53 protein-coding genes and 1 pseudogene (1 of these 54 cut by a window edge) are annotated in these 57,522 nt (G+C 70.0%); 39 read left to right on the forward strand and 15 right to left on the reverse strand.

What is annotated here, in order from left to right:
• Positions 1–248: 248 nt before the first annotated feature.
• Positions 249–1,913, forward strand: a pseudogene (locus V1227_RS35125) (helicase-related protein); the annotation flags it as partial.
• A gap of 227 nt (positions 1,914–2,140) precedes the next feature.
• Here the strand turns inward: V1227_RS35125 and V1227_RS35130 are convergent.
• Positions 2,141–3,544, reverse strand: a complete 1,404-nt coding sequence (locus V1227_RS35130; protein WP_329789490.1) for a hypothetical protein — start codon at positions 3,542–3,544, stop codon at positions 2,141–2,143.
• A 319-nt stretch (positions 3,545–3,863) separates the two neighbouring features.
• Here V1227_RS35130 and V1227_RS35135 point away from each other — a divergent pair, with 319 nt between their 5' ends.
• The 4 genes from V1227_RS35135 to coaD all read left to right on the forward strand — a co-directional run bounded on the left by V1227_RS35135 (position 3,864) and on the right by coaD (position 9,859).
• Positions 3,864–7,241 carry a pyruvate carboxylase gene (locus tag V1227_RS35135; protein ID WP_329789491.1) on the forward strand — a complete coding sequence of 1,126 codons (3,378 nt, stop codon included), beginning with the start codon at positions 3,864–3,866 and terminating at the stop codon, positions 7,239–7,241.
• A gap of 125 nt (positions 7,242–7,366) precedes the next feature.
• Positions 7,367–8,440 (forward strand): MBL fold metallo-hydrolase, encoded by a 1,074-nt coding sequence (locus tag V1227_RS35140; RefSeq protein ID WP_329789492.1) that lies wholly within the window; start codon positions 7,367–7,369, stop codon positions 8,438–8,440.
• Positions 8,441–8,768: 328 nt separating this feature from the next.
• Complete coding sequence (rsmD, locus tag V1227_RS35145) at positions 8,769–9,323, forward strand: 16S rRNA (guanine(966)-N(2))-methyltransferase RsmD (protein ID WP_329789493.1); 555 nt, start codon at positions 8,769–8,771, stop codon at positions 9,321–9,323.
• Positions 9,324–9,376: 53 nt separating this feature from the next.
• Positions 9,377–9,859 carry a pantetheine-phosphate adenylyltransferase gene (gene coaD / locus V1227_RS35150; protein ID WP_329789494.1) on the forward strand — a complete coding sequence of 161 codons (483 nt, stop codon included), beginning with the start codon at positions 9,377–9,379 and terminating at the stop codon, positions 9,857–9,859.
• Here the strand turns inward: coaD and V1227_RS35155 are convergent.
• Positions 9,856–10,251: a GNAT family N-acetyltransferase gene (locus tag V1227_RS35155; RefSeq protein WP_236225303.1), complete on the reverse strand. Its 396-nt coding sequence runs from the start codon at positions 10,249–10,251 to the stop codon at positions 9,856–9,858. The genes coaD and V1227_RS35155 overlap by 4 nt on opposite strands.
• A 169-nt stretch (positions 10,252–10,420) precedes the next feature.
• Here V1227_RS35155 and V1227_RS35160 point away from each other — a divergent pair, with 169 nt between their 5' ends.
• The 8 genes from V1227_RS35160 to V1227_RS35195 all read left to right on the forward strand — a co-directional run bounded on the left by V1227_RS35160 (position 10,421) and on the right by V1227_RS35195 (position 15,623).
• Positions 10,421–11,137, forward strand: coding sequence for a DivIVA domain-containing protein (locus tag V1227_RS35160; RefSeq protein ID WP_090095417.1), 717 nt, complete (start codon positions 10,421–10,423; stop codon positions 11,135–11,137).
• Between the two features lie 148 nt (positions 11,138–11,285).
• The gene (locus tag V1227_RS35165) at positions 11,286–11,867 is read left to right on the forward strand and encodes a YceD family protein (RefSeq protein ID WP_236225304.1); all 582 of its coding nucleotides are present in this window, start codon (positions 11,286–11,288) and stop codon (positions 11,865–11,867) included.
• Positions 11,868–11,869: 2 nt separating this feature from the next.
• A complete protein-coding gene (gene rpmF, locus V1227_RS35170; protein ID WP_065916643.1) occupies positions 11,870–12,052 on the forward strand; it encodes a 50S ribosomal protein L32 in 183 nt (60 codons plus the stop codon).
• 60 nt (positions 12,053–12,112) lie between these two features.
• Entirely contained in the window at positions 12,113–12,871 is a 759-nt protein-coding gene (gene rnc / locus V1227_RS35175; RefSeq protein WP_329794185.1) for a ribonuclease III, read from the forward strand.
• An 8-nt stretch (positions 12,872–12,879) separates the two neighbouring features.
• Entirely contained in the window at positions 12,880–13,080 is a 201-nt protein-coding gene (locus tag V1227_RS35180; protein WP_236225162.1) for a hypothetical protein, read from the forward strand.
• A gap of 1 nt (position 13,081) precedes the next feature.
• A complete protein-coding gene (gene mutM / locus V1227_RS35185; RefSeq protein WP_329789495.1) occupies positions 13,082–13,939 on the forward strand; it encodes a bifunctional DNA-formamidopyrimidine glycosylase/DNA-(apurinic or apyrimidinic site) lyase in 858 nt (285 codons plus the stop codon).
• Positions 13,940–14,187: 248 nt separating this feature from the next.
• Complete coding sequence (locus tag V1227_RS35190; RefSeq protein ID WP_090066438.1) at positions 14,188–14,514, forward strand: PadR family transcriptional regulator; 327 nt, start codon at positions 14,188–14,190, stop codon at positions 14,512–14,514.
• Entirely contained in the window at positions 14,511–15,623 is a 1,113-nt protein-coding gene (locus tag V1227_RS35195; RefSeq protein ID WP_329789496.1) for a DUF1700 domain-containing protein, read from the forward strand. Before V1227_RS35190 ends, V1227_RS35195 begins: the two co-directional genes overlap by 4 nt.
• Before the next feature lie 34 nt (positions 15,624–15,657).
• Here V1227_RS35195 and V1227_RS35200 read toward each other — a convergent pair whose 3' ends face one another.
• A complete protein-coding gene (locus V1227_RS35200) occupies positions 15,658–16,098 on the reverse strand; it encodes a MarR family winged helix-turn-helix transcriptional regulator (protein ID WP_090095422.1) in 441 nt (146 codons plus the stop codon).
• Between the two features lie 330 nt (positions 16,099–16,428).
• Here V1227_RS35200 and V1227_RS35205 point away from each other — a divergent pair, with 330 nt between their 5' ends.
• Together V1227_RS35205 and V1227_RS35210 are read left to right on the forward strand one after the other, a co-directional pair.
• Positions 16,429–18,918, forward strand: coding sequence for a DUF4118 domain-containing protein (locus V1227_RS35205; protein ID WP_442916402.1), 2,490 nt, complete (start codon positions 16,429–16,431; stop codon positions 18,916–18,918).
• Positions 18,915–19,595, forward strand: coding sequence for a response regulator (locus V1227_RS35210; protein WP_090095424.1), 681 nt, complete (start codon positions 18,915–18,917; stop codon positions 19,593–19,595). Before V1227_RS35205 ends, V1227_RS35210 begins: the two co-directional genes overlap by 4 nt.
• A 4-nt stretch (positions 19,596–19,599) precedes the next feature.
• On the opposite strand, the gene V1227_RS35215 is transcribed toward V1227_RS35210, so the two are convergent.
• The 3 genes from V1227_RS35215 to V1227_RS35225 all read right to left on the reverse strand — a co-directional run bounded on the left by V1227_RS35215 (position 19,600) and on the right by V1227_RS35225 (position 21,447).
• Complete coding sequence (locus V1227_RS35215; RefSeq protein WP_329789497.1) at positions 19,600–20,091, reverse strand: hypothetical protein; 492 nt, start codon at positions 20,089–20,091, stop codon at positions 19,600–19,602.
• Between the two features lie 128 nt (positions 20,092–20,219).
• The gene (locus tag V1227_RS35220) at positions 20,220–20,687 is read right to left on the reverse strand and encodes a hypothetical protein (RefSeq protein ID WP_329789498.1); all 468 of its coding nucleotides are present in this window, start codon (positions 20,685–20,687) and stop codon (positions 20,220–20,222) included.
• Positions 20,688–20,709: 22 nt separating this feature from the next.
• A complete protein-coding gene (locus V1227_RS35225; protein ID WP_329789499.1) occupies positions 20,710–21,447 on the reverse strand; it encodes a CAP domain-containing protein in 738 nt (245 codons plus the stop codon).
• A 20-nt stretch (positions 21,448–21,467) separates the two neighbouring features.
• Here V1227_RS35225 and V1227_RS35230 point away from each other — a divergent pair, with 20 nt between their 5' ends.
• Genes V1227_RS35230 through smc form a run of 4 tightly spaced genes read left to right on the forward strand, consistent with a single transcriptional unit; the run spans position 21,468 to position 26,596 of the window.
• Entirely contained in the window at positions 21,468–21,800 is a 333-nt protein-coding gene (locus tag V1227_RS35230) for an acylphosphatase (protein WP_329789500.1), read from the forward strand.
• Between the two features lie 33 nt (positions 21,801–21,833).
• Positions 21,834–22,340, forward strand: a complete 507-nt coding sequence (locus tag V1227_RS35235) for a sigma-70 family RNA polymerase sigma factor (RefSeq protein ID WP_090095429.1) — start codon at positions 21,834–21,836, stop codon at positions 22,338–22,340.
• Entirely contained in the window at positions 22,337–22,927 is a 591-nt protein-coding gene (locus V1227_RS35240; protein ID WP_329789501.1) for an anti-sigma factor family protein, read from the forward strand. Before V1227_RS35235 ends, V1227_RS35240 begins: the two co-directional genes overlap by 4 nt.
• Positions 22,928–22,987: 60 nt before the next feature.
• Entirely contained in the window at positions 22,988–26,596 is a 3,609-nt protein-coding gene (gene smc, locus V1227_RS35245) for a chromosome segregation protein SMC (RefSeq protein WP_329789502.1), read from the forward strand.
• 10 nt (positions 26,597–26,606) lie between these two features.
• Here the strand turns inward: smc and V1227_RS35250 are convergent, their stop codons facing one another.
• The 3 genes from V1227_RS35250 to V1227_RS35260 form a co-directional block, all read right to left on the reverse strand.
• On the reverse strand, positions 26,607–27,320 hold the full coding sequence (locus V1227_RS35250; protein WP_329789503.1) for a lysophospholipid acyltransferase family protein: 714 nt from the start codon (positions 27,318–27,320) through the stop codon (positions 26,607–26,609).
• Between the two features lie 24 nt (positions 27,321–27,344).
• Positions 27,345–27,683: a hypothetical protein gene (locus V1227_RS35255; protein ID WP_090095433.1), complete on the reverse strand. Its 339-nt coding sequence runs from the start codon at positions 27,681–27,683 to the stop codon at positions 27,345–27,347.
• A gap of 128 nt (positions 27,684–27,811) precedes the next feature.
• Positions 27,812–28,261: a tetratricopeptide repeat protein gene (locus V1227_RS35260; RefSeq protein ID WP_329789504.1), complete on the reverse strand. Its 450-nt coding sequence runs from the start codon at positions 28,259–28,261 to the stop codon at positions 27,812–27,814.
• A 90-nt stretch (positions 28,262–28,351) separates the two neighbouring features.
• On the opposite strand from V1227_RS35260, the gene V1227_RS35265 reads away from it, so the two are divergent.
• Positions 28,352–29,275: a GNAT family N-acetyltransferase gene (locus tag V1227_RS35265; RefSeq protein ID WP_329789505.1), complete on the forward strand. Its 924-nt coding sequence runs from the start codon at positions 28,352–28,354 to the stop codon at positions 29,273–29,275.
• On the opposite strand, the gene V1227_RS35270 is transcribed toward V1227_RS35265, so the two are convergent.
• Together V1227_RS35270 and V1227_RS35275 are read right to left on the reverse strand one after the other, a co-directional pair.
• Entirely contained in the window at positions 29,225–30,784 is a 1,560-nt protein-coding gene (locus V1227_RS35270) for a sodium:solute symporter (protein ID WP_329789506.1), read from the reverse strand. The genes V1227_RS35265 and V1227_RS35270 overlap by 51 nt on opposite strands.
• Positions 30,772–31,893, reverse strand: coding sequence for an anhydro-N-acetylmuramic acid kinase (locus V1227_RS35275; RefSeq protein ID WP_329794187.1), 1,122 nt, complete (start codon positions 31,891–31,893; stop codon positions 30,772–30,774). The genes V1227_RS35270 and V1227_RS35275 overlap by 13 nt, the downstream gene beginning before the upstream one ends.
• A gap of 120 nt (positions 31,894–32,013) precedes the next feature.
• On the opposite strand from V1227_RS35275, the gene ftsY reads away from it, so the two are divergent.
• Positions 32,014–33,333: a signal recognition particle-docking protein FtsY gene (gene ftsY, locus V1227_RS35280; RefSeq protein ID WP_329789507.1), complete on the forward strand. Its 1,320-nt coding sequence runs from the start codon at positions 32,014–32,016 to the stop codon at positions 33,331–33,333.
• 351 nt (positions 33,334–33,684) lie between these two features.
• Here ftsY and V1227_RS35285 read toward each other — a convergent pair whose 3' ends face one another.
• Positions 33,685–34,431 carry an IclR family transcriptional regulator gene (locus V1227_RS35285; RefSeq protein WP_329789508.1) on the reverse strand — a complete coding sequence of 249 codons (747 nt, stop codon included), beginning with the start codon at positions 34,429–34,431 and terminating at the stop codon, positions 33,685–33,687.
• A 76-nt stretch (positions 34,432–34,507) separates the two neighbouring features.
• On the opposite strand from V1227_RS35285, the gene aceB reads away from it, so the two are divergent.
• The 3 genes from aceB to V1227_RS35300 all read left to right on the forward strand — a co-directional run bounded on the left by aceB (position 34,508) and on the right by V1227_RS35300 (position 38,609).
• A complete protein-coding gene (aceB, locus tag V1227_RS35290; RefSeq protein ID WP_329789509.1) occupies positions 34,508–35,992 on the forward strand; it encodes a malate synthase A in 1,485 nt (494 codons plus the stop codon).
• Complete coding sequence (locus V1227_RS35295; RefSeq protein WP_329789510.1) at positions 35,992–37,161, forward strand: DUF6986 family protein; 1,170 nt, start codon at positions 35,992–35,994, stop codon at positions 37,159–37,161. The genes aceB and V1227_RS35295 overlap by 1 nt, the downstream gene beginning before the upstream one ends.
• 164 nt (positions 37,162–37,325) lie before the next feature.
• A complete protein-coding gene (locus tag V1227_RS35300) occupies positions 37,326–38,609 on the forward strand; it encodes an NAD(P)/FAD-dependent oxidoreductase (RefSeq protein ID WP_329789511.1) in 1,284 nt (427 codons plus the stop codon).
• Here V1227_RS35300 and pucL read toward each other — a convergent pair.
• Both pucL and uraD read right to left on the reverse strand, forming a co-directional pair.
• Complete coding sequence (gene pucL / locus V1227_RS35305; protein WP_329789512.1) at positions 38,536–39,414, reverse strand: factor-independent urate hydroxylase; 879 nt, start codon at positions 39,412–39,414, stop codon at positions 38,536–38,538. The genes V1227_RS35300 and pucL overlap by 74 nt on opposite strands.
• Positions 39,415–39,416: 2 nt before the next feature.
• Complete coding sequence (gene uraD, locus V1227_RS35310; protein WP_329789513.1) at positions 39,417–39,899, reverse strand: 2-oxo-4-hydroxy-4-carboxy-5-ureidoimidazoline decarboxylase; 483 nt, start codon at positions 39,897–39,899, stop codon at positions 39,417–39,419.
• Between the two features lie 121 nt (positions 39,900–40,020).
• Between uraD and V1227_RS35315 the strand changes: the two genes are divergently transcribed.
• The 14 genes from V1227_RS35315 to V1227_RS35380 all read left to right on the forward strand — a co-directional run bounded on the left by V1227_RS35315 (position 40,021) and on the right by V1227_RS35380 (position 56,685).
• A complete protein-coding gene (locus tag V1227_RS35315; protein ID WP_329789514.1) occupies positions 40,021–40,767 on the forward strand; it encodes a hydroxypyruvate isomerase family protein in 747 nt (248 codons plus the stop codon).
• Entirely contained in the window at positions 40,764–41,621 is an 858-nt protein-coding gene (locus V1227_RS35320; RefSeq protein WP_329789515.1) for an NAD(P)-dependent oxidoreductase, read from the forward strand. The genes V1227_RS35315 and V1227_RS35320 overlap by 4 nt, the downstream gene beginning before the upstream one ends.
• A 3-nt stretch (positions 41,622–41,624) precedes the next feature.
• The gene (gene gcl, locus V1227_RS35325; protein ID WP_329789516.1) at positions 41,625–43,325 is read left to right on the forward strand and encodes a glyoxylate carboligase; all 1,701 of its coding nucleotides are present in this window, start codon (positions 41,625–41,627) and stop codon (positions 43,323–43,325) included.
• Entirely contained in the window at positions 43,322–44,326 is a 1,005-nt protein-coding gene (locus V1227_RS35330) for a glycerate kinase family protein (protein ID WP_329789517.1), read from the forward strand. Before gcl ends, V1227_RS35330 begins: the two co-directional genes overlap by 4 nt.
• Positions 44,327–44,331: 5 nt before the next feature.
• Positions 44,332–45,621, forward strand: a complete 1,290-nt coding sequence (gene allB, locus V1227_RS35335; protein ID WP_329789518.1) for an allantoinase AllB — start codon at positions 44,332–44,334, stop codon at positions 45,619–45,621.
• Positions 45,618–46,610 carry an allantoicase gene (alc, locus tag V1227_RS35340; protein WP_329789519.1) on the forward strand — a complete coding sequence of 331 codons (993 nt, stop codon included), beginning with the start codon at positions 45,618–45,620 and terminating at the stop codon, positions 46,608–46,610. The genes allB and alc overlap by 4 nt, the downstream gene beginning before the upstream one ends.
• Positions 46,611–46,723: 113 nt before the next feature.
• Positions 46,724–48,256: an alpha/beta hydrolase gene (locus V1227_RS35345; RefSeq protein ID WP_329789520.1), complete on the forward strand. Its 1,533-nt coding sequence runs from the start codon at positions 46,724–46,726 to the stop codon at positions 48,254–48,256.
• 261 nt (positions 48,257–48,517) lie between these two features.
• Positions 48,518–49,861 (forward strand): ammonium transporter, encoded by a 1,344-nt coding sequence (locus tag V1227_RS35350; protein WP_329789521.1) that lies wholly within the window; start codon positions 48,518–48,520, stop codon positions 49,859–49,861.
• A complete protein-coding gene (locus V1227_RS35355) occupies positions 49,858–50,196 on the forward strand; it encodes a P-II family nitrogen regulator (RefSeq protein ID WP_090095448.1) in 339 nt (112 codons plus the stop codon). Before V1227_RS35350 ends, V1227_RS35355 begins: the two co-directional genes overlap by 4 nt.
• Before the next feature lie 17 nt (positions 50,197–50,213).
• A complete protein-coding gene (locus tag V1227_RS35360; RefSeq protein ID WP_329789522.1) occupies positions 50,214–52,538 on the forward strand; it encodes a [protein-PII] uridylyltransferase in 2,325 nt (774 codons plus the stop codon).
• 331 nt (positions 52,539–52,869) lie between these two features.
• Entirely contained in the window at positions 52,870–53,430 is a 561-nt protein-coding gene (locus V1227_RS35365) for an AAA family ATPase (RefSeq protein WP_329789523.1), read from the forward strand.
• Entirely contained in the window at positions 53,427–54,047 is a 621-nt protein-coding gene (locus tag V1227_RS35370; RefSeq protein ID WP_329789524.1) for an HAD family hydrolase, read from the forward strand. The genes V1227_RS35365 and V1227_RS35370 overlap by 4 nt, the downstream gene beginning before the upstream one ends.
• A gap of 20 nt (positions 54,048–54,067) precedes the next feature.
• The gene (gene ffh / locus V1227_RS35375) at positions 54,068–55,627 is read left to right on the forward strand and encodes a signal recognition particle protein (protein ID WP_329789525.1); all 1,560 of its coding nucleotides are present in this window, start codon (positions 54,068–54,070) and stop codon (positions 55,625–55,627) included.
• Positions 55,628–55,629: 2 nt separating this feature from the next.
• On the forward strand, positions 55,630–56,685 hold the full coding sequence (locus tag V1227_RS35380; protein ID WP_329789526.1) for an amidohydrolase family protein: 1,056 nt from the start codon (positions 55,630–55,632) through the stop codon (positions 56,683–56,685).
• On the opposite strand, the gene V1227_RS35385 is transcribed toward V1227_RS35380, so the two are convergent.
• Positions 56,682–57,158 (reverse strand): carboxymuconolactone decarboxylase family protein, encoded by a 477-nt coding sequence (locus V1227_RS35385; RefSeq protein ID WP_329789527.1) that lies wholly within the window; start codon positions 57,156–57,158, stop codon positions 56,682–56,684. The two genes, V1227_RS35380 and V1227_RS35385, sit on opposite strands and share 4 nt — an antisense overlap.
• A 115-nt stretch (positions 57,159–57,273) precedes the next feature.
• On the opposite strand from V1227_RS35385, the gene V1227_RS35390 reads away from it, so the two are divergent.
• A protein-coding gene (locus tag V1227_RS35390) for an RNA polymerase sigma-70 factor (RefSeq protein WP_329789528.1) crosses the window boundary here: on the forward strand, positions 57,274–57,522 show its beginning. The gene runs 627 nt beyond the window's last position; the window shows 249 of its 876 coding nt (coding positions 1–249); it begins with the start codon at positions 57,274–57,276; its stop codon lies beyond the right edge, outside the window.

The raw sequence follows: 57,522 nt of genomic DNA on the forward strand, positions 1-57,522 counted from the left end.
TGCTGGTCGGAGGCGGCTCTCGGCTGAACGGCCGGGTGATGTTCACCAGCGCGGACCCGGAACTGCTCGTGGAGTTGACGGCGGCTCTCCCGCGCGGGGCTCACCTCGCCAAGACGCCGTCGGCGAACAAGGACGACTGGTTCGTGCTGGGGTGCCGCAGAGGTACGAACCCCGTGCTCCAGGCCCTTCGCGACCTGGGCCTCCACGGACGTCGTGCCCACGAGAAGTTCCTCCCGGAGCGCTATCTGGTCGCTCCGGTCAAAGTTCGTCACGCGCTCCTGCAGGGTCTCCTCGACACCGACGGCACCATCGACGGGAAGCGCGGATCCGACGTCACGTTCCTGTCCGCTTCTCCGCGGCTCGCCGACCAGGTCGCCTGGCTGGCCGAATCTCTCGGCGGTACCGGCCGAGTGCGGCCGGTCGAGAAGGAGGGCAAGACCTGCCACCTGGTCAGCCTCCGGCTGCCGAAAGAGTTCCCACCGTTCCGCCTCGGCAGGAAGGCGGAACTCGTGAAGGAGCGCACGAAGTACGCGAAGCCCGTACGAGCGATTCGAGCTGTCGAGCTCGTCGGGCGCAAGCCGGTGCAGTGCATCTCCGTGGCGCATCCGGACCAGCTCTACGTCACCGATCACTTCGTGGTCACCCACAACACGATGGTCGCGTTGCGGGCGATGTTGCAGGCCGTCGACGCGGGCCGTCAGGCGGCGATGCTCGCGCCCACGGAAGTCCTCGCGGCACAACACGCCCGCTCGTTGTCGGAGATGCTCGGCGACCTGGCCCAGGCCGGTCAGCTCGGCGGCGCGGAGGACGCGACCCGCGTGACGCTGCTGACGGGCTCGATGAACACGGCCCAGCGGCGCCAGGCGTTGCTCGACATCGTGACCGGCGAGGCCGGCATCGTCGTCGGCACGCACGCGATCATCCAGGAGAAGGTGGAGTTCCACTCCCTGGGTCTGGTCGTCGTCGACGAACAGCACCGCTTCGGCGTGGAGCAGCGGGCGGCCCTCTCGGCACGCGGCGAGCGGGAGAACCCGCACGTGCTCGTGATGACGGCGACACCGATCCCGCGCACGGTGGCCATGACCGTCTACGGCGACCTCGAGGTCTCCGCCCTGCGCGAGCTGCCCGGCGGCCGCTCGCCGATCAAGACCTCGGTGGTGCCGGTCCGCGAGAAGCCCGCGTGGCTCGACCGGGCCTTCGCCCGCGTGCGCGAGGAGGTGGCGGCGGGCCACCAGGCGTACTTCGTGTGCCCGCGCATCGGCGACGAGGAGCCGGCGAAGTCCGAAGACGAGGACAAGCGCCCGGCCCTGTCCGTGATCGACGTGGCGACGATGCTCGCCCAGGGCCCGTTGCGCGGCCTGCGCATCGAGATCCTGCACGGCCGCATGCCACCGGACGAGAAGGACGCCGTGATGCGCGCCTTCGCGGCCAACGAGGTGCACGTGCTCGTGGCCACCACCGTCATCGAGGTGGGCGTGAACGTCCCGAACGCCACCGTCATGGCCATCATGGACGCCGACCGCTTCGGCGTCTCGCAGCTCCACCAGCTCCGCGGCCGCGTGGGCCGCGGCAGCGCGCCGGGCCTCTGCCTCCTGGTGACGGAGATGCCCGAGATGACGGCCACCATGGAACGCCTGCGCGCCGTCGAGTCCACCCTGGACGGCTTCGAACTGGCTCAGCTGGACCTGGAGCTGCGCCGGGAGGGCGACATCCTCGGCGCAGCCCAGTCGGGACGCCGCTCGGGCCTGAAGATGCTGTCGCTGCTGCGCGACGAGGACCTCATCGCCGACGCCCGCACGGCGGCCCAGCAGGTCGTGGACGCCGATCCGGACCTGGAGAAGCACCCCGGGCTGGCGGGCATGGTGGCGACGCTGCTGACGGAGGAGAGCGCGGGCTTCCTGGAGAAGGCCTAGCCGCCGGGGGAGCGGCCGCGTCGAGGCCGCGCTGGTCGCGCCGGTCGCGGGAGCGCTGGTGCCCAGGCGGTGCGCCGCCGCGACCTGGACCGCGCTCGGTCCCCGTCCGCCTCGACCTGTGCCACCACTTCGGCCGTTCCGTCCCCGCCGGCGGCTGACCACGCGAAGAACGGCGGCCGCTGTGATCAGCGTGCCGCCGTTCCCGGGTCGGTCGTCAGTCCTTGCGGTCAGTCCTTGCGGCGCGGCTTCGGCAGCTGCTCGGTCTTCTGCTCGCTCGCGTCCACGGCCTTGCCCGGCCTCGCCGACGCACCCGGAGCCCCGGTCTTGCCCGAGTCCGCGGTCTTGCCCGAGTCCCCGGTCTTGCCCGAGTCTCCGGTCTTGCCCGTGCCCACGGCCCTGCCCGAGGCCGGAGCGGACTCCGCCTCGTCGGCGTCGGCCGAACCGTCCTCCAGAGGCTTGAGCACCGACATCGCCGCCTCCACCGCGGCCTGCGCGGCGTGGAACTGCGTGGCGAGGTTGTCGTGCGCCGCCCTCAGCGACGACTCCTTCTCGGCGGCGGCAGCGGCGCGCTGGTCCGCCTCGGCGACGGCAGCGGCGGACCGCTCCTCGGCGTCGCGCACGAGAGCGGACGTCTTGGCCTCGGCGTCGCGGACGAGCGCGGCGGCCTTCTCGTCGGCCTCGCGGACCGTGGTCTCGGCCTTGCGCGTGGCCTCCTCGACGGTGGCCGTGGCCTTGTCCTCCGCCTCGCGCAGGGTCGTCGCCGCCTTCTCCTCGGCCGCGGTGACCAGGGCGGTCGCCTGCGCGGTGGCGTCGGCGGTGGTCTTCTCGGCACGGGCGAGCGACTCGGACTCGAGCTCGGACAGGGCCTTCTCGGCCTCCGCCCGCTTGGCCGCGAGCTCGTCGGCGAGCGCCTGCAGCGTCCCGGTCCGCTCGGCCTCGGCCTCGGCGGTGATCCGCTCGGCCTCGGCGCGCGCGTCGGCCAGCACCTTCTGGTGCTCGGCGGTCAGCTTCGCCTTGAGGCCGTCGTACTCCTTGTCCAGCTCGTCGTGGTACGCCTTGTACTTGGCGTCCAGCTCGACGCGGTGGGCGTCCAGGTCGGCCGACTTCTGCTCGAACTCGGCGGCGACGCGCTCGCCGTTCGCGCGCACCTCGGAGACCAGGGTCTCGTGCTCGGTGGCGAGCTTCGCGCGCATCGCCTCGAACTCGGCCTCCAGCTCGGAGCGGCGGCCGGCGACCTGCTGGTCGAGCTCGGCGTGGCGCTGCTGGTAGCTGACCTCGAGCTGCTTGCGGCGCGCCTCGGTCTCGGCGAGCAGGCGCTGGTGGGCCTCTCGCTGCTCCGCCGCCCACTTCTCGGCCTCGCCGCGCGTCGCGGCGGCCTTGTCGAGGGCGTCCTGGCGGATGTCCGCGATCTCTTCCTCGGCCAGGCTCATCATCACGCGGACGCGCTCGGTGACGTTCGACGCGCTGACGGGGCTGTTGGCGAGGTTCTGGAGCTGGATCTTGGTCTTGTCCAGGTCCGCGCGCATCGAGTTCAGGAGTTTGGTGAGTTCCGCCACCTGCGCTGCGGCAGCGTCTCGGGAGCGGTTCGAGTTCTTGAGGTCGAACTCCAAGCGGGTGACCCGTTCGTTCACCTGTCGCTGGTTGTAACCACGAAGGACAACGTCGAAATGCGGTGTGCGGGCAGTAGGCTGCCCGGCTCCATCAGCCCCGGCCATATGGCTCACCCTACCGAGATGCTTCCCAAGATCGTCACTCGATCTGGTTAATCCCACTACCGGGTGGAGTCTGACCGGGTGGCGGGTGTCCACATCGCTCTCACCACGCGAGAATCCACGGGAGCAAGACCGATCAGGATGACACCCATCACGTGGGACAGTCCTCCCAACAGGCAAGAGTCGCACGGTAACGTGCCTCGACTGATGACCGCCGAGCAACACCGGGAGGGCACGGATGTTCCGCAAGGTTCTTGTCGCCAACCGCGGCGAGATCGCGATTCGCGCGTTCCGAGCCGCCTACGAACTGGGCGCGGGAACGGTTGCCGTCTTCCCCCACGAAGACCGCAACTCGCTGCACCGGTTGAAGGCGGACGAGTCCTACGAGATCGGTGAGCCGGGGCATCCCGTCCGCGCCTACCTGTCCGTGGAAGAGATCATCAAGGCCGCCCGCAAGGCCGGCGCCGACGCGATCTACCCGGGCTACGGCTTCCTGTCGGAGAACCCCGAGCTCGCGATGGCGTGCCGTGAGGCAGGTCTCACCTTCATCGGCCCCGTGGCCGAGGTGCTGGAGCTGACGGGCAACAAGGCGCGCGCCATCGCCGCCGCCCGCGAGGCCGGGCTGCCGGTGCTGGAGTCGAGCGCGCCGTCGTCGGACATCGACGAGCTGCTCGCGGCGTCGGAGTCCATGCGCTTCCCGGTCTTCGTGAAGGCCGTCGCCGGTGGCGGTGGCCGCGGCATGCGCAAGGTCGACGACCCGGCCGCGCTGCGCGAGGCGCTGGAGGCGGCGTCGCGCGAGGCCGAGTCGGCGTTCGGCGACCCGACGGTGTTCCTCGAGCAGGCCGTGGTCGAGCCGCGCCACATCGAGGTGCAGATCCTCGCCGACGGCCAGGGCAACGTGATCCACCTCTTCGAGCGCGACTGCTCCGTGCAGCGGCGCCACCAGAAGGTCATCGAGATCGCGCCCGCGCCGAACCTCGCCCCCGAGCTGCGCGACCGCATCTGCAACGACGCCGTGAAGTTCGCGAGGCACATCGGCTACCGCAACGCGGGCACCGTGGAGTTCCTGCTCGACCCCGACGGCAACTACGTCTTCATCGAGATGAACCCGCGCATCCAGGTCGAGCACACGGTCACGGAAGAGGTGACCGACGTCGACCTGGTGCAGTCGCAGATGCGCATCGCGTCCGGCGAGACGCTGGAGGACCTGGGCCTGTCCCAGGACACCGTCCAGCTGCGCGGCGCGGCGCTGCAGTGCCGCATCACCACCGAGGACCCGGCCAACGGCTTCCGCCCGGACACCGGCACGATCAGCGCCTACCGCTCGCCCGGTGGCTCCGGCATCCGCCTCGACGGCGGCACGGCGGGCGCCGGCATGGCCATCAGCCCGCACTTCGACTCGATGCTCGTGAAGCTCACGTGCCGCGGCCGCAACTTCGGTCTCGCCGTCGCCCGTGCGCGCCGTGCGATCGCGGAGTTCCGCATCCGCGGTGTGTCCACGAACATCCCGTTCATCCAGGCCGTGCTGGACGAGCCCGACTTCTACGAGGGCCGCGTCACCACGTCGTTCATCGAGAAGCGCCCGCACCTGCTGACGGCGCGCCACTCGGCCGACCGCGGCACGCGCCTGCTGACCTACCTCGCGGACGTCACGGTCAACCACCCGAACGGCACCCGCCCGACGGCGGTCGACCCCCGCGAGAAGCTGCCGGTCGCCGACCTCGGCGCCGAACCGCCGGCGGGCTCCAAGCAGAAGCTCGTGGAGCTCGGCCCCGAGGGCTTCGCGCGGTGGCTGCGGGAGAGCAAGGCCGTCGGCGTCACCGACACGACGTTCCGCGACGCCCACCAGTCGCTGCTCGCGACCCGCGTGCGCACCAAGGACCTGCTCGCCGTCGCGCCGCACGTGTCGCGCATGACGCCCGAGCTGCTGTCGCTGGAGTGCTGGGGCGGCGCGACCTACGACGTGGCGCTGCGGTTCCTCGCGGAGGACCCGTGGGAGCGGCTCGCGGCGCTGCGCGAGGCCGTGCCGAACATCAACCTGCAGATGCTGCTGCGCGGCCGCAACACGGTCGGCTACACGCCGTACCCGGAGGCCGTGACGAAGGCGTTCGTGCAGGAGGCGACGAACACCGGCATCGACATCTTCCGGATCTTCGACGCCCTGAACGACGTCGAGCAGATGCGTCCGGCGATCGAGGCCGTGCGCGAGACCGGGACGGCCGTCGCCGAGGTCGCGCTCTGCTACACGAGCGACCTGTCCGACCCGGACGAGCGTCTGTACACACTGGACTACTACCTCAAGCTGGCCGAGCAGATCGTCGGCGCCGGCGCGCACGTGCTGTGCGTCAAGGACATGGCGGGCCTGCTGCGGGCACCGGCCGCGTCGCGCCTGATCACCGCGCTGCGCAAGGAGTTCGACCTCCCGGTCCACCTCCACACGCACGACACGGCGGGCGGCCAGCTCGCGACGTACCTCGCGGCGATCCAGGCGGGCGTGGACGCGATCGACGGCGCCACCGCGTCGATGGCGGGCACGACGTCGCAGCCGCCGCTGTCGTCGATCGTGGCGCTGACCGACCACACCGACCGCTCGACGGGCCTGAACCTCCAGAACGTCTGCGACCTGGAGCCCTACTGGGAGGCCGTGCGCAAGATCTACGCGCCGTTCGAGTCCGGCATCCCCGGCCCGACCGGCCGCGTCTACCACCACGAGATCCCCGGTGGTCAGCTCTCGAACCTGCGCACCCAGGCCGTCGCGCTCGGCCTCGGCGAGAAGTTCGAGGAGATCGAGTCGATGTACGCGGCCGCCGACCGCATGCTCGGCCACCTCGTGAAGGTGACGCCGTCGTCGAAGGTCGTCGGCGACCTCGCGCTGCACCTCGTCGGTGCCGGCGTCGAGCCGAAGGAGTTCGAGGAGAACCCCGGCAGGTTCGACATCCCGGCGTCGGTGATCGGCTTCCTGCACGGCGAGCTGGGCGACCCGCCCGGCGGCTGGCCGGAGCCGTTCCGCAGCAAGGCGCTCGAGGGCCGTCCCGCCCCGAAGCCGGTCGAGGAGCTCTCGCCCGAGGACGAGGCGGGCCTGGCCGACGACCGCAGGGCGACCCTGAACAGGCTGCTGTTCCCGGCGCCGACCAGGGAGTTCACCGCGCACCGCGAGGCCTACGGCGACACGTCGGTGCTGCGCTCGAAGGACTTCTTCTACGGCCTGCGCCCCGGCGAGGAGTACTCCGTCGACCTGGAGCCGGGCGTCCGGCTGCTGATCGGCCTGGAGGCGATCTCCGAGGCGGACGCGCGGGGCATCCGCACGGTCATGGCGACCCTGAACGGCCAGCTGCGCCCGATCCAGGTCCGCGACCGCTCCGTGGCGGCGGACATCCCGGCCGCCGAGAAGGCCGACCGCGGCAACCCGAACCACGTCGCGGCCCCGTTCGCCGGCGTGGTGACGGCGGCCGTGGCCGAGGGCGACTGCGTGGACGCCGGTCAGACCGTCGCGACGATCGAGGCCATGAAGATGGAGGCGGCGATCACCGCCCCGAAGGCGGGTGTCGTGCAGCGCCTGGCGTTGCGCGGAGCCCAGCAGGTCGAGGGCGGCGACCTCCTGATCATCTTGGAGTGAACCCTGCTCGTCGAAGGGCCCGGTCTCTGCCCGAGACCGGGCCCTTCGTGCTGCGGGAGGCCTGGAACTCCACGACGATGCCGTGCGTTGCACCGAGCACGGGGTCAGGGAGAGGGAATCGCATCATGAAGAAGGCGTTGGCCGGCCTGCTCGGCCTGGCAGGGGTGGCGTACGCGCTGAAGGACGTGCCGCGGCAGCTCGGCGGCAAGCCGGACCCGGTCCACATGTCGCGCTCACCGCGCTACCGCGACGGCAAGTTCCACAACGACGAGAAGGTCAGCTCGGTCCCGGACCGCGACGCCTTCTCGTTGCGCGACTTCATCTTCGGCGGCGCGGACCGCAAGCCGTCCGTCGCCGTGCCACTGGTCGGACCCGCCGCGCCGGTGACCGACGGCCTGCACATCACCTGGTACGGCCACGCTTCCGCGCTGATCGAGATCGACGGCGCCGCGGTGCTGGTCGATCCCGTGTGGAGCGACCGGGTGTCGCCCTCCGCTCACGTCGGGCCTCGCCGGTTGCACCCCGTTCCGCACCAGTTGTCGGACTTGCCCGCCATCAGCGCGGTCGTCGTTTCGCACGACCACTACGACCACCTCGACATGGACACGGTGCAGAAGCTCACGTCGACCACGTCCGCGGTGTTCGTGGTGCCGCTGGGGCTGGGGGCGCACCTCGCCCGGTGGGACGTGCCGGCCTCCCGCGTGGTCGAGCTGGACTGGGACGAGTCGCACTCCGTGGACGGGTTCACGCTCACCTGCACTGCGGCACAACACTTCTCGGGCCGTTCGGTGCAGCGCGACGTGACGCTGTGGGCCTCGTGGGTGATCCGGCGCGGGGAACGGTCCGTGTTCTACAGCGGGGACACCGGGTACTTCGCCGGGTACAAGACGATCGGGGCGGCACACGGGCCGTTCGACGCCGTGCTGATGCAGGTCGGGGCTTACGGGGACGCTTGGCCCGACATCCACATGACGCCTGAGGACGGCGTCCGGGCGTTCGACGACCTGGGCGGTGGCTTGCTGATCCCCGTGCACTGGGCGACGTTCAACCTGGCGCTGCACCCCTGGGGAGAGCCGATCGACCGGGTGTGGCGGGAGGTCAAGGCCCGGGGGATGAAGCTGGCGGTGCCCCGGCCCGGGGAGCGGGTCGACGTCGACTCTCCCGGGGAGGTCGACGGGTGGTGGCAGTCGCTCGCCTGATCTTGTGGGCCTCGACCGCCTGATCTTGTCGGGGGTGCTGGGTAGGTTGTGGTGCGAGGGGTCCTGAGGGTGGGGGGACGCCTGCGTCAGCGTGGGTTGGCGGCTTCTGCGGGTGGTCGCTTTGCGGGCGGCCTGTTGCTGTTTGGCGGTTCCCTGGGGGCTCTGCCCCCAGACCCCCGGCAAACTGATCAGGGGCCCGCGCCGTTGGCGGGTTGATGGCACGCCTGTTGTGCTGGGCGGCTGCCGGTTGCGTTGGCGGTGGGGTCTGCTCAGGACGGCTCGCCGTGGTGGGCGTGGGTGTGTGGCCGCCGCCTGGGACGATGTACCCGTGACACGCATCGTTGCCGGGACCGCGGGAGGCCGCAGGCTCAAGGTCCCGCCCAAGGGCACGCGCCCCACCTCCGAGCGGGTTCGGGAGGCGCTGTTCAGCTCCCTGGAGTCGTTGATGGACCTCGACGGCGCCCGCGTGCTGGACCTCTACGCCGGCTCGGGTGCGCTGGGGTTCGAGGCGTTGAGCAGGGGAGCGGGGCACGCGACGTTCGTCGAGTCGGACAAGCGGGCCGCTGACGTGCTCAAGGGCAACGCCAAGGAGCTCGGGTTCGCGAACGTCGTGATCGCCAACCGGACGGCTGAGGCGTACGTGGTGACCGAAGGGGAGGAGTTCGACGTCGTTTTCGCCGACCCGCCCTACGCGGTGGGGGACGACGAGCTCGCCGCAGTGCTGAAGGGGATCGTGCCGAGGCTCACGGCCGATGCCGTCTTGATCGTGGAACGTGCTTCGCGAAGCGGCGAACCTGCGTGGCCTGAAGAGGTGGAATCCTTGCGCGCCAAGCGTTATGGGGACACTGCCGTGTACTGGGGGCAGGTGCGTGCCGATGGGTGACGAGAACCACGGACACGCCTGGAGGCGTCCGATCGGGTGCTAACGTCCGCTCCATGACACGTGCCGTGTACCCCGGCTCCTACGACCCGGTAACCAACGGTCACCTGGACATCATCGGGAGAGCCGCGCACCTGTTCGACGAGGTCGTCGTCGCTGTGCTGATCAACAAGAACAAGCGCACCTTGTTCTCCGTTGAGGAGCGTCAGGAGATGCTGCGCGAGGTCACGGCCCAGTGGGACAACGTGCGCGTGGACTCGTGGCACGGGCTGTTGGTCGACTACTGCCGTGAGAACAACATCAAGGCCATCGTGAAGGGCCTGCGCGCGGTCAGCGACTACGACTACGAGCTGCAGATGGCGCAGATGAACCACCAGCTCACCGGGGTCGACACGCTGTTCATGCAGGCCAGCCCGCAGTACTCCTACCTGGCGTCGTCGCTGGTCAAGGAGGTTGCGACCTACGGTGGCGACGTGTCGACGCTGCTCCCGGCGTCCATCGAGCAGCGGCTCAAGCTGCGCCTCGAGGAGAACCGCTAGAGGGTCAGCTTCATCCCCACGTGCGACGCGGTGAACCCGAGCCGCTCGTAGAAGCGGTGCGCGTCCACGCGTGACGCGTCCGTCGTCAGCTGCACGAGGCCGCAGCCGCGTGCGCGGGCCTCGTCGACGGCCCACTTCACCAGCTGTTCTCCCAGGCCGTGGCCGCGCTGGTCGGAGCGCACCCGCACGGCCTCGACGGTCGCGCGGGTCATGCCCAGGCGCGAGAGGCCGGACGTGAACGTGAGCTGCAGCGTGCCCACGACCTCGCCGGACTCGTCGACCGCGACGGCCAGGTACTGGTGCGGGTCGGCGTCGATGACCTCGAACGCCGCCAGGTAGGCCGGGTCGCCCGGCTTCTCGCGCCGTGCGCCCAGCGGGTCGTCCGCCAGCATCGCCACGATCGGGTGGACGTCAGCGGCGGTGGCCCGCCTGATTGTGATCTTCACGGTTCCCCCAGGTGGATGTGGGGGAAATCCTGACACGCCCTGCCGATCTCCCGGAGCGCGGGAGATCGGCAGGGCACACTTGTGGGTGGGAGTCACAGGGGTTAGGGAGTGAGACGTGTACCGGGTGTTCGAGGCTCTCGACGAGCTCGTCACGATCGTCGAGGAAGCGCGCGGAGTTCCGATGACCTCGGGCTGCGTCGTGCCGCGCGGCGACGTGCTCGAACTTCTCGACGACGTGCGCGACGCGATCCCAGCCGAGCTCGACGACGCGCAGGACGTGCTGGACCACCGCGACGAGGTCGTCGGCAAGGCCAAGCACGAGGCCGAGACCGGCGTGTCCAAGGCCCGCGCGGACGCGGACCGCATGCTCGCCGAGGCCCAGGCCGAGGCGGAGGCGATGCTGTCCGACGCGCGCGCCCGTGCCGAGCGGATGATCGCCGAGGCCGAGGACCAGGCGGAGCGGACCGTCGCCGCGGGCCGGCAGGAGTACGACGACCTGGTGGGCCGGTCGCACGCCGAGGCCGAGCGGATGATCCAGGCGGGTCGCGCGAACTACGAGCGCGCCACCGAGGACGGCCGCGCCGAGCAGGCGAGGCTCGTCAACGAGCAGGAGGTCGTCCGGGCCGCGCACGCCGAGGCGGCGCGCATCCTCGACGCCGCGCAGAACGAGTCCATCCGGCTGCGGTCGGAGTGCGACGCGTACGTCGACGGCAAGCTCGCGGACTTCGAGGACCTCCTCGCGCACACCCTCAGGTCGGTCGGCAAGGGTCGTTCGCACCTGCGCGGACCGGCCGTCGCGGGTGCCGCGGCGCCGTTCGACTACGGCTCCTGACGAACCAGCCCGGTTCTCCGGCGCCTGAACGTGTGATTCGCGCTACGTCGGACAGGTGCGATCACCTGGCGATTTCACGCGCGGGGCCGTCGTCCCGTACCCTGGACCGGCTGGACGTGGTAGGTCCCCGCCGGCAACCAATCTGATCATGACTGAGCATCGTCACGCGTCCACGCGTCCCACAGCATCCGGTCCCTGGGTCTTCGACACCAGGGATCTCGGCCGTCGCGCCGGGTCCAGCCGACCCTTCGTCCGGTCGGTTCCCGCGGCAGGCATGGGGCTCCTCGGCGTGATCGCGGTGCCAGAAGGCGGAGAGGTGGAGCTCGACCTCCTGACCGAGTCGGTCGTGGAGGGCGTGCTCGTGTCGGGGACGGCGTTCGCCAAGGTCGAAGGTGAGTGCTCGAGGTGCCTCGAGCCCATCACCGATGAGGTTGAAGTCCGGATCACGGAGCTCTACGCGTATCCGGACAGCACCACGGACGAGACCACTGAGGAAGACGAGGTCAGCCGGATCGAGAACGATCTGATCGACCTCGAGCCTGTGGTGCGGGACGCCATCGTCCTCGCGTTGCCGCAGGCGCCGCTCTGCGAGCCGGACTGCAAGGGGCTTTGCTCCGAGTGTGGTGGCAGGTGGGCGGAGCTCGGGCCCGACCACGGGCATGAGACGATTGACCCTCGTTGGGCCGCGTTGCAAGAGCGGTTCAGCGATGACAACTCGGAGGAGAAGTAGTCGTGGCCGTCCCGAAGCGGAAGATGTCGCGTTCGAACACCCGTGCGCGCCGTTCCCAGTGGAAGACGTCTGCTGTGCACCTGGTGGCGTGCCAGAACAAGGCTTGCCGTCAGCCGAAGCCGCAGCACGTCGCCTGCCCGGCCTGTGGTCAGTACGCTGGCCGCCAGGTCGCTCAGCCGGCCTGATCTCCTCGCCGTCGTAGTGGGGGAAAGCCGCCGCGCGCACCGCAAGCGGACCGCGCGGACCTGCTCGAAGCGCTCGGCGTCCAGTTGGACGCCGAGCTGCTCGTGCTCGCACTCACCCACCGGTCGTACGCGTACGAGAACGGCGGGCTTCCGCCGAACGAGCGTCTCGAGTTCCTGGGAGACGCGGTTCTGGGGCTGGTCGTCACCGACCACCTCTACCGCACCCATCCTGATCTTCCCGAGGGTCAACTCGCGAAGCTCCGTGCCAGCGTGGTGAACATGCACGCACTGGCGGGCGTAGCGCGTGACCTGGGCAAGGGCGGGCTCGGTGCACACCTGCTGCTCGGTCGTGGCGAAGAGCTGACCGGCGGCAGGGACAAGGCGAGCATTCTCGCCGACGGCCTCGAGGCCGTCATCGGTGCGGTGTACCTGCAGTTCGGTATCGATACCGCACGAACGTTCGTTCACCGGCTGTTCGATCCGCTCTTGGCCAAAGCTCCGCTTTTGGGTGCTGGACTGGACTGGAAGACAAGCCTGCAGGAGCTCACCGCTCAAGCCAGCCTCGGCGTCCCGGAGTACCGCGTGGACGACCAGGGGCCGGACCACCGCAAGGAGTTCACCGCCACGGTGCTCGTCGGTGGCCAGCCTTACGGCAAGGGTGATGGGCGCACCAAGAAGGAAGCCGAGCAGAAAGCCGCTGAAGCGGCTTATCATGTTCTGCACGAGCGGGTCAAGGCCGAGCAGGATTCGGTCAAGGCCACGAACGGGCAGAACGGCGCCTCGGTGACGCCAGGGACCCTCCCATCCGAGGAAGACTGAGACACGCGATGTATGCGACCAGGAACCGCGCCAACCGCCGCACCCGCACCGTCCGCGGGCCGGTGAACACCTCCCGCAGCGGAGGCATCCAGGGACTTGTGCTGGTCAGGGACACGAGCCGCGCGGGCGTGTGGGTGCTCAAGCCCACCAAGCCGCAGGCCGCCGTGATCGAGGCACAGCCCGTCGACGAGGGCAAGTCCGAAGCCTGACGTGCCCGAACTCCCAGAGGTCGAGGTAGTACGCCTCGGCCTCGAAGCCCACGTCGCCGGCCGGGTCATCTCCTCGGTAGAGGTGTTGCACCCGCGCGCCATCCGCCGGCACGACCTGGGCTCCGCGGACTTCTGCGCGCGCTTGGCCTCGCAACCGATGGTGGCAGCCAAGCGCCGCGGCAAGTACCTCTGGGTGGAACTGGCCGACAAAGCCGCCCTGCTCGCACACCTGGGCATGAGCGGCCAAATGCTCGTCCAACCCTCGTCGGCCCACGACGAGAAGCACCTGCGCGTCCGCTTCACGTTCGAAGACGGCGGGCCCGAACTCCGTTTCGTGGACCAGCGCACCTTCGGTGGCTTGGCCCTGGCGGAGCTGGTCGAGGTGGACGGGACTCTCGTGCCCGACTCGGTCGCGCACATCGCCCGCGACCCGATGGATCCTCTCTTCTCCCGTGATGCTGCCGTGCGCGCGTTGCGCCTGCGTCACACGGAGATCAAGCGCGCCTTGCTGGACCAGACCCTCGTGTCCGGGATCGGCAACATCTACGCCGACGAGGCTCTCTGGCGTGCCCGTCTGCACGGCACCCGGATGACGGACAAGCTGAGCCGTGCCAAGGCCGCCGAGGTGCTGGACCACGCTTCGGACGTGATGCGTGAGGCGCTCGGGCAGGGCGGGACCTCGTTCGACGCTTTGTACGTCAACATCAACGGGCAGTCCGGGTACTTCGACCGGTCCTTGAACGCTTACGGGCAGGAGAACCGGCCCTGCAAGCGGTGCGGGGCGATGATGATCCGGGAGCCGTTCATGAACCGGTCCTCGTTCTCCTGCCCTCGTTGTCAGCCTCGCCCCCGGGCTTGAGGATCTTCGTCAGCTCTGTGCGGGTTTTGAGGTAGCCGGCGCCCTCCGGTTCGCCTTTCGCAAGCGTGCGGCAACGGCTCGCGCCCGTTGAAATCGATCTTCCCAAGCGCATCCAACGTATCCGGGAGCCCCAGGGATCTTCCGGAGGGAACAACGGGTTAGACAGTACTGTGCGATGCGTAGTAGTGTTCACGGCGCAACAGTGCCTGACCCCTGGAAGAGGGGGTCCGGCCTGGGTCGGAGGGGCCATGGACACCAGTCAGCTGCTCAAAGGGGTGCTGGACCTGGCCGTCCTTGCGGTACTGCGCAAGGACGACGGGTACGGGTACGACGTGGTGCGCAGACTGCGCGCCGGGGGATTGGACGAAGTGGGCGACGCGTCGGTGTACGGGACGCTGAGGCGGCTCTACAACGCCGGGATGCTGACCTCGTACGTGGTGCCCAGTGAAGAGGGGCCGCACCGCAAGTACTACAGCATCAACGAGACCGGGCGGGCGCGCCTGGCTGAGTCGAGGGAGACGTGGAGGTCGTTCGCCAGCACGTTGGACGGCCTGCTCGAGGAGGTCGCAGCATGAACACGCAAGCGCTCGGTGTCGAGCACTACCTGGCCGGGATGCGTGCCGCCCTCGACGACCTGCCGGCCAACGAGGTCGCCGAGATCCTGGAGGACGTCGAGGCGCACGTCGCCGAGCTGTCCACGGAACTCCGGGAGGACGAGACGCTCGAGCAGCGGCTCGGGTCGCCGGAGCAGTACGCGCAGGAGCTGCGGCAGGCCGCCGGCTATCCGCCGAGGACCGAGCGGTTGCCGGTGACGACCAAGCAGTCGTGGCTGTCGCGTCCGAGGGCTGCCGCGTGGGGGCTCGTCGTGGCCACCGGTGTGACGTTGCTGGCCGGGGCGGCGGCGTTGCGGGAGCCGGCGGTGTTGTTGCTGCCGGGGGTGATCCTCGTGTTGAGCCTGGCGCTCGTGCACGACCGCGGTCCGGTGCAGCAGGAGATCATGAACCTGCCGGAGACGCACCGGCTCAAGAAGTGGCTCACGCCTGAGGAGGGCACGCCGGCGGAGCGTGCCATCACGTACCTGAAGTCGTTGCAGCCGGCGTGGTGGTTGGTGCGGGCCGGTCTGCTCGGTCTCGGGGCCGTGTTGCTCGCGGGGCGCGACATCCTCGGGTTCCTGGCGATCGCCGCCATCGCCGTGGTGTCGGTGTTCGCCGGGCCGCGGGCCAAGGTCGACCGGCGCTGGCTGTGGTTCAGCCTGCCCGCTTCGGCGTTGGCGGTCGGGTTGTTGTTCCAGGTCATCGACGTGACCGCGGGGCAGCTCGGGTACAACGCCTCGCGCTCGTCGTACCAGCCGCCCATCGTCGAGTCGTACGAGAACATCTACGCGTACGACGAGAACGGCAAGTTGCTCACGAACGTCTTGCTGTACGACCAGGACGGCAGCCCCATCAACGCGCCGCGGAGCTACAACGGCTGCAACATGCCCGGCAACGGGCCCGAGCCGGTCATTCCCGCCAACCGCTATCCGCGGCCTCAGATCGACTACGAAAACGGTGTTTGTTACACAGTGACACCGTCCGTGACCGCTCCGTCATCGACGTCGTCAACGCCGAGTTCGGTACCGGAGAGTTCTGGAAGTGCGACTTCGAGCTCGGTACCACCTACTTCTGTGTCACCGAGCAAGTAAAGCCGGGAGCGGGACCTGTCGGGGGGTCCCGCTCCTACTTGTTCTCCTGCGGGTCCGCCAGGTGGCGCAATACCGGCATGGCCGAGCGCAGGTGTTCTCTGTCTTCCGGGGAAAGCTCGGACATTCTTTCACTCAATAGTTCGGCTTCGCCGTGAGCGAGCGACAGGATCGTCTCGCGGCCGACTTCGGTGAGCACGACTATCGTCGCTCGTCCGTCGGCGGCGTCGGGCTCGCGGCGCACGAGGCCGGTGGACTCGAGGCTGGTCACGACGGTTGTCGCGGTCGGCTGCGAACACAGCGCGCGCACCGCGATCTCGCCGATCCGCATCGGGCCGTGGGCGCTCAGTTCTGACAGCACCAATAACTGGGTGGGTTGCAAACGACGGGCCGGAGCGGCCTGTCGAAGACTTCGCACCAGCCGGTGCACGGCCACCACGAGTTGAAGTGCCTCGTGGTTGGTGACGGTGGTGGGCATCGTTTCTCCGCGCGCATGTGATTGTCCGAATTCGGACACGAACCCTGGCACTTTCCCTCATTCACGCTCTGCGCGCTATCCGCCAACTGCCGATAACCCATTCGGCCGTTGTGGTGACGCGGGGTGTCACCGCGTGCGTCCGACGCACTTGAATGTGCTGGTAAACGGCGTAAAAAGCGCAACCCGGCTCACTCGAACGGTCGCCGGGTTGAAGCGGGATTCAACGAGACAGATCCGCTGTCAGAACTGTGGGAAGGCGCACTGGTTTCGCCGTGTGGCGCAGCGCATACACCCGAACGGTCCACGGGTGATCAGGGGCAGACTGGGCTGGTGAGTGCGAAAACCCGTCGCGGCGAACTCCGCATCTACCTCGGCGCCGCTCCCGGTGTGGGGAAAACGTTCGCCATGCTCAGCGAAGCGCACCGCCGACGGGAACGCGGCACCGACGTGGTCATCGGATTTGTGGAGACCCACGGCCGGACGAGGACGGCCGAACTGGTCGAAGGCCTGGAAATCGTCTCGCGCAGGTCTTCGGTGCACCGCGGCGTCGAACTCACCGAGATGGACGTCGACGCCGTGCTGGCCCGTGCGCCGCAGGTCGCCGTCGTCGACGAACTCGCGCACACGAACGTCCCCGGCTCCCGCAACGCGAAGCGGTGGCAGGACGTCGAGGAGCTCCTCGGAGCGGGCATCGATGTGCTCTCCACGGTCAACGTGCAGCACCTGGAATCGCTCAACGACGTCGTGCAGCGCATAACGGGCGTTCCGCAGCGGGAAACCGTGCCCGACGAGGTAGTGCGGAATGCGAATCAGATCCAGCTCGTCGACCTGACGCCGGAAGCGCTGCGCCGCCGGCTCGCCCACGGCGACGTCTACGCGGCGAACAAGATCGACGCGGCGCTCGGCAACTACTTCCGCGTCGGAAACCTGACCGCGCTGCGCGAACTGGCGCTGTTGTGGGTTGCTGACCAGGTCGATGTCGCGTTGCTGCGCTATCGGGCGGAGCAGCAGATCACGGACACGTGGGAGACGCGCGAACGAGTCGTCGTCGCCATCACCGGTGGTACGGAAAGCGAGACGTTGATCCGTCGCGCTCGTCGCATCGCCACGCGCGCGGGTGGTGACCTTCTCGTCGTGCACGTGCTCAGAGGTGATGGGCTCGCAGGGGCGGATCCGCACTCACTGCAGAAGTACCGCAAGCTCGCCGACGACGTCGGTGCGACCTTCCACACCGTTGTCGGTGATGACGTCCCCACGGCTCTGCTTGAGTTCTCGCGCGGCGTCAACGCCACTCAGCTCGTGGTCGGCACCTCGCGCCGCTCACGGTTCGCGCGCGTGTTCTCGGCAGGGATCGGCTCCACGGTCGTGCAGGAGTCCGGGGCGATCGACGTCCACATGGTCACCCACCCCGCGACGGCCAGCGGCTGGCGGGCGCGGTTCGCGGGCAGTCCGCTGAAGCCGAGCCGGCTCGCCTGGGGCTGGTTCCTGGCCGTTGCCGGGCCCGCGCTGGTCACGGCTGCGGGAGCGTCGCTGCGGAGCGGCTTGAACTTCTCCACCAACGTCATCGGCTACCTGCTGGTCACGCTGGTCGTCGCGATCGTCGGCGGCCTGGGGCCCGCGATCGCGGCCGCGCTGGTCAACGCGCTGCTGCTGAACTTCTTCTTCACCGAACCCCTCTACACGTTCACCATCGACGCCCAGCAGAACGTGCTCACCTTCTTCGCGATGATCATCATCGGCGTCTCCACGGCGTTGGTCGTGGACTATGCCGCCAGACGCGCCACACAGGCAGCGCGCGCACGCACCGAGGCCACGCTTCTCGCCTCGTACGCGCGCACTGTTCTGACGCACCCGTATCCGCTCGCACGGCTGTTGGAGAAGGTGAAGGAGAACTTCGGCCTGGCGTCCGTCGCCCTGCTGGAACGCGCGGACGGCGCCTGGGACCGGGTCGCGTGCGTCGGCGCGGGCCCGTGCGACGAACCCGACGAGGCGGACGTCGACATCGCCGTGACGCCGGACGTGCACCTGGCGTTGCGCGGACGCTCGCTGCCCGCGTCGGACCGCCGCGTGCTGGAGGCCGCCGCCGGTCAGGCGTTGCTCGCGCTGAGGCAGCAGCGCATGGCCGAGCAAACCCTCGAAGCGCAGCGGCAGGCCTCGCGCACCGAGCTGCGCACCGCGCTGCTCTCGGCCGTCGGCCACGACCTCCGCACGCCGCTGACCTCGATCAAGGCATCCGTCGGCTCGTTGCGCGACCCCGAGCTCACCCTGTCGGCGGAGGACACCGCCGAGCTGCTGGAGGCGGTCGAGGAGTCGGCGGACCGCCTCACCGCGCTCGTCGACAACCTGCTCGACTCGTCCCGCCTCGCCACGGGAGCCGTGTCGCCGCAGTTCCGCGCGGTCGGCTACTACGAGGCCGTCGCACGGGCGCTGAGCGGCCTCGGCGGCGACGTCGAGGTCGACGTCCCGGAGTCGCTCCCACCCGTGCGCGCCGACGTCGGACTCCTCGAACGAGTGATCGCCAACGTCGTGGGCAACGCGCTGCGCTACGCCGGAGCCGTCGCCATCAGGGCGTCCGCGCACGGCTCGGAGGTGGAGCTGCGCGTCGTCGACCACGGTCGCGGTCTGCCCGCCGGTGCCGCGGAGCAGGTGTTCGCGCCGTTCCAGCGCCTCGGCGACCGCACGCCGGGTGGCGTTGGTCTCGGTCTGAGCGTGGCGAAGGGCTTCACCGAGGCCATGGGAGGCACGATCACCATGGAGGACACACCCGGTGGCGGCCTCACCGTGGTGATCTCGCTTCCCGCCGAGGAGAGGAACGCGTGACGAAGGTACTGGTGGTCGACGACGAGCCGCAGATCGTGCGCGCGCTGCGGATCAACCTCTCGGCGCGCGGCTACGAGGTGCTCACGGCCCCCGACGGCGCCACGGCGCTGAGGCTCGCCGCCGACGGCAAACCGGACGTCGTCGTCCTCGACCTCGGCCTGCCCGACATGGACGGCACCGACGTCATCGCGGGCCTGCGCGGCTGGACGACCCTGCCGATCATCGTGCTGTCCGCCCGCACCGACTCGACCGACAAGGTCGACGCCCTGGACGCCGGCGCCGACGACTACGTGACGAAACCGTTCGGCATGGACGAGCTCCTCGCCCGCCTGCGCGCCGCCGTCCGCCGCTCGGCCGTGGCGGGCCCCGAGGACGAGCCGGTCGTGAAGACCGCGTCGTTCACCGTCGACCTGGCGGCCAAGCGCGTGCTCAGGGACGGCGCCGAGGTGCACCTCACGCCCACCGAGTGGGGGCTGCTGGAGGTCCTCGCCCGCAACGCGGGCAAGCTCGTCGCGCAGAAGCAGCTGCTCAGGGACGTCTGGGGGCCCGCCTACGAGAAGGAGACGCACTACCTGCGCGTGTACCTCGCCCAGCTGCGGCGCAAGCTGGAGCCGGAGCCCGCACGGCCGCGGCACCTGCTGACCGAGGCCGGCATGGGGTACCGGTTCGAGCTCTGAGCCGTCAGGACTGCGGGTCCGGCGCGGCCGAGCTGGAGGAGCCCGACGACGGCGGCGCGGTGGTCTCCGACGCCGAGGAACTGGACGTCGTCGGTGCCGGTTCCTCGATCGACGTGGGCGGGTTGCTCTGCGACCGCGTCGGCTCCGCCGGGTTCGTCGTCACCTGCGGCTGGTCGGGCGTCCCGGGCTTCGGCTGCTGCTCCTGCGGGCGTGCCGCCTGCCTGCGGTCCTGCTTCGCCTGCGACGACGGGGCGCCGGACGACACGGTGACCACGACGGTGCTCGTGCTGCCGTCGGGTGCGACACTGGTGATGGTCTGCACGACGTCGGCCGCCGTGCGTTCCGGGCTCGCCTCGCGGCCGGACGCGGCGAGCATGGACGCCACCGTGGCGAACAGCGTCGCGACGACCACGCCGCCCGCAGCGAGCATCACGGCCGTGCCCACGCGCTTCGCCGGAGCCTCTGCCGGTGACTGCGGATGATCTTCCTCGAACACACCCATCTCCTCGTGGGAAACCCGGTCGGATGGACTTGCGTTCGAGTTATCGGCGGAAACACACCAAGGCCTCAGCAGAGCCACACCTTCGTGTAGCTCTGCGTCACAGGGCGGTGACTGGCGTAACCCTAAGAGGTCGTCGTCGTTGTCGTCGGGTCCGCGGTGGTGGTCGTCGTCGGTTCCGTGGTGGTGACCGGCGGCTTGGTGGTCGTCGGCGGGTCCGACGTGACCACCGGCGGCGGGTCCTCGGTCGTGACCGTCGTCGTCGTGCCGTCCGGACGCGTGATGGTCGTGACGCGCGTCGGCTTCTTCGACGTGGTGGTGGTCGTCGTCGAGGTCGTCGCCTCCACCGTCGTCGACGTCTGCTCGACCGACGAGCCCGGCGTGGACGTCGGCACGATGCTCAGGGCGTCGCGCACGGCCTCCTTGCGCGGGGGCTGGGTCGCGGGCGACTCGGTGGCGCTGTCCGAGCCCGCCGCGAGCGAGGCGACGGCGGCGAAGACGGTCGCCAGCACGACGCCCGACGCGGCGAGGACGATCTGCGGCGCGCCTCGGCGCCAGCGCGGGCTCGAGTCCGGTTCCGGGCTCTCGTACACGAAGTTTCCCCTGCTCAAGCTGTCAGCGGCCGAAGTTCTGGGTCCAGTAGTTGCCTCGCGTGTCGAGGCCCACGCCCATCGTGGTGAAGCTGCAGTTCTCGATGTTTTCGCGGTGGCCCGTCGAGTTCATCCAGCCGGTCACGACCGCCTGGGGCGTCGGGTAGCCCTTCGCGATGTTCTCGCCGCCGGGCCTCGGGTAGCCCGCTTCCTTCATCCGCACGTCGAACGTCCTGCCGTCCTGCGACGTGTGCGAGAAGTAGTTCTTGGTGGCCATGTCCGTGCTGTGGGCCTGGGCGGCGGTCGTGATGCGGTCGTCGATCACGAGGGCCTTGCAGCCGGCGGCGGCGCGGGCGTCGTTCACGAGCGCGAGCACGGCCTGCTCCGGCGTCTGGCCGGCGGGCGGCTTCGGCGGCTGGACGGGCGGCTTCGGCGCTTCGGGAGGCGTCGTCGTCGTGGTGGTGGTGGCGGGAGCCGCTGACGAGGTGGTGGAGGAGGGCGTCGCCGTCGTCGACGAGGTGGTGGGAGCGGAGGAGGACGACGAGGCCGTGGGAGTGCCGATGCCGGTGCTGCCGTCTTCGGGCGGAGTCCGGCTGCCGGGGGCGGCGGCGTTGCCCGTGCCGAACTGGTTCGCCGCGTCGGTGCTCTCCTGCTGCGCGGCGGTGGTGAAGCCGATGCCGAGAGGGGAGGTTCCGGTGATGGCGAGGCCGCCGATTCCGGTTGCACCGATCAGCAGGCCGAGTAAGAGGCTGCGGGCACTCACGGGTCGGGACCGTACCACTAATGGGTGACACCCCAGAGTGCGTCATCCGTCACCTTCGGTCACTGCGCCACCATTCGGAGGTGGACGTACGACTGAACGCCTGGGTGCGTGGACGGGTGCAGGGTGTGGGTTTTCGCTGGTGGACGCGCGCCAGAGCGCTGGAGCTGGACCTGGTCGGAAGTGCTTCGAACCGGCCGGACGGGCGGGTCGAGGTGGTGGCCGAGGGTTCGCGGGAGAAGTGTGAACAACTGCTGGAAGCTCTCCGATCGGGTGACACCCCAGGGCACGTCGAATCGGTGGGTGAGCAGTGGTCCGCCGCCCGGGGTGACCTGACCGGCTTCGTCGAACGCTGAACCTTCCGCGGGAGGATGGCGTAGTAGGAGATCGTGGACTCCTCAGAAGACGTCCTCATCCAGCTGTACGACCGCTGGAGAGGCCCGCTGCTGCACTACGTGCTGCGGCTGGTCGACGGCGACTACCAGCAGGCCGAAGACGTCGTGCAGGAGACCCTGCTCCGCGCGTGGCGGCACCACGAGGAGTTGAAACCGGACGACGCGGCGCCGTGGCTCTACACGGTCGCCAAGAACCTCGTGATCTCCGGGTACCGCCGCCGCAACGCACGCGCGACCGAGGTGCCGCTCGAACCGGTGGACCTCCCGCCGGTCAGCGACCAGGTCGAGCACGTGCTGCAGACGTGGCAGGTCGCGTCGGCGCTGAGAGCGCTCACGCCCGAGCACCGGACGGTCGTCATCGAGCTGTACTACCGCCGCCGCACCGTCGCGGAGGCCGCCAAGACGCTCGGTATCCCGCCGGGCACGGTCAAGTCGCGCTGCTTCTACGCACTGAGGGCGCTGCGCGACGCACTGGAGGAGAGAGGGGTGACCGGGGCGTGAGCTGCCAGCACACCGTCGACGTCGGCGCCTACCTCTTCGGCGCGCTCGACCTCGGGGAACGAGCCGCGTTCGAACGCCACCTCGGCACCTGCGACTGCTGCCGGGCCGAGATGCTGCGGCTCGCCCCGCTGCCGGGCCTGCTCGGCCGCCTGACCCCGCAGGACGTCGAGAACCTCGACGAGATCGCCTCCTGCCCGCCGGGGCCGGACCGGCAGCGCCGCGTGGCACTGGTCTGCGCCGCCGTCCTCGTGGCGCTGGCGCTGGCCGGCGGGATCCTGTTCCTGCGGCCACCGCCCGCGCCCACGTGGGCGGCCAGGGACCCCGGCACCGGTGTGGACGGCGAGGTCTCGATGGTCTCGAAGTCGTGGGGCACGGAGATGTGGTTCAAGCTCGGCGACGTCAAACCGGGTGCGCGCTGCAAGGTCATCGTGTTCGACCGGCGGGGCCAGCGCGAGGTCGGCGGCTGGTGGGGGTCCGACCACGGCCCTGACGAGCGCATTCCCGGTTCCACGTCGTTCCGGGTGGACCAGATCGACAGGCTGGAGGTGTCGGACGAAAGCGGGCTGCTCGTCACCCTGCGTCCCTAGACGCGCAGGTCAAGGCACGCCTCCCGCGACCGCCGCAAGCGCTTGGGTACTCTGCCCGGCGTGCATCTCAAGAGCCTGACGCTGAAGGGCTTCAAGTCCTTCGCCTCGGCTACCACGCTGCGCTTCGAGCCCGGCATCACCTGCGTGGTCGGACCCAACGGGTCCGGCAAGTCCAACGTGCTCGACGCGCTGCGCTGGGTGATGGGCACGCAGGGTGCCAAGGACCTGCGCGGCGGCAAGATGGAGGACGTCATCTTCGCCGGCACGTCCGGCCGCGCGCCGCTCGGCCGCGCCGAGGTGACGCTGACGATCGACAACTCCGACGGCGTGCTGCCGATCGAGTACACCGAGGTGTCGATCACCCGCCGCATGTTCCGCGAGGGCGCCACCGAGTACGAGATCAACGGCAACTCGTGCCGCCTCATGGACATCCAGGAGCTGCTGTCGGACTCCGGCATCGGCCGCGAGATGCACGTGATCGTCGGTCAGGGCCAGCTCGCCGCGATCCTCGAGTCCAAACCGGAGGAACGGCGCGCGTTCGTCGAAGAGGCCGCCGGCGTCCTCAAGCACCGCAAGCGCAAGGAGAAGGCGCTGCGCAAGCTCGAGGCGATGCAGGCGAACCTGACGCGCCTCACCGACCTCACCGCCGAGCTGCGCCGCCAGCTCAAGCCCCTGGGCAAGCAGGCCGAGATCGCCCGCCGCGCGCAGGTCGTCCAGTCCGAGCTGCGGGACTCCAAGCTCCGCCTGCTCGCCGACGACCTGGTGACGCAGCGCGCGGCCATCGCGCAGGAGGAGCACGACGAGGCGAAGGCCCGCGAGCGCCGCGCCGAGGTCGAGAAGTCGCTGCAGGCCGCGCAGTACCAGCAGAACGAGCTGGAGGAGCGGGTCGCGGCCGACTCGCCGAAGCTGCAGGCCGCGCAGGACACCTGGTACCGGCTGTCCGCTCTGGAGGAACGCCTGCGCGGCACGGTCCGGCTCGCGGCCGAACGCGCGCGGCACCTCTCCGCCGACGTGGACGCCCCCAGCAGGGGCCGCGACCCCGACGACCTCGACCGCGAGGCCGAGGAGACCGCCGAGATGGAGCTGGAGCTCCAGGAAGGCGTGACCGAGGCCCGCATCGCCCTGGCCGAGGCCGTGGAGACGCGCGCCGAGCTGGAACGCATGGTCTCGCAGGCGGAGAAGGCCCACATCGCCGCCGTCCGCGCCATCGCCGACCGCCGGGAGGGCCTCGCCCGCCTGTCCGGTCAGGTGGAAGCGTTGCGCAGCAAGACGAACGCCACCGCCGAGGAGATCGAACGCCTCTCCGTCACGGTGGCGGAGGCCGCCGAACGGGTCGAGTTCGCGTCGATGGAACTGGCCGAGGCCCGCGAGATCACCGGCACCGAGGACGAGGACGACCACGACCTCGACGAACGCCACCGCCAGGCCGTGCAGTCCAACGACGCGGCACGCCAGCGCGTCGAGGAGCTGGTCAAGGCCGAACGCACGGCAGAACGCGACATCGCGTCGTGGCGGGCCCGCGTCGACGCTCTCTCGTTGGGTCTCACGCGCAAGGACGGTGCGGGAGCGCTGCTCGCGTCGGACGTGCCGGGCCTGCTGGGCTCCGTCGCCGCGCTGCTGACCGTCGAACCGGGTTTCGAGGTGGCGCTGGCCGCCGCGCTCGGCCCGATCGCCGACGCCGTCGCGGTGTCGTCCGGGGACGGCGCGCTGGCCGCCCTGAAGCTGTTGAAGGAGAAGGACGCCGGTCGCGCGGGAGTGCTGATCGGCTCCGGCGGGTCCACTGTGGACACCTCCACGTGGGGTCACCTGCCGGACGGCGCGCGCTGGGCGATCGACGTCGTGCACGCGCCCGAGGCGTTGCGCCCGGCGCTCGCGCGAGCACTGGACCGCCTCGCCGTGGTCGACGACCTCGACACGGCGGCACGCCTGAACGTGCGCGCGGTGACCCGTGAAGGCGACGTTTTCGGCTCCGACTGGGCCGTCGGCGGCTCGGGTGGCCAGGGTCAGAGCGTGATCGAGGTGCAGGCCGCGGTCGACGAGGCCCAGGAGCAGCTGGCGACGGCGGAACGGGCGCTGGAGCACGCCTCCGCGGCGCTCGAAGGTGCCCGCGCCGAGCAGCAGGCCCGCCGCAAGGTGCTCGACGCGGTCAAGGAGGCCGTGCAGGAGGCCAAGGTCCGCCAGGCCCGCTCCGGCGAGCGGTTGAACCGGATGGCCGCGGCCGTGCGGTCCGCGGAGGCCGAGGTCGCCCGCATCACCGAGCAGCGCTCCAAGGTCGAGCGGTCCCGCGAGGAAGCCCTGATGAAGCTGGGCGAGCTCGAGGAACGGCTGCTGATGGCCGAGGAGGAGCAGACCCTCGAGGACGAGCCGGACACCGACCAGCGCGACGCGCTGTCCGCGGAGCTGGCTCAGGCCCGTCAGGCCGAAATGGACGCCCGCCTGGTGCAGCGCACGGCAGAAGAGCGCGCACGGGCCGTACAGGGCAAGGCAGACGCCTTACGCCGTGCCGCCCGCGCCGAGCGTGAGGCTCGCGAACGCCACGCCCGCGCCACGGCGCACCGTGCGCGCGGTGCGGTCGTCGCGAAGGCCGTCGTCCGCGGCGGTGAGCAGGCGTTGGAACGCATCGAGATCTCGCTGGCCCGCGCCGCCCGTGAGCGCGACCTGGCCCAGGAACGCCGCCAGCAGCACGAGCTCCTGCTGACCCAGGTGCGCAACGTGGTGCGCGAGATGTCCGGCGAGCTGGAGAAGCTCGTCGACGCCGTGCACCGCGACGAGGTGCTGCGCGCCGAGCAGCGCATGCGCATCGAACAGCTGGAGACCAAGATCGCCGAGGACTTCGGCATCGGCCTCGACGACCTGGTCAACGAGTACGGCCCCGACGTGATGGTGCCGGCGTCGGCCGCCGAGATGGCCGAGTACCAGGCCGCCAAGGACCGCGGCGAGCAGGTCTCCGAACCGCAGCCCATGCCGTACGACCGCGACACCCAGGCCCGCCGCGCCAAGCGGGCCGAGCGCGACCTGTCGTTGCTGGGCAAGGTGAACCCGCTCGCGCTGGAGGAGTTCGCGGCCCTGGAGGAGCGCTACAAGTTCCTCTCCACGCAGCTCGAGGACATCAAGGACACCCGCCGCGACCTGCTCACCGTCGTGAAGGAGGTCGACGACAAGATCCTCGAGGTCTTCACGCTGGCCTACGAGGACGTGGCGCGCGAGTTCGAGATCGTGTTCAAGGTCCTGTTCCCCGGCGGCGAGGGCCGCCTGGTGCTGACCGAGCCCGAGGACATGCTGACCACCGGCATCGAGCTGGAGGCCCGCCCGCCCGGCAAGAAGGTCAAGCGCCTGTCGCTGCTCTCCGGTGGCGAGAAGTCGCTGGCCGCGGTCGCGATGCTGGTCGCGATCTTCCGCGCCCGCCCCTCGCCGTTCTACGTCATGGACGAGGTCGAGGCGGCGCTGGACGACACGAACCTGCACCGGCTGATCGGCCTGTTCCAGCAGCTGCGGGACAAGTCGCAGCTGCTGATCATCACGCACCAGAAGCCGACCATGGAGATCGCCGACGCGCTGTACGGCGTCTCCATGCGCGGTGACGGCATCTCGCAGGTGATCTCGCAGCGGCTGCGCACGACGGGCGACGAGCCCGCGCGCGCCGCGGAACCGGCTCAGGCCGAGGCCTGAGCGCCGCGGGTCAGCGCCCGCCGCGGTCCAGCTCCGCCGCTTCCTCCGGAGTGGGCGCGCTGCCGCCCAGGTGCGCCGGAGCCCACCAGGCACCCGGCTCGTTGGGGTAGCCGGCCTGCGCGACGTCCAGCAGGTCCTGCAGGCGCTTGCGGAGCAGCGAGTCGCCGGAGTCGCCGGGGGAGGCCTCGAACGGCTCGCCGATGAGGATCGTGATGGGGATGTGCCGCTGGGTCAGGTCCTTGGGACGGCCCTTGGTCCACAGGCGCTGGGTGCCCCACAGGGCGACGGGGATGAGCGGCACGCCGGCCTCGTGCGCGAGGCGGTTCGCGCCGGACTTGATGTCCTTGACCGTGAACGAGCGGCTGATGGTGGCCTCGGGGAAGATCCCGACCACCTCGCCGGTGCGGAGCGCGGACAGGGCCTGCTGGTAGGAGGCCTGGCCCGCGCTCCGGTCGACGGGGATGTGGTGCATGCCGCGCATGAGCGGGCCTGCGATCTTGTTGGCGAAGATCTCGTGCTTCGCCATGAACCGCGTGAGGCGCCTCGAAGGGTGCGCACCGTAGCCCGCGAAGATGAAGTCGAGGTAGCTGACGTGGTTGGACGCCAGCACGGCTCCACCCGTGCGCGGAACGTGGTGCGCCCCTTCGACGGTGATCCGCAGGTCGAGCACCTTGAACATGAGCTTCGCTGCGGCGATCACCGGGGGATATACGCGATCCGACATGCTTCCGAACGGTAGCCGGAAAAGCTACTGACCGGTAGCCGCCCCTTCGTGTTCTCGCATGACCTTGGGCACGCCCGCCAGGTCCTCGTCGTTGCACAGCAGCTTGAGGTCGTAGTACGGGTTTCCATGGGTGTCGTCGTAGTCGAGATGGACTGCGATGACGTCCACGGGCTCGCCCAGCCACTCCTGGGTCTGCCGCAACCAGGCGGCAGCACGTTCCAGAGCGGCGGGAAGATCATCGTCTCGGAACTCGACCGGCCTGTACGGAACTCCCTGGACACCGTCCCGGTTGTTCGACGGCAAGGGCAGGTCGACGGCCACCCCGGATTCGTTGAGATCGAGTTGGATCGTTTCCTCACTCACCGTAAAAGAGTCCCCCACCCTCACCTGGGCTGCAAGCCCGAATCTGGTTGTCGTGCCCGCGGCGCCGGTGGTAGTGCCCCGGCATACCAGCGTCGCGGAGGGGGTCGGTGTGAGTGTTGTCTCCCGCTTCAGCGGGTCCGCTTCAGGAACTCGATGTCGCGCTTGACCTTCGTGATCCGGTCGTGGGTGGGCATCAGAACGCGGGAGAGCGCGGCCAGGAGCTGCTCCAGGTCCGCGGCCGCGCCACCGGTGTCCCCGGTCGCGTAGCGCAGGTTCGCGAGCAGCTGCCGGGTCTCCAGGACGTCCTCGTGGTCGGGGCCGAGCACGCGCACCTGGTCGCGCAGCAGTGGCTCGCACACGGCGATGGCCTTGGCGGACTGCTTCGCCGCGCCCAGAACGCGCGCCAGGTTCAGCCGAACGGTGAGGGTCCCGGGGGCGTCCGCGCCCGCCACCTCCCCGTACTGCCCGACGAGCGCCCGGAGCTCCTTCACGGCCGTCCTGAAGTCACCCGCGTGGGCTCTGGCCTCGGCCTCGGCGGCGCGGGCGTGCAGCTCTTCGAGTTCCCCGGCGGACGACATCCGCCCGATTTTACGCGAGCGCGCGGCCGTGACCTGGGGCCGGTGAAAACTCCCTCGCTTCGAACGGCCGTGCGAGCAACCATTCCTCTCATGTACGACATCCGTTTCGCCGAACCTGGCGACCTCGGCGCCACGATGGCGCTGCTGGTCCGGCTCCAGGCCGACAAGGCGCACCACATCGGGTACCTCGGTGAGACAGTCGAAGAGCTCCGCGCGGAGCTCGCCGAGTTCGAGCCCAGCTGGGCCGACTGCACGGTGGTCGCCGTCGACGCCGACGACAACATCACCGGCATGCTCAGCGTGGAGATCGACACCGAGCTCGAGCGCGCGTGGCTGCACGGCCCGTTCGTCGACGTACCGGTCAACCACCCCGCGGGCAGCCGCATCTGGGACCAGACCGCCGACGCGATGTTCCGGCGCGCCACCGAGCTCCTCACCGGCATCACCGACCTCGAGCTCTACGGGCACACCGCCCACCGGCGGCTGGCGGCGTTCGCCGAACGCCACGCCTTCAGCGCCGGCAAGGCCAGTGCCATCCACGTCCTCGACAACGGGGACCTGCGCACGTTGCTCCTCAGGGACGCCAAATGTCCCAACGAGCGCGAGATGCGCATCCTGCCGACAGACAAGTTCGTGCACGAGGCCGTCGCCGTGCTGCACGAGCGATGTTTCCCGCGCACGTACCTGTCCGGCAGGCAACTCGTCGAATCCGATCCCAAGACGCGCACGGTCGTCGTCGCCATGGACGGCCAACGCGTGCTCGGGTACGCCGCGGGCAAGGCCCAGCCCGAGGAGTACTACATCGACTTCGTGGCCGTCGAACCCGACGTCCGCGGCCAGGGCGTCGGAGCCGCTCTCGTCACCGAGCTGCTGTGGAAGCTCGCGGCCGAGCACGGGGCCCGGCCGCAGGCCGCGGCGTCGATCTACGCCGGCAACGAGTCCTCGCAGAACATGTTCGCCCGACTAGGATTCCGCCTTCACGTCGAGCTCGTCGCGTACCGCCACACCGCGTGAGTGGCGCAGCGACAGCAACCCGCCCACGAGCATCGTGACCGCCACCCCCAGGGGCGTGTTCCACCAGCCGGTCAGCGACTTCAGCTCCGAGGTCGCCTTGCCGAAGTGGATCGTCGGCGTGCTGCCGGCGAACTTGACCCCGAGGATCACGAACCCGACGACCACCACCGTCGCCACGAACGCGATGATCGCGTCCGCCTGCGTGACGCGCCGGAAGACCAGGCCGAGCAGGAAGGCCCCGAGCAGCGCGCCGTAGGTGTAGCCGGCGATGCCGAGCGCCTGCACCACGATCGGATCCGCGGTGGTCTTGTTCGAGGAGGCGAACAGACCCGCGCAGACGATCAGCAGACCCGCCCACACCAGGGTCCAGATCCGCCCGTGGCGCAGGCGTTCCTCGTCGGTCATCGGGGTCTTGCGGACGCGTTCGTAGACGTCGGTGACGGTGCTGGAGGCCAAGGCGCCCAACGACGACGACAGCGCGGCCGCGAGGATGCCGGCGATCACGAAGCCGGACAGGCCCGACGGCAGCTCGTTCACGATGAAGTAGCCGAACAGCTCGTCCTTGTTGCCGAGCCCCAGGTCCTTCACCGGGTCGACGCCGTTGTAGAAGGCCCACATCATCACACCGATGAACAGGAAGAACGCGAACTGCAGGAACACCACGAAGCCGGAGGCGATCAACGCCTTCTGCGCGGACTTCACGTCCCGCGTGGCCATGAGCCGCTGCACGATCAGCTGGTCCGCGCCGTGCGACGCCATAGACAACAGCGCGCCGCCGAAGAACGCGGCGATGAACGGGTACGCACCCGTCAGCGGTGAGGAGGTGAAGTCGAAGACCTGGAACTTGTCGACGTCGACGGCCTTGGCGAACCAGCCGTCCGGCAGCTGGCCGGACAGCCACCAGATCACCACGAGACCGCCGAGGACGTACCAGAGCATCTGGATGGCGTCGACCCACACGACCGCGCGCACGCCGCCGAAGAAGCTGTAGAACACCATCGCGATGCCGAGCGCGAGGATGATCGTCCAATAGCCGGCGTCGACGCCGTACCGGGCGAGCACCAGCTTGATGGGGATCGCCGTCGCGAAGAGCCGGATGCCGTCCGCGAGCAGGCGCGTGAAGAGGAACGTCACGGACGCCGTGGCGCGCATGCCGCCGCCGTACCGCTTGCCCAGGAACGCGTACGCCGTCACGAGGTCACCGGCGATGTAGCGCGGCAGCAGGACGAAGCTGACGACGACGCGCCCGACGATGTAGCCGAGCGCGAGCGTCAGGTACGTCATGCCGCCCTGCGCCGGCGTCGCCATGTAGGCGATCACCGGCACGCTCAGCACGGTGAGCGTCGACGTCTCCGCGGACACGACCGACAGGCAGACGACCCACCACGAGATGCGCTTCTCGCTGACGAAGTAGTCGGTGGACGATTTCTGCCTGCCGCCGATCCACATGCCGAGCAACGGCATCCCGACGAGGAACAGGGCGATGATCGCGAGGTCTAGTCCGCGCATTTCGGCTCCCCCACTTCCAGCTTGGTCACGGCGGTGGTGACGGGCTCGGGCAGCCTCAGCGGCCCGGCGCCGGGCGTGATGCTGCCGAGCAGCCGCGGTCCGGACGCTCCGGTCGCGGACGGCGTGTTGCCCGCGATCCCGTGCCAGGTCAGGAACCCGAGCAGGGCGGCGAGGTAGGCCTCCTTGCCGTCGCGCGGCAGGCCCAGCGAGTCGCTGATCCGCAACGGGATCGGGTCGAGGGCACGTGCCAGCGCCTCGACCAGCACGGGGTTGCGCATGCCGCCACCGGACGCGACGACGGTGCTCGCGTCGTGCGCGCGGCAGGCGTCGGCGATGGTGCGGGCGGTGAGCTCGGCGAGCGTGCGGAGCATGTCCTCGGCCTGGACCGTGGGCAGGCCCTGCAGGTACTCGGCGTTGAAGTGCTCCTTGCCCGTCGACTTGGGCCACGGCTTCGCGTAGTACGGGTCGGCGAGGAGCTTCTTGAGGACGTCCTCGCGCACGGCGCCCCTGCTCGCGAACTCGCCGTTGGTGTCCTGGCGGCGTTCGCCTCGGGACAACACCTCCATGACGGCGTCCATCAGCGCGTTGCCGGGGCCCGTGTCGTAGGCGATCGGCGGGCTGCCCGGCCTGACCACGGTGATGTTCGCGATGCCGCCGATGTTGAGCGCGACGGCGGGCGCGTCCCCGGCCAGCCAGAGCGCGTCCAGCGTGCTCGCGAGCGGGGCGCCCTGGCCTCCCGCCGCGACGTCGCGGACCCGCAGGTCGGCGATCACGGGCACGCCGGTCCGTTCGGCGATCCAGGCGGGCTGGCCGAGCTGCAGGGTGCCGAGGCAGTCGCCGTCCTGGACCTCGTGGTGCACGGTCTGCCCCAGCGAGCTGATCAGGTCCGCCGGCAGGTACCCGGCGGCGACTTCACCGAAAGCCTGCCCGAGCGACGTGTCGAAGGCGCACACTTCAGCGAGGTCCCGCGGCTTCTCCAGCAGGTCCTTGGGAAACGGGTGCTCGGCGCACTGCACCGGCACGAGCTCGACGACGTCGCCGTTGATCGACAGGTCGGCGACGGCGACGTCGATGCCGTCCATCGACGTGCCGGAAATCAGTCCGATCACCCTCACGACGTGTGGTCTATTCCACACCGTGGTCGGGCGCAAGAGCTGTGGTGAAATCTTCGCTGAATTGAGCAACAGCTGGTTGACAGATCACATGCGGGCCTGTGAAACCATGGTCCCGTGTCGACGTCCTCCCTTGTCCTGATCCTCGTAGTAGTGGCGGTCGTGCTGATCGCCGCGCTGGTGACCGGTGTGGTGCTGACGCGTCGCCGTCGCATCAGCCTGACCCAGAAGGAGGAGACCCCTCGCCCCGGCGGGTACCAGGCCGCGTCGGGGATCACGTTCGCCCCGGCCACCCCCGAAGCCACCGACGCCGAAGCGGTCGCCGTGGCCGAGGTGACCCCCGTGCGCCCCGCGCCGGTCGAGCGCCCGGCGCCGGTCGAGCACCCGGTGGCCGACCGGACCGAAGTCGACGGCCAGCCGGGCGTGGGCGACGACGCCTCCGTGCCGCGCGACTCGCCCCAGCGCGGCTTCGTCGAGATCGACCTGCCGGAAGAGGCGTCCGAGGTCGAGGAGATCGAGCCGACCGAGGGCAGGCTGGAACGGCTGCGCGGCAAGCTCTCGAAGTCGCGCAACGCCTTCGGCACCTCGCTGCTGGGCCTGCTGGGCGCCGGCGACCTCGACGAGGACTCGTGGCAGGACGTCGAGGACACGCTGCTGATCGCGGACCTCGGCGCGGCGCTGACGACCGAGATCGTCGACACGCTGCGCTCGAAGATCGCCGGGTCCGGAGTGCGGACCGAGGCCGAGGCCCAGGCGCTGCTGCGGTCCGTGCTGGTCGACGCCCTGGGGCCGCGCATGGACCGGTCCCTGAAGGCCCTGCCGCACGCCGGCAAGCCCGCCGTGCTGCTCGTGGTGGGCGTCAACGGCGTCGGCAAGACCACGACCACCGGCAAGCTCGCCCGCGTCCTGGTGGCCGATGGGCGCACGGTGCTGCTCGGTGCCGCTGACACGTTCCGCGCCGCCGCCGCCGACCAGCTCGAGACCTGGGGCAAGCGGGTCGGTGCCGAGACCGTTCGCGGCCCCGAGGGCGGGGATCCGGCCTCCGTCGCCTTCGACGCCGTCAAGCGCGGCGTGGACGCCGGTGTGGACACGGTGCTGATCGACACCGCCGGCCGGTTGCACACCAAGGTCGGGTTGATGGACGAGCTCGGCAAGGTCAAGCGCGTGGTGGAGAAGCAGGCCGTCGTCGACGAGGTCCTGCTCGTGCTGGACGCCACCACCGGGCAGAACGGGCTGGCCCAGGCCCGCGTCTTCGCCGAGCAGGTGGACATCACCGGGATCGTGCTGACCAAGCTGGACGGGACCGCCAAGGGCGGGATCGTGTTCCAGGTCCAGCGGGAGCTCGGGGTGCCGGTGAAGCTGGTCGGGCTGGGGGAGGGGGCGGACCACCTGGCCCCGTTCGAGCCCGGTGCGTTCGTGGACGCGCTGCTCGGGTGATCTTGTGGGCCTCGGCCGCCTGATCTTGTCGGGGGTGCTGGGTAGGTTGTGTTGCGAGGGGTCCTGAGGGTGGGGGGACGCCTGCGTTAGCGTGCGGTTTCGCTGGTGTGTGCGCTCTGGCCGTGGGTTCCCTGTCGCCGTTGGCGGGTTCCTGTTTGGCGGTTCCCCTGAGGGCTCTGCCCCCAGACCCCCGGCAATCTGATCAGGGGGCCGGCGCTTCGAGCGGGTTGATGGCACGCCTGTTTCGTTGGGCGGCTGCCGGGGCTGTGGCGCGACTCGTGATGGGACCCACCGCCGGGAGCACTTGCTCGGGAAGGCGTTCGGACGGCTCGCCTTCGGCGTCGCGCTTGATCAGGCTGTTGCTGCCTGGTCCGCCAGCCGCTTCGCCACTGCCAGCACCTCGGGGAGGATGCGGGTCACCGCTTCTTTCGTCAGCCGTCCCTCCGGGCCCGACACCGACACCGCGGCCAGCGTCGGACCTCCCACCACCGGCACCGCGATGCAGCGCACGCCGAGTTCTTGCTCGGACTCGTCCAGCGCGTATCCGCGTTCGGCGATCTCGTCGAGTGAAGCCAGCAGCTCGCCGGCGTCTGTGATCGTGTTCGACGTGTAGGCGGGTAGGCCCGTGCGTTCCAGGAGTGCGCGGACGTCGGATCGCGGTAGTTGCGAGAGCATCGCCTTGCCCACGCCGGTGCCGTGGGGCAGCAGGCGGCGGCCCACCTCCGTGAACATGCGCATCGAGTGCTTCGAGGGCACCTGCGCCACGTAGACGACCTCGTCGCCGTCCAGGACCGCCAGGTTCGCCGTTTCCTCCACCGAGTCGACCAGCTGGGAGAGCAGTGGTCTGGCCCAGGTGCCGTACTGGCGCGAGGCGGTCTCGCCGAGGCGGATCAGGCGGGAGCCGAGGGTGTAGCGCCGGTTGCTGTTCTGGCGCACATAGCCCAGCGTGACAAGGGTGCGGATGAGGCGGTGGATCGTGGGCAGGGGTAGGCCGGACGTGGTCGCCAGCTCCGACAGCGATGCCTCGCCGCCCGCGTCCGCCAGGCGTTCGAGCAGGTCGAATGCCCTTTGCAGGGACTGCACGCCACCTGTGGACACGTGCGGCTCCTTCCATTGCAGTTCCGCAATGCAAAAACTATAGTCCACACAGCAAAACCGAGAGAGGTGGATTCCGGTGCAGGTCCTGACCGAAGAGGCTCTTGAGTTCGTCGCGAAGCTGCACGAGGCGCATGCCGCCCGCAGGGACGAGTTGCTCGCCCTTCGCAAGGAGCGCCGCCCCCTCGGGTTCCTCCCCGAGACGCAGGACGTGAGGGACGGGGAGTGGCAGGTCGCCGAGGCGCCCGAACTGCTGCGCGACCGGCGGGTCGAGATCACCGGGCCCACCGAGCGGAAGATGACGATCAACGCGCTCAACTCCGGCGCGAAGGTGTGGCTCGCGGACCTCGAGGACGCGAACACGCCGCACTGGGACAACGTCGTGCAGGGGCAGGTGAACCTGTACGAGGCGGAGCGGCGGACCATCGCGTTCACCTCGCCGGAGGGCAAGGAGTACTCGCTCAAGGGCGGGCCGTACCCGACGATCGTCGTGCGGCCGCGCGGCTGGCACCTCGACGAGCGCAACCTCCGGTTCGGTGGCAAGAACGCCGTCGGTGCGCTGGTGGACTTCGGGTTGCACTTCTTCCACAACGCCGAGTTGGGCAGGCCCTACTACTACCTGCCCAAGATGGAGTCGTACCTCGAAGCACGGCTGTGGAACGACGTCTTCACGACGGCGCAGAAGTTGCTGGGCATCCCGCACGGCACGATTCGCGCCACGGTGCTCATCGAGACGATTCCGGCCGCGTTCCAGATGGAGGAGATCCTCCACGAACTGCGCGACCACGCGTCGGGGCTCAACGCCGGCCGGTGGGACTACCTCTTCAGCGTCATCAAGTACTTCCGCGACGCCGGCGCCGACTACGTGCTGCCGGACCGCAACAGCGTGACGATGACGGCGCCGTTCATGCGCGCGTACACCGAGCTTCTGGTGAAGACGTGCCACAAGCGCGGGGCGTTCGCCATGGGTGGCATGGCGGCGTTCATCCCGAACAGGCGCGATCCTGAGGTCACGGAGATCGCGCTGCGCAAGGTCCGCGAGGACAAGACGCGCGAGGCGAACGATGGTTTCGACGGGTCGTGGGTGGCGCATCCTGATCTCGTGCCGATTTGCCGGGAGATCTTCGACGGGGTGCTGGGCGACAGGCCCAACCAGGTCGACAAGCAGCGACCCGACGTCAGCGTCACGGCCGAGCAGCTGCTGGACTTCAAGTCGGCGGGTGGCGCGGCGACGCGGGCCGGGCTGGAAGGCGCCGTCGACGTCGGCGTGCGCTACATCGCGTCCTGGCTGGGCGGCAACGGCGCGGCGGCGATCCACAACCTGATGGAGGACGCCGCCACCGCGGAGATCTCGCGCTCGCAGATCTGGCAGTGGATCCACAACAAGGTCGTGCTCGACGACGGCACCGAGGTCACCCCGGAGGCGGTGCGCGAGGTCCTCGCCCGTGTCGGCGGCTCGCTGGAGGGCCCGCACGTCGCGGCGGCCGTCGAGCTGTTCGAGCAGGTCGCCCTGTCCGAGGAGTTCGTCGACTTCCTCACGCTGCCGGCGTACGAGCGCATCTGATGTACCGGACATCGCTGCCTCCCGAGGAGGTCGAACGGCTGACAGCGCGGTTGTCCACTGTGGAACGCAGCTGGCCGGTCGGCCGTCAGCCCGTGCACACGTGCTACGTGCCCGCCGGGCGCCTCATCGGTTCCACGGTCGACGACTGGGGCCGCGAGGCCCTGGAGTCGATCCAGCCGGAACTGCTGCCGGACCTGCCGGACGGCGTGCTGGACCGCGTCGAGGCGAAGCTGCGCCGAGAGCCGGTCGAGGACCTGCGGATCGACTTCGAGGACGGCTACGGCGCGCCCGAGGACGACGTCGAGGACATGGACGCCGAGAGCACGGCCCACCTCGTGTCCCGCTGGGTCGCCGAGGGCACCGCGCCGCAGTCGTTCGGCGTGCGCATCAAGTCCTTCGACACCGCGGAACTGCGCGAGCGCGGGCTTCGTACCCTCGACATCTTCCTGACCGCGCTGGAGGACGTCCCGCCCGGCTTCGTGATCACGTTCCCGAAGGTGACGTCGGTCGAGCAGGTCGAGGTGTTCGGCGAGATCCTCGACCTCTTCGGCGGCGACCTCAGGTTCGAGATCCAGGTCGAGACGACGCAGTCCGTTGTGGACTCTTCAGGCCGGCTCGCGATCCCGCAGTTCATCGAGGCGGGGCGCGGCCGCGTGACGGGTCTGCACTTCGGCACCTACGACTACACCGCGGGCTGCGGTCTGTCCGCGGCGCAACAACACCTGGCACACGGCGCGTGCGACTTCGCCCGCCACGTGATGCAGGTGTCCGCCGCCGGCACGGGTGTCCGGTTGTCCGACGGCTCCACCAACGTGCTGCCCGTGGGCGACGGGAAGCAGCACGCCTGGGAGACGCACTACCGGCTCGTTCGCCGTTCGCTGGAGCACGGCTTCTACCAGGGGTGGGACCTGCACCCGGCTCAACTGGTGACGCGGTACGCGGCCGTCTACGCCTTCTACCGCGAAGGCCTCGCCGCCGACGCCGCCCGTTTGAAGTCGTACGTCCAGCACGTTTCCGGTGGCGTCCTGGACGAGCCGGCGACCGCTCAGGCGCTGTCGTCCTTCTTCCTCCGCGCGGTGGACTGCGGCGCGCTCGACCCGGCGGAGGTGCAGGCCGCGACGGGTCTGGACGAACCGGCGCTGAGGAGCCTCGCGACCCGGTCGAGCTGATCGGGCTGCTCGGCCATCCCGGGGTGCAACGACGGCTCCCTCGACCACTTCGGCCGACCGGGGTGGACCGGTACCGCGAGGCGGACCTGTTCCACTCGTGGCGGAACCAGCAGATGTCGTTGCGGGGCGCGGAGAACCGCTGACCCTGCTGGTTCAATGGGGCCATGAGGGTCGTGGTGGTAGGTGGGGGAATCGCCGGACTGCTCGCCGCCCGCGTGCTGAGCGAGTCCCACGACGTCGTGGTCCTGGAGCGGGACGAGCTGTCCGACGAGGTCGAGTACCGGGCCGGTGTGCCGCAGGGCCGGCACGTGCACGGGCTGCTGGTGCGCGGCGGCGAACTGCTGGAGGGGCTGTTCCCCGGGTTGCGCGACGAGCTCGTGGCGGCCGGAGCGGTGCTGGCGGACGCGGGGGACATGCGGATCCTCAACCCGCTCGGCTGGCTCGCCCGCACGCGGACGGGGCTGCCGTTGCTGTCGTTGAGCAGGCCCTTGCTGGAGACCGCGATCAGGCGGCGGGTCACGGCCGAGATCGTCGACGGCGTGCACGTCACCGGGTTGTCGTTGCGCGACGGCACGGTCGACGGCGTTCTCACGCGGGACCACGGCAAGATCGGCGCGGACCTCGTCGTCGACGCTTCCGGGCGGTCCTCGAAGCTCGCGAACTGGCTCGCGGAGGCGGGGATCACGACGCCGGAGCCCGAGGTCGTCGACTCGCGCACCGGGTACGCCACGCGGATCTACACCGCGCCGGAGGACTTCCCCGTGGTGTACGCGGAAAGCCTGTCCGCGCCGCACGTGCCGAGGGGCTGCGCGGTGATGCGGGTGGAGGGCGGGCGGCTGATGGTGACCGCGCAGGGGGCCGCGGGCGACCACCCGTCGCGGGACGTGCGGGGCTACGAGGAGTTCCTGGGTTCGCTGCGGGTGCCGATCGCCGAGATGCTCGAGGACGCCGAGCCGCTCACGCCCGTGTACCTGTTCGCGCGGACGGCCAGTCGCCGCACCGCGTTCGAGGCCACGGCGCACTGGCCCGGCGGGCTGGTGGCGGTCGGGGACGCGGTGTGCGCCTTCAACCCCGTGTACGGGCAGGGGATCACCGTGGCGGCGATGGAGGCGTTGTTGTTCCGTCGGCACCAGGACTTCAGCGCCAAGGGCTGCCGGGCGTTCCAGCGCAAGGTCGCCAGGACCTCGCGGGGGTCGTGGGCGATGTCGAGCAACGCCGACCGCAGCTGGGTCGAGGACGGGCGCCGGGGCGTGCTCGGGTGGTACCTCGAGAAGTGGCAGGTCGGGATCGTGCGCGACCCCGACCTGTTCCGGCGCTTCATCCGGGTCGCGCACATGGTCGCCTCTCCGGCGAGCCTGTTCAACCCGGTGGTGTTCAGAAGGCTGGCAAAGTACTCCAGGCAAGCCCCGCCTCCGGGGCGTCGTCCCGCAGGACCGAGCCCTCGATGAGGCCGTAGGGGCGGTCGGCGGCGTAGAAGACCTCGTTGTCGTTCTCCAGGCCGAACGGGCTCAGGTCCACGAGGAAGTGGTGCTTGTTCGGCATGGAGAGCCGCACCTCGGCGACCTCGGGACGTGTGTTCAGCACGGCCTCGCCCATCGCGTACAGCGTCTGCTGCAACGAGAGGGAGTGCTTGTCCGCGAACGTCTTCAGCATCGTCGAGCGGATCTCGGCGAACGACTTCGCCCAGTCGACGTCCGTGCCGGTGTAGCGCCAGCGGGCGGTCACCGACGTCGCCAGGATGCGGTCGTCGGTCTCCTTCAGCGTCGTGTACGGGTCCTTCGGGTAGCCGTGGAACTCCGAGCCCGTCGATTTCAGGACCACGAGGTCGCGCACGCCGGAGACGACCCAGGCGGACGAGCCCTCGATCGTCACGGCGGTGGTGCGCTTCTCGTTCGAGCCCTGGACGAACGAGTGGTCGTGGCCGTCGATGCGGTCCCAGGAGTGCTCGTCGACGAGGATGCGCGCGCCCGTGATCGGTTCCTGCGAGCCCACGAAGTGCCGGCCGAGGCGCAGGGCGAAGTCCTCGATCTCGCCGACGGGCGCTTCCTTGGCGAACGCGTAGACGGTGTTCTTCTGCGTGTCGGTCGCGAGCACCTTGGCGTTGTCACCGGTGAGGTGCGTGTCGGCGAGGTCTCCGCGCAGCGAGGTGCTGACGGTCAGGTCTTTGATCGTGTGCACGGAACCGTTGCGCGACACCGTGACGAGGCGGTTCTCCGCCTTCCCGTACTGGTTGGGACCCAGGACGATGGCCATGTTCAGCTCCCGATCAGCTTCTGCAGCCGCAAGGCGGCGATCTTCGCGAGTTCGTCGTTGACGACGCGGAGCTCGACCTCCGGCGGGTTGTCCATGCGGCTGGACAGGTTGCCGAGCATCTCCGCACCGCTCAGGCCGGTCGCGCACACCAGGTAGATGTGCCCGAACCGATCCTCGTACGCGGCGTTGGCAGCCGCCAGGCGATCAGCCTCGGAGGCGTCCACACCGGACTGTTCGGACCGCGACCACCTCGCCGACACCCCGCCTGTCCTCTGCCGTTCGCCGATGCGCGGGTGCCCGGCGATCGCGCCGAGCACCTCCTCGTCGGAAAGTCCTTGTGCGGCAACCGAAGAAGCCGCGAGGAGAGCATCCGTCGACGCGTAGGGCCTGCCCGCCACCATCGCGTCGATCCAGCGGGGTACCGCGAGGCACTCGGCGAGCAGGGGGCGGAGTTCTGACTCCGGGGCGCTGTTGAAGCTCTCCACGGCTCTCCAAGTTTCTACATCGCGGAATTGAACTTCCACATTCTTGACCCGGCTCGCGTGAGATGTCTAGTGTCTCCGTAGTACGAAATCTAACTTCCGCTATGTGGAAGGAAAGCCATCGATGTTCGATGCCAACCTCTCGATGCTCTTCACCGAGCTGCCGTTGTTGGAGCGTCCCCGAGCCGCACGCGCGGCCGGGTTCGACGCGGTCGAGATCTGGTGGCCGTTCGCGGACGCCGTACCCGAGACGCGCGAGATCGAGGCGTTCGAGGACGCGATCGTCGACGCGCAGGTGCGCCTGGTCGGCCTGAACCTCTACGCGGGCGACATGCCCGCGGGGGACAGGGGCCTCGCGAGCTGGCCCGGCCGCGAGACCGAGTTCCGCGCGAACGTCGAAGTCACCGCGGCCATCGCGGCACGCCTCGGCTGCCGCACGCTCAACGCGCTGCACGGCAACTTCGAGACCACCGCCCAGACCATCTCCCACTACCGCTTCGCCGCCGACGTCGCGGCGGAGATCGGCGCGCAGATCGTGGTCGAACCGCTCAGCGGCGCGCCGCGGTACCCGATCAGGACCGCCCACCAGGCGTTCGAGCTGATCGACGAGATCGACCGCGGCAACGTGAAGCTGCTCGCCGACCTCTACCACCTCGCCACGAACGGCGACGACCTCGACCTCCTCGCCGACCACGCCGACCGCATCGGTCACGTGCAGATCGCCGACGCTCCCGGACGCGGCGAGCCCGGCACCGGCGAGCTCGACCTCTTCGGGCATCTCGCGAAGCTCCGCGCCAACGGCTACACGGGCTTCGTCGGCGCCGAGTACAAGCCCGTCACCCACTCCTTCACTTGGAGGGACAACGCATGACGAAGATCGGTTTCATCGGGCTCGGCATCATGGGCGGCCCGATGGCGGCCCACCTCGTAGCCGCCGGGCACGACCTGACGGGCTTCGACCTCAGCCGGGCCTCGCTGGACGAGCTGGTCGCGAACGGTGGCAAGGCGGCCGGATCGGCGCAGGAGGCCGTGAGCGGCGCCGAGGTGGTCATCACGATGCTGCCGAACCACCCGCAGGTCGAGGCGGTGGTCGACGAGGTGGCGTTCGACGAAGGCGCGTTGCTGATCGACATGAGCACGATCCGCCCGTCCACCTCGATCGAGATCGCCGCGAGGCTGACGCACGTGCGCGTGCTCGACGCGCCCGTCTCCGGCGGGCAGACGGGGGCGGTCCAGGCGTCGCTCAGCATCATGGTCGGGGGCGAGGAGCAGGACTTCGCCGCGGCCAGGCCGTTCCTGGAGGTCGTCGGCAAGACGGTCGTCCACGTCGGGTCGCACGGCGCGGGCCAGGTCGTGAAGGCGGCCAACCAGCTCGTGGTCGGCGGCATCTACGCCCTGGTCGCCGAGGCGATCGTGCTGCTGGAGGCGTCGGGTGTCGACCCCAAGGCGGGCCTCGACGTGCTCGCGGGCGGCCTCGCGGCGAACCGGATCCTCGACCTCAAGCGCGAGTCGATGATCGCCCGCGAGTTCCGGCCGGGCTTCCGGGTCGACCTGCACCACAAGGACATGGGCATCGCACTGGACGCGGCACGTGCCGCCGACGTCGCACTGCCGGTCACCAACCAGATCGCCGCGCTGGTCGCGGCGGCACGCGCGCAGGGGTACGGCTCCCTCGACCACTCCGCGCTGCTCAAGGTCGTCGAGAACTTCGCGGGAAGGGCCTGACACATGCCGAAGATCCCCGTCATGCAAGCGGTCGTCGAAGTCCTCAGGTCCGAGGGCGTCGACACCGTGTTCGGCTGCCCCGGCGCCGCGATCCTCCCGCTGTACAAGGCGATGGAGCAGGACGGCTCCATCGAGCACCTCATCGTCCGCCATGAGGAAGGTGCCACGCACATGGCCGACGGCTGGTCGCGCACGACCGGCAACGTCGGCGTCGCGATCGGCACCTCGGGTCCGGCCGGCACGAACATGATCACCGGCCTCTACACCGCGCAGGCCGACTCGGTGCCGATCCTGTGCATCACCGGCCAGGCCGCGGTCTCGAAGCTGCACCAGGAGGCGTTCCAGGCCGTCGACATCGTCTCGATCGCCGCGCCCGTCACGAAGTGGGCGGTGCAGGTCAGGGAAGCCGCGCAGATGCCGTGGATCTTCCGCGAGGCGTTCCGGATCGCCCGGTCCGGCCGTCCGGGACCGGTCCTGATCGACCTGCCGATCGACGTGCAGAAGCAGGAGATCGAGTGGGACTCCACGATCGACGAGCCGTTGCCGGTGCAGAGAAGCGCTCCGAGTGACGCACGGGTCGAGCGCGCGCTGGAGATGCTGCTGGCCGCCGAACGCCCGCTGCTGCTCGCGGGTGGCGGTGTCATCCTCGGCGAAGCGTCCGCCGAACTGCTGGAGCTGGCCGAGTTCCTGCAGGTCCCGGTCCAGGCCACGCTGATGGGCAAGGGCGCCCTCGACGAGGACCACCCGCTCTACGCGGGCATGACCGGCATCCAGACCTCGCAGCGCTACGGCAACGCGTCGTTCCTGGAGTCCGACCTCGTGCTGGCGCTCGGTGCGCGGTTCGGCGACCGGCACACCGGTGACCTCGCGACCTACCGCGGCGACCGGAAGTTCATCCACGTCGACGTCGAACCGACGCAGATCGGCAAGGTGTTCGGGCCCGACCTCGGCATCGTCGCGGACACCAGGCTGTTCCTGAAGGCCCTGCTGGACAAGGCGAAGCAGCACGGGCCCCGGAACGGGGGCGCCTGGGTCGAGCGGTGCCAGGAGCTCAAGCGGACGCTGCTGCGGCGCGAGGACTTCGACACCGTGCCGGTCAAGGCGCCGCGGGTGTTCAAGGAGATCAACGAGTTCTACGGCCCGGACACGTACTTCGTCACGGCCATCGGGCTGTACCAGATCTGGTCCGGCCAGCACCAGAAGGCGCACAGGCCGCGGCACTACCAGGTCTGCGGCCAGGCCGGTCCGCTCGGCTGGGAGATCCCGGCGGCCATCGGGGTCAAGAAGGCCAGGCCGGACGCCGAGGTCGTCGGCGTCGTCGGCGACTACTCGTTCCAGTTCCTGGTCGAGGAGCTGGCGGTCGGCGCCCAGTACGACGTGCCGTTCGTGCTGATCATGCTCAACAACGAGTACCTCGGCCTGATCAGGATGGCCGAGGAGCACGGTGGCTACGACATGAAGTACGAGGTCGACATCCACTACGACACCACCGGCTCGGACAACGTCAAGATCATGGAGGCGTACGGCTGCTCCGGTGTCCGCGTGGCCGATCCGGGCGAGATCCGCGGCTCGCTGGAGTGGGCGCGCAAGGAGGCCGACCGCACGCGGCGGCCGGTGCTCGTCGAGATCATGGTCGAACGCGAGGGCAACACCGCGAACGGCACGTCGATCGCCGCGATGAGGGAATTCGAGCCGCTGCCGTGAGTGCCGTGATCATCGCGCCGGACAAGTTCAAGGGGTCGCTCACCGCCCCGCAGGTCGCCGCCGCCGTCGCGCGCGGCCTGCGGGAGGTGGTCCCGGACGCCGACGTGCGCCTCCTCCCGGTGGCCGACGGCGGCGACGGCACGGTCGACGCCGCCGTCGCCGCCGGGTTCCTGAAGGTGGGGCGCTGGGTCACCGGGCCGGCCGGCACGCCGGTGCCCGCGTCCTTCGCCGTCCGCGGCACGACCGCCGTGGTCGAGGTGGCGTCGGCTGCCGGGCTGACGTTGCTGGAGGAGCCCGCGCCGCTGGACGCCACCAGCCGCGGTGTCGGTGAGCTGCTGAAAGCCGCTCTGGACGTCGGCTGCTCCACGATCGTGCTGGGGCTCGGCGGCAGCGCGTGCACGGACGGCGGCGCCGGGATGCTGGAGGCGCTCGGCGGGACGTCGTTCGGCGGCGTCGACCTCGTGCTGGCCTCGGACGTCGACAACCCGCTGCTCGGGCCGACCGGCGCGGCGGCGGTCTACGGGCCGCAGAAGGGAGCTTCACCCGGCCAGGTGGAGGTCCTGGAGCAGCGGCTCGAAGCCTTCGCCGAATCGATCGGGCCGGAGCACGCCTCACGGCCCGGCGCCGGTGCGGCCGGTGGGATCGGGTTCGCGGCGCTGGCGGTGCTCGGCGCGCGGTTCCGGCCCGGCATCGAGGTGGTGCTCGAGCTCGCCGGTTTCGCCGAGGCCGTCGCCGACGCGTCGCTGGTGATCACCGGCGAGGGGTCGCTGGACGCCCAGACCAGGCACGGCAAGGCGCCGTACGGCGTGGTCAGGGCCTCGGGGGACGTACCGGTGGTCGCGGTGGCCGGGCAGTGCTCGGTCGAACCCGGCGACCTCGGGCTGAAGGCCGCCTACGCGTTGCTGGACGTCGAACCGGACCTCACGCGGTGCATGGCTCAGGCCGATCCGCTCCTCACCGTTCTAGGCGGTCGCATCGCCCGCGACTGGGTGTCACAGTGAGTGCCATGGACCTGGTCTTCCGCGCCCGCAGAGCCGTGACCCCGCGGGGTGAGATCGCGTGCGACGTCGGCGTCGTCGACGGCAGGGTGGTCGCCGTCGAGGAGCGCATCGACTCGCCGAACGTCGTGCACCTCGCCGACGACGAGGTGCTGCTGCCGGGCCTGGTCGACACCCACGTGCACGTCAACGACCCCGGCCGCAGCGAGTGGGAGGGCTTCGCGACGGCGACCAGGGCCGCCGCCGCCGGGGGCGTCACGACTATCATCGACATGCCGCTCAACAGCATCCCGCCGACGGTCGCGGCCGAGGCGCTGGAGATCAAGCGCAAAGCCGCGGCGGCCGTGTCCGTGGACGTCGGGTTCTGGGGCGGCATCGTCCCCGGCAACCTCGCCGACCTCAAGCCGTTGCACGAGGCCGGCGTCTTCGGCTTCAAGTGCTTCCTGCTGCACTCGGGCGTGGACGAGTTCCCGGCGGTGACCACCGATGAACTCGAAGCTGCGCTGCGCCAGTTGGCGACGCTCGACGCGTTGACGATCGTGCACGCCGAAGACGCGCACACGGTCCGTGAGTCCGAGCCGGACTACGCCGGGTTCCTCGCCTCACGGCCGCGAGAGGCCGAGAACAAGGCGATCAGCGACGTCGTGGCGTTGACCCGCAAGACCGGCGCACGGACGCACATCCTGCACCTCTCGTCGTCCGACGCGCTCTCGATCCTGGAGGCCGCGAAACGCGAGAGCCTGCCGATCACCGCCGAGACGTGCCCGCACTACCTCACGTTCACGGCGGAGGAGATCCGCGACGGGCAGACCGAGTTCAAGTGCTGCCCGCCGATCCGCGAGGCGGAGAACCGCGAGGCGCTGTGGCAGGGCCTGCGCGACGGCGTGATCGACCTCGTCGTGAGCGACCACTCGCCGAGCACGGTGGAGCTGAAGGAGGGCGACTTCGCCACGGCCTGGGGCGGCATCGCGTCGCTGCAGCTCGGCCTGCCCGCGGTGTGGACGGGCGCGCGGGAACGCGGGTTCCAGCTCACCGACGTCGTCCGCTGGATGGCGACGCACCCGGCGCGCCAGGCCGGGCTGGAGACCAAGGGCGCCATCGAGGTCGGCAAGGACGCGGACCTCGTGGTGTTCGCGCCGGACGAGACCTTCGTGGTGGACAAGGAGAAGCTGCACCACCGCAACCCGGTCACGCCCTACCACGGACGCACGCTGCACGGCGTCGTGCGCCAGACGTGGTTGCGCGGCAAGGAAACCGGTCAGACGCAAGGCAAGCTGCTCAGAAGAGGAGAAGCATGACGGAGTGGACCCGGCTGCCCGATCTCGCCTCGCGCGCGGTCGGAGGTGGTGTGGTGTGGGCGAACGACGAGCTGTTCGCCGAGCGGGAGAACCTGGTCGAGCCCGCCGAGCCGGTCTACCGGCCCTACACCTTCGGCCACAAGGGGCAGGTCTACGACGGCTGGGAGACCCGCCGGCGTCGCGAGCCCGGCGTGGACCAGGCGGTGGTCCGCCTCGGCATGCCCGGTGTCGTGCGCGGGATCGTCGTCGACACGGCGTTCTTCAAGGGCAACTACCCGCCGTTCTGCTGGGTCGAGGGCGCCCAGGTCGACGGCTACCCGCCGGCCGACGAGATCACCGGGTGGTTCCCGCTGGTCGGGCGCACCGCGCTGAAGGGCGACGAGAAGCACTTCTTCGACGTCGGCGAAGGCCGCCGCGTCACGCACGTGCGCCTGACCATCGACCCGGACGGCGGCGTCGCCCGGCTGCGCGTGCACGGCGAACCGGTCGCCGACCCGCGCCTGCTCGTCGGCGGCGTCGACCTCGCCGCCCTGGAGAACGGCGCGGTCGTCACGGGCTGCAGCAACATGTTCTACAGCTCGCCCAACAACCTCATCGCCCCCGGCCAGGCCACGGTCATGGGCGAGGGCTGGGAGACCGCGCGCCGCCGTGACGACGGCAACGACTGGGTGTCGCTGCGGCTCGCCGCGCCCGGTCTCGTGCGGCTCGTCGAGCTCGACACGAGCCACTTCAAGGGCAACGCGCCGGGCTGGGCGTCGGTGAAGGGCTGCGACGAGCGCAAGGACCCGGACACGTGGTTCGACCTGCTCCCGCGCACGCGGCTGCAGCCCGACACGAGGCACCGGTTCCTCGTGGACCCGGCCGAGGCGACGGCCGCGCGCCTCGACATCTACCCGGACGGTGGGATGGCGCGCCTGCGGATCCTCGGAACCCCTACGAGTGACGGCCTGGCCCACCTGCGGACGATGTGGGACAAAACGACCAACTGAGGGTGGTTGTACGACCACGGGCTGATTTCTCTCCCTACCTGAGTCGGTTGTCTGCGTCACACGATCGGTGGAAGCGTTCCTCCCGCAAGATCGGGGATCTAGGGAGGAAATCCATGCAACCGATGGTGCGCGTCTTCGGAGCCGCGCTAGCGAGTTCTGCATTGGTGCTAGGTGCGAGCCAGGTCGCGGTCGCGGCTCCGGAAGGGCAGCCGGAGTTCAACGTCGGCGCGATCGACTGGAAGCCCTGTGAAGAGGTGCCGACGGTCGAATGCGGCTTCCTCGAGCTGCCCGTCGACTACGCGAAGCCCAAGGGGGAGAAGTTCCAGCTGGCCGTGTCGCGCCGCAAGGCGAACGACCCGTCCCAGCGCATCGGCGCGATGGTGATCAACCCCGGCGGGCCGGGTGGGTCCGGTGTCGACTTCTCGTTCGGCGCCGACCGCTACTTCAGCAAGGAGATCGTCGACAAGTTCGACGTCATCGGGTTCGACCCGCGCGGTGTCGCCCGCAGCGCGCCGATCAAGTGCTCGGCGGAGATGCTGCAGAAGACCCCGTCGAGCTACCCGAAGTCCAAGGCCGAGTTCGACGCGCTCGTCGTGTTCAACAAGGCGCTGCGCGAGGACTGCCGCAAGCAGTCCGGCGCGATCTTCGACAACGCCTCGACCGCGGAGGTGGCGCAGGACATCGACGCCATCCGCCGCGCCCTGGGCGAGAAGAAGATCAACTACTACGGCATCTCGTACGGCACGATCATGGGCCAGCACTACGCGGAGCGGTTCGGCCGCAACATCCGGGCCATGATCATCGACTCCAACATGGACCACAGCCTCGGCACCAAGGCGTTCCTCGACTCCGAGGCGCGCACCGCCGAGGACTCGTTCGACGAGTGGGTCAAGTGGAGCGACCGCAGCCCGTCGTCGCCGTTCCACGGCCAGGACCTCCGCAAGATCTGGAAGGACCTGCTGGCCAAGGCCGAGCGCGGTGAGGTGCCGGCTCCGTGGGACCCGACCCTCAAGATGACGCCGGAGGACCTCGGCAGCGGTGTGGTCGGCATGGCCTACGGCCCCAGCTGGAAGCCGTTCGCCGACCAGGTCAAGCAGATCATCGACGGTGTGCAGGCGCCGAAGTCGGCGTTCTCGGCCTTCGCGGTCGAGGAGACCTTCCCCAACCCGTTCCCCGGCATCTTCTGCAACGACTACAACCTGCGCGTCAGCTCGTGGGGTGAGTACCAGGCGTTGACGAAGTCCGAGTACCGGATCGCGCCGAACACGCGCGGCTCCTCGCTGGGCCACGGCGCCATGATGGGCTGTGCCGGGTTCCCGAAGGCCACGAACCCGCAGCGCACGCTGAAGATCAAGAACGCGCCGAAGATCCTGCTCACCAACGCCAAGCACGACCCGGCGACGGCCTACGAGTGGGCGGTCAACGCGCACCGCCAGTCCCGCGACACCACCGTCTTCGTGACCTACGAAGGCTGGGGCCACGGCGTCTACGACCGCAGCGAGTGCACGCTGAAGATCAACAACGAGTACCTCGTGTCGCTGAAGCTGCCGCGCAACGGCACGTCCTGCGCCGCCGTCGAGCCGGCCGAGACGGCGACCATGTCCGTGAAGCCGCGGGTGCCCGCGGGTCCGTTCTCGATCGCGTAGTCCAGTCAGGTCGCGGACCGCGTCCGCCGGTGAGCGCACCGGGGGACGCGGTCCGTTCGCGTCCCCCGGAAGGGTGAGATCGGGGGCCACTCCTCGTCACCGGTTCGCCGCCGTGAGGTGGCCGAATCGAGACCGTGAACGCCGTGAAACGCGGACGTAACACGTCCAAGTCGACAGTTCACCTCGGCGAAACGTTCCACGCGGGTCCGTGAAACAGGACCTGCCGATGCTCCCTGCAACCGACGTGCAGTGGAGGTCGAAGTGGATACAGGGGACACCGCCTGGGTGCTCACCAGCGCCGCCTTGGTGCTGCTGATGACACCGGGCCTCGCCTTCTTCTACGGAGGCATGGTCCGTTCGAAGAGCGTGCTCAACATGATGATGATGAGCCTGGGCGCCATGGCCGTGGTCGGTGTCCTGTGGGTGCTGTTCGGGTACTCGACGGCATTCGGCGCGGACGTCGGCGCGGGCCTGCTGGGCAAGCCGTTCGAGTTCTTCGGCCTCGACGGTCTGCTGGGCGCCGACTCGCTGTCGGGCAAGATCCCGAGCACCGTGTTCGTGGCGTTCCAGGCCATGTTCGCGATCATCACGGTCGCGCTGATCTCCGGTGCGATCGCCGACCGCGCCCGCTTCGGCCCGTGGCTGCTGTTCGCGGGTCTGTGGGCCACGATCGTCTACTTCCCGGTCGCCCACTGGGTCTTCGACTTCGACGGCAAGGACGAGGCGGGCAACGTCGTCGACCCCGGCGGCTGGATCGCCAACAAGCTCCTCGCGATCGACTTCGCCGGCGGTACGGCGGTGCACATCAACGCCGGTGCCGCGGGTCTCGCGCTGGCGCTGGTGCTCGGCAAGCGCGTCGGCTGGCCGAAGGAGCCCATGAAGCCGCACAGCCTGCCGCTGGTCGTGCTCGGTGCCGGTCTGCTGTGGTTCGGCTGGTTCGGGTTCAACGCCGGTTCCGCTCTCGGTGCGAACGGCACCGCGGGTGTCACGTTCATCAACACGCTGGTCGCCACGTGCGCCGCGATGCTCGGCTGGCTGCTGACCGAGCGCATCCGCGACGGCAAGGCCACCACGCTCGGCGCGGCGTCGGGTGTCATCGCCGGTCTGGTCGCCATCACGCCCGCCTGCTCCGCGGTCACCCCGGTCGGCGCCATCGCGATCGGCGCGATCACCGGTGCCCTGTGCGCCCTGGCCGTGTCGCTGAAGTACCGCTTCGGCCTCGACGACTCGCTCGACGTCGTCGGCGTGCACCTCGTCGGCGGTCTGTCCGGCACGATCCTGATCGGCCTGTTCGCCAGCGAGGCGGCGCCCGCCAAGATCAACGGCCTCTTCTACGGCGGCGGCGTCGACCAGCTGTGGCGCCAGGCCGTCGGCGCCCTCGCGGTGCTCGCCTACTCGTTCGTCCTGAGCCTCGCGCTCGGGTACCTGGTGAAGTTCACCGTCGGGTTCCGCGCCTCCGAGGAAGCGGAGGTCGCGAGCATCGACGAAGCCGAGCACGCCGAGCGCGCCTACGAGTACGGCAGCCTCACCAGTGCGCGGGGTACCGGCAAGACGAGCGTGGCCGCCGGTGCGACCGCGGTCCTCGAGGGGAGCAACAAGAAATGAAGCTGGTCACCGCGATCATCAAGCCGTTCACGCTCGACGACGTGAAGAGCTCCCTGGAACAGCTCGGGGTGCTGGGCATGACCGTCAGCGAGGTGCAGGGCTACGGCCGCCAGAAGGGCCACACCGAGGTCTACCGCGGTGCCGAGTACTCGGTGGACTTCGTGCCCAAGATCAAGATCGAGGTCGTCATCGACGACACCGCCGTCGACAAGGTGCTGGAGGCGGTCGTCGAGGCCGCCCGCACCGGCAAGATCGGCGACGGCAAGGTCTGGGTCACTCCGGTCGAGACAGTCGTTCGCGTGCGCACGGGCGAACGCGGATCGGATGCGCTTTAACCACTAGGAGACGGCCCGTGGAGAACAACGAAACGGCCGTCGTAACGGCTGACGACCTGGTGCGAGCACGCGAAAGGCTGCTCGTGCCAGGTCGTCGTCGCTTGGCCGCCGAACCCCTGCGCGAAGCACTCGTGGACCTGCACGAGTTCTGGTTGACCAAACACGCGCAGGGAGCGGGGATATCCGGATCGGGTGTCGCGCTCGTGGCGGTCGGCGGGCTGGGGCGGCGCGAGATCGTGCCCTACTCGGACCTCGACCTGGTCCTGGTGCACAACGGTGTCAAGAACATCGATGAGATCGCCGAGAAGCTCTGGTACCCCCTGTGGAACTCCGGCATCGGGCTGGACCACTCCGTGCGGACCGTCGGGGAGGCGTTGAGGGTCGCCGCCGGCGATCTGCGGACAGCGCTGGGACTGCTCGACATCCGCCACGTCGCCGGCGATCCGGAAGTCACGCAGAAGCTCGCGGACGGCGCGCGGCAGGCTTGGCGGGGCAACGTCCGCAACCGGCTGGACGAGATCGCCGAGTCGTCGCGGAAGCGCTGGGCGCGCAGCGGCGAGATCGCCCACCGCGTCGAACCCGACCTCAAGCACGGCCGCGGTGGCCTGCGGGACCTGACCCTCCTGGACGCCCTGTCGCTCGCGCAGCTCGTGGACCGGCCGTCCGCCGACGTCGGTGAGGCACGCCGGTTGCTGCTCGACGTGCGCACCGAACTCCGCCGCGTGGCGCGGAAACCTCGTGACGTGCTGCGGGCGCAGGACGGCGACGAGGTGGCATCGGCTCTGGGGCTGGCCGATCGTTTTGCTTTGGCCCGTGCGCTTTCTTCTGCCGCACGCACCGTTGTCTACGCGTTCGACGTGGCCATGCGCTCGGCTCGTGCGGCCGCACCGAAGCGTGGACTCGGCGCGTTCCTCCGCGGACAGCCGCCGCGCAGGCCGTTGGACGAAGGCGTTGTGCTGCACGGCTCCGAGGTCTCCCTCGCCCGTGACGCGATTCCCAGCCGTGACCCGGCGTTGTTGTTGCGCGTGGCCACGGCGGCGGCACGGTCGAAGCACCCCATCGCGTCCGGAACGCTCACCCGGCTCGCGGACTCGGCGCCGGAGCTGCGCCAGCCGTGGCCGCGCGAGGCCCGCGAGGAACTGCTGGCGTTGCTGGGCAGCGGCAGCGGGCTCGTGGACGTCGTGGAGGCGTTGGACCGCACGGGTCTGTGGGGCCGGCTGTTCCCCGAGTGGGGCGCGGTGCGGGACCTGCCTCCCCGCGACGCCGCCCACATGTGGACGGTCGACCGGCACCTGGTGCAGACCGTCGCGCACGCCGCCCGCCTCGCGACGACGGTGGCGCGGCCGGACCTGTTGCTGCTGGGCGCGTTGATCCACGACATCGGCAAGGGACGGCAGCAGGACCACTCCGAGGTCGGGGCCGCTCTGGCGACCCAGATCGGCGAGCGGCTCGGGCTGTGGCCGCAGGACGTCGAGACGCTGTCCGCGATGGTGCGCCACCACCTGCTGCTGCCGCACACCGCGACCCGTCGTGACGTCGAGGACGAGGCCACCGTGCACCGCGTGGTCGAGACCCTCGGCGGCGACGCGGTGCTGCTGGAACTGCTGCACGCGCTCGCGGAGTCCGACTCCATCGCGACGGGGCCGGGCGTGTGGACGGACTGGAAGGCCGCGTTGCTGGCCGACCTGGTCGCCCGCTGCCGCACGGCGATGGCGGGGGAGGCGTTGCCCAAACCGGAACCGCTCGACCCCGTGCACGTCGAGATGGCGGAACGCGTCGCGGCGTCGGGGAAGCCGGACGTGCTGCTGGAGAAGCAGGACCACGCGGCGGTCGTGACGGTGATCGCGCCGGACCGGCCGGGGCTGCTGTCCAAGGCGGCCGGTGTGCTCGCGTTGAACTCGCTGGAGGTCCACGCGGCGACGTTGCGCTCGCACGGCGGTGCGACGGTGGACGCGTTCACGGTGTCACCGCGCTTCGGCTCGTTGCCGGACGCGGCCCTGCTGCGCGAACAGCTCACCAGGGCGGTCGAGGGCTCGCTGCCGCTGGCGGACGAGCTCGCCGCCAAGGAACGCGACTACGGCGGCCCGCCGCTCGACCCGCCGCCCGCCCGCGTGCTGTGGTTCGACGACGAGGCGACCGGTGCCGTGGTGCTGGAACTGCGCGCCGCCGACCGCATCGGGCTGCTGCACCGCGTGGCCGGTGCGTTGGAGCAGTGCGGGGTGGACGTCCGGTGGGCGCGCGTGTCCACCTTGGGCGCCACCGTCGTCGACTCGTTCAGCATCGCCGGCGCCGATCTGGACCGGAGGCGGATCGAGCGGGCGGTGCTCGACGCGGCCAGGTAGAGGTTGAGTAGCACTACGCACAACCACTCGGGGTGCTCACGCTCCTGGACGCTTCCGAAACGCGGCAGTCTTCGCGGTGTCCGGAAAGCGTCCTCGAGGGGTGGACCGCTTCCCGGGCGGGCGAAGGCGGTGGTGACGGGTGACGGGGCCGGGGGAGGTACCGGGCACCCGCACCGCCGCCGGCGTTTCTCCCGTGCCGCACGTCACTCCGCGATCGGTCCGGGCAGGCCGTCGGTGGGCGAACGGCACGGCCGCGGAGCCGAAGGCTGTGCATTCGGTGAGAAACCGGACCAAACTGAACGAGAAGGATGGCCGGAACGTCTTCTAGGACATGACCGCCGTGTTGAACACGCAGACCACCGCCGTCCGAGTGCGGCCGCGCTCGCTCGTAGTCCTCGCCGGGATCCCCGGCGCGGGCAAGACGACGCTGCTCACCCGCCTCGACGCGGACGAACCGGTCACCGTGCTCGACTCCGACCAGGTGCGCCAGTGGCTGGAACCGCGCGTGCGCCTGCCGTACCGGTACTGGCGCGTCTTCGTGCACCTCACGCACCGGCTGCGCGTGTTCCGGGCGGCGCTGTCCTGCGCGGGCCTGCTGGTGGTGCACGAACCCTCCACCCGTCCCGGCACCCGGTTCATGCTGGTGCTGGCGGGCCTGCTGTCGGGACGCTCCCGCCACTTCCTCTGGCTGGACGCCTCCGCCGCCCAGGCCCTGGACGGCCAGATCGCCCGCAACCGGGTCGTCCGCACCCACGCGTTCGAACGCCACGTCCGCCGCGGCACGTCGATGCGCGCCCGGTTCGAGGCGGGCTGGGTCCCGTTCGGCTTCCAGGACGTGACGCTGCTCACCCGTGCGGGGACCTCGGGTGGCCTGCGCATCGTGGTGTCGTGATCAAGGCTGTCCTGTTCGACTTCGCGGGCACCCTGTTCGGGCGTCCCGCCCACCCGTGGCTCCCGCCGCGGCACCTCTCCGTCCTGCGCGCGCCCGCCCCGTACGTCGCGCGGATGAACGCGGCGGAGCGCGCCGTCTGGGACGCCCGCGACCTGACGGCGCTGGCCAACCGCTCGGCCCACCGGACCCTGTTCCGGCTGGCGGGCCTGCCGCTGACCGAGGACCTGTTCCAGCGCCTGCACAACCCGGCTTTCTGGCTGCCGTACCCCGACACGGCCGCGGCGTTGAGCGTGGTGAGGCCGCTGAAGGTCGGCGTGCTCAGCAACATCTCGTGGAACATCCGCGGCGTGTTCGCACGCGAACGGCTGTCGGTGGACGCCTTCGCGCTGTCGTACGAGATCGGCTTCTCGAAGCCCTCGCCCCGTGCCTTCGACGCCGCCTGCGTGCGGCTGGACGTCGACCCGTCCGAGTGCCTGTACGTCGGCGACGACCCCGTGGCGGACGGGGCCGCGGTGGGGGCGGGACTGCGGTTCGCGCGGATCTCCACTGCTCCGGTCGGACGCCGTGAGCCGGTCCTGCTGGACGCGCTGGCGAGCCACGGGATCGGGTGGAGCTGAGGTTGGCTAGGCTGGACGGCGTGTTCTCCACGCTTTCCGACCGGCTGACCACGGTTCTCCAGGGCCTTCGCGGCAAGGGCCGGCTCAGCGACGCCGACATCGACGCGACCGCCCGCGAGATCAGGGTCGCCCTGCTCGAGGCCGACGTCGCGCTGCCCGTTGTGCGCGGCTTCATCGCCAAGGTGAAGGAGCGCGCCAAGGGTGCCGAGGTGCACCAGGCGCTGAACCCGGCGCAGCAGGTCGTGAAGATCGTCAACGAGGAGCTCGTCAACGTCCTCGGTGGCGAGACCCGCAGGCTGAACCTCGCGAAGAACCCGCCGTCGGTGATCATGCTGGCGGGTCTGCAGGGTGCCGGCAAGACGACGCTCGCCGGCAAGCTGGCCCGCTGGCTCAAGGGCCAGGGTCACACGCCGCTGCTCGTCGCGGCCGACCTGCAGCGCCCGAACGCCGTCACGCAGCTCCAGGTCGTCGGTGAGCGCGCGGGCGTGCCCGTGTTCGCCCCCGAGCCCGGCAACGGCGTGGGCAACCCGGTCGAGGTCTCGCGCCGCGGCATCGAGGAAGCCAAGGCCAAGCAGCACGACATCGTCCTCGTCGACACAGCCGGCCGGCTGGGCGTCGACGAGGAGATGATGAAGCAGGCCATCGACATCCGGGCCGCGGTCGACCCGGACGAGGTCCTGTTCGTCGTCGACGCGATGGTCGGTCAGGACGCGATCAACACCGCCACGGCGTTCCGCGACGGCGTCGGCTTCACCGGTGTCGTGCTCACGAAGCTCGACGGCGACGCCCGCGGTGGTGCCGCCCTGTCGGTCCGCGAGGTCACCGGCCAGCCGATCCTCTTCGCGTCCAACGGCGAGAAGCTCGAGGACTTCGACGTCTTCCACCCGGACCGGATGGCCTCGCGCATCCTCGGCATGGGTGACGTCCTCACGCTGATCGAGCAGGCCGAGCAGCACTTCGACCAGGAGCAGGCCGAGAAGGCCGCCGCGAAGCTGCACACCGGCCAGCTCACGCTCGAGGACTTCCTGGAGCAGATGCTCGCGATCCGCAAGATGGGTCCCATCGCGAACCTGCTCGGCATGCTGCCGGGCGCGGGGCAGATGAAGGACCAGCTCGCGATGCTGGACGAGAAGCACCTCGACCGCATCCAGGCGATCATCCGCGGCATGACGCCGGCCGAGCGCGACGACCCCAAGATCATCAACGCTTCCCGCCGGCTGCGCATCGCCAACGGTTCGGGCGTCAAGGTCAGCGACGTGAACGACCTGGTCAACCGCTTCTTCGAGGCCCGCAAGATGATGGCCTCGATGGCCGGCCGGATGGGCTTCGGCGGCGGTGGCGGCGGCAAGGGGAAGAAGGGCAAGAAGGGGAAGAAGGGCAAGGGCGGACGCGGCCCGACGCCTCCCAAGATCAAGGGCGGCTTCCCCGGGATGCTCCCCGGCGGCCTGCCCGGTGGCTTCCCCGGCATGCCTCCCGGCGGGATGCCCGACCTGTCGAAGCTCGGTGGCGGCATGAACGAGCTCCCGCCCGGCTTCGACCCGTCGAAGTTCAAGTTCGACGGCGACGACAAGAAGAAGTGACCATGCACCTGCGCGGCGTCGTCCTGCCGGACGGCGAGCCGCGAGACCTGTGGGTCGTCAACGGCCGTGTGCGCACCCAGCCCGTGCCGGGTGCGCGGACCGTGGTCGACGGCGGGTTCCTCGTCCCGGGCCTGGTCGACGCGCACTGCCACGTCGGCCTGGGCCCGCAGGGCGGTGTGGAGCTGTCCGAGGCCGTCGAGCAGGCGATCACCGACCGCGACGCGGGCACGTTGCTGATCCGCGACTGCGGGTCGCCGATCGACACGACGCCGTTGCAGGAACGCCTGGACCTGCCGCGGATCATCCGGTCGGGCCGCCACATCGCCCGCCCGAAGCGCTACCTCCCGCACATCGGCGTGGAGATCGAGTCGGACCTGGCGTCAGCCGTGGCCGAGCAGGCCGCGCAGGGCGACGGCTGGGTGAAGCTCGTCGGCGACTGGATCGACCGCGGCGCGGGCGACCTCGCCCCGCTGTGGACGGACGAGGAGCTGGCCGGGGCGATCAAGGTCGCCCACGACGCCGGCGCCAAGGTCACCGCGCACGTGTTCGGCGAGGACGCGCTGCCGGGCCTGATCAACGCGGGCATCGACTGCATCGAGCACGGCACCGGCCTGACCGGCGACACGATCGCGCTGATGGCCGAGCGGGGCACCGCGCTGGTGCCCACGCTGATCAACATCGAGACGTTCCCCGGCATCGCGGACAGGGCCGGCAGGTACCCGGTCTACGCGAACCACATGCGGGACCTGCACGCCCGCGTCTCGTCCACGGTGGCGTCCGCGATCGAGGCGGGCGTGCCGGTCTACGCGGGCACCGACGCGGGTGGCGGCATCCGGCACGGGCGCATCGTCGACGAGGTCGTCGCCCTGCACCGCGTGGGCATGAGCGCGGCGGACGCCATCGGCGCCGCGTCGTGGCGTGCCCGCGAGTGGCTGGGCTTCCCGTCGCTGACCGAGGGCGCGGCGGCGGACATCGTCGTCTACGACGAGGACCCGCGGGAGGACCTGGAGGTCCTCCGGACGCCGCGCATGGTCATGCTCCGGGGCCGGATCCACTAGTCGAACTGGGCCATCGCGCCCACCTGGTACGCACCGCCCTTCCGGCCGGTGATGACGGCCAGCCGGTTGGCGGCGTTGATCAGGCCGACCAGGCAGACCAGGGCGGCGGTCTCCTCCTCGTCGTAGTGCTTGCGGACCGCTGCCCAGGTCTCGTCGCTCACGCCGTCGAGCGTGAGCAGCGTGCCCTCCTCGGTGAGCTTGAGCGCGGCCTGTTCGGCCTCCGAGAACACGGTCGTCTCGCGCCACCCGGCCACCAGGTGCAGCCGCAACGGGTCCTCACCTGCCGCGACGGCGTCCTTGGCGTGCATGTCGAGGCAGAAGCCGCAGCCGTTGAGCTGGCTCGCCCGCATGCTGACCAGTTCGATCACGGTCTTCGGCAGCGGCGACTCGTGCAGCACGCCGTGCAGACCCGCGAACCGCTTGGCGAGCTTGGCGCCGGTCTGGGTGGCGAAGAGGTCGAAGCGGGTTTCCATCGTTGGTTCCTCCCTCGTGGACTTGCCGGACGACCACGAGATGCCGGACCCCCGAATCCTGTGACTGTGATCCAGCACACCGTCACAGGCGCTCCCGGCCTGGCGTCTTCTGTCCATGGACGCCGCTACCGACTCGTTCGTCAGCCACCGCAACCTGCTCTTCACGATCGCCTACGAGATGCTCGGCTCCGCCGCCGACGCCGAGGACGTGCTGCAGGAGACGTGGCTGCGGTGGGCCGACGTGGAGCACGGCGCCGTCGAGAACCACCGCGCCTACCTGGTCCGCGTCGTGACGCGCCAGGCGCTGACGAGGCTGCGAACGCTGGTGCGCCGCAAGGAGTCCTACGTCGGCTCGTGGCTGCCG

Origin of the sequence: Lentzea sp. DG1S-22 (assembly GCF_036321065.1) — a bacterium.
GTDB classification, from domain to species: Bacteria; Actinomycetota; Actinomycetes; order Mycobacteriales; family Pseudonocardiaceae; genus Lentzea; species Lentzea jiangxiensis.

Excerpts from the sequence above, each read along its gene's own strand:
- V1227_RS35195 (WP_329789496.1), top strand. The coding sequence starts at position 14,511 with ATGAACACGCAAGCGCTCGGTGTCGAGCACTACCTGGCCGGGATGCGT.
- V1227_RS35315 (WP_329789514.1), top strand. The coding sequence starts at position 40,021 with ATGTTCGATGCCAACCTCTCGATGCTCTTCACCGAGCTGCCGTTGTTG.
- V1227_RS35380 (WP_329789526.1), top strand. The coding sequence starts at position 55,630 with ATGCACCTGCGCGGCGTCGTCCTGCCGGACGGCGAGCCGCGAGACCTG.
- V1227_RS35230 (WP_329789500.1), top strand. The coding sequence starts at position 21,468 with ATGGGTGACACCCCAGAGTGCGTCATCCGTCACCTTCGGTCACTGCGC.
- V1227_RS35300 (WP_329789511.1), top strand. The coding sequence starts at position 37,326 with ATGAGGGTCGTGGTGGTAGGTGGGGGAATCGCCGGACTGCTCGCCGCC.
- alc (WP_329789519.1), top strand. The coding sequence starts at position 45,618 with ATGACGGAGTGGACCCGGCTGCCCGATCTCGCCTCGCGCGCGGTCGGA.
- V1227_RS35250 (WP_329789503.1), bottom strand. The coding sequence starts at position 27,320 with ATGTCGGATCGCGTATATCCCCCGGTGATCGCCGCAGCGAAGCTCATG.
- V1227_RS35355 (WP_090095448.1), top strand. The coding sequence starts at position 49,858 with ATGAAGCTGGTCACCGCGATCATCAAGCCGTTCACGCTCGACGACGTG.
- V1227_RS35165 (WP_236225304.1), top strand. The coding sequence starts at position 11,286 with ATGACTGAGCATCGTCACGCGTCCACGCGTCCCACAGCATCCGGTCCC.
- allB (WP_329789518.1), top strand. The coding sequence starts at position 44,332 with ATGGACCTGGTCTTCCGCGCCCGCAGAGCCGTGACCCCGCGGGGTGAG.
- V1227_RS35265 (WP_329789505.1), top strand. The coding sequence starts at position 28,352 with ATGTACGACATCCGTTTCGCCGAACCTGGCGACCTCGGCGCCACGATG.
- coaD (WP_329789494.1), top strand. The coding sequence starts at position 9,377 with ATGACACGTGCCGTGTACCCCGGCTCCTACGACCCGGTAACCAACGGT.
- V1227_RS35385 (WP_329789527.1), bottom strand. The coding sequence starts at position 57,158 with ATGGAAACCCGCTTCGACCTCTTCGCCACCCAGACCGGCGCCAAGCTC.
- V1227_RS35295 (WP_329789510.1), top strand. The coding sequence starts at position 35,992 with ATGTACCGGACATCGCTGCCTCCCGAGGAGGTCGAACGGCTGACAGCG.
- pucL (WP_329789512.1), bottom strand. The coding sequence starts at position 39,414 with ATGGCCATCGTCCTGGGTCCCAACCAGTACGGGAAGGCGGAGAACCGC.
- V1227_RS35270 (WP_329789506.1), bottom strand. The coding sequence starts at position 30,784 with ATGCGCGGACTAGACCTCGCGATCATCGCCCTGTTCCTCGTCGGGATG.
- V1227_RS35320 (WP_329789515.1), top strand. The coding sequence starts at position 40,764 with ATGACGAAGATCGGTTTCATCGGGCTCGGCATCATGGGCGGCCCGATG.
- V1227_RS35140 (WP_329789492.1), top strand. The coding sequence starts at position 7,367 with ATGAAGAAGGCGTTGGCCGGCCTGCTCGGCCTGGCAGGGGTGGCGTAC.
- gcl (WP_329789516.1), top strand. The coding sequence starts at position 41,625 with ATGCCGAAGATCCCCGTCATGCAAGCGGTCGTCGAAGTCCTCAGGTCC.
- V1227_RS35365 (WP_329789523.1), top strand. The coding sequence starts at position 52,870 with ATGACCGCCGTGTTGAACACGCAGACCACCGCCGTCCGAGTGCGGCCG.
- V1227_RS35200 (WP_090095422.1), bottom strand. The coding sequence starts at position 16,098 with ATGCCCACCACCGTCACCAACCACGAGGCACTTCAACTCGTGGTGGCC.
- V1227_RS35135 (WP_329789491.1), top strand. The coding sequence starts at position 3,864 with ATGTTCCGCAAGGTTCTTGTCGCCAACCGCGGCGAGATCGCGATTCGC.
- V1227_RS35155 (WP_236225303.1), bottom strand. The coding sequence starts at position 10,251 with ATGCTGGCGGACGACCCGCTGGGCGCACGGCGCGAGAAGCCGGGCGAC.
- V1227_RS35260 (WP_329789504.1), bottom strand. The coding sequence starts at position 28,261 with ATGTCGTCCGCCGGGGAACTCGAAGAGCTGCACGCCCGCGCCGCCGAG.
- V1227_RS35190 (WP_090066438.1), top strand. The coding sequence starts at position 14,188 with ATGGACACCAGTCAGCTGCTCAAAGGGGTGCTGGACCTGGCCGTCCTT.
- V1227_RS35345 (WP_329789520.1), top strand. The coding sequence starts at position 46,724 with ATGCAACCGATGGTGCGCGTCTTCGGAGCCGCGCTAGCGAGTTCTGCA.
- V1227_RS35180 (WP_236225162.1), top strand. The coding sequence starts at position 12,880 with ATGTATGCGACCAGGAACCGCGCCAACCGCCGCACCCGCACCGTCCGC.